This is a genomic window from Paludibacter propionicigenes WB4 (assembly GCF_000183135.1).
GTDB classification, from domain to species: Bacteria; Bacteroidota; Bacteroidia; order Bacteroidales; family Paludibacteraceae; genus Paludibacter; species Paludibacter propionicigenes.
The window spans coordinates 2,306,856-2,364,526 of the sequence record NC_014734.1 but is presented as its reverse complement, the minus strand read 5'-3'; the positions used below and the strand labels follow the sequence as shown (position 1 = coordinate 2,364,526).

General features: G+C 37.7%; 57 protein-coding genes and 1 tRNA gene (2 of these 58 cut by a window edge). 20 read left to right on the top strand and 38 right to left on the bottom strand.

Features of this window, described 5'->3' with window-relative positions:
• The 4 genes from PALPR_RS09810 to PALPR_RS09795 all read left to right on the top strand — a co-directional run.
• On the top strand, positions 1-111 hold the 3' portion of the coding sequence (locus PALPR_RS09810) for a hypothetical protein (protein ID WP_013445463.1). It extends 1,437 nt beyond the left edge of the window; only the last 111 of its 1,548 coding nucleotides appear in the window; its start codon lies off the left edge, out of view; the stop codon is at positions 109-111.
• A 46-nt stretch (positions 112-157) separates the two neighbouring features.
• On the top strand, positions 158-805 hold the full coding sequence (locus PALPR_RS09805; RefSeq protein ID WP_013445462.1) for a GIY-YIG nuclease family protein: 648 nt from the start codon (positions 158-160) through the stop codon (positions 803-805).
• Between the two features lie 76 nt (positions 806-881).
• Positions 882-1,886: a virulence RhuM family protein gene (locus PALPR_RS09800; protein WP_013445461.1), complete on the top strand. Its 1,005-nt coding sequence runs from the start codon at positions 882-884 to the stop codon at positions 1,884-1,886.
• A 320-nt stretch (positions 1,887-2,206) separates the two neighbouring features.
• Entirely contained in the window at positions 2,207-3,319 is a 1,113-nt protein-coding gene (locus PALPR_RS09795) for a hypothetical protein (RefSeq protein ID WP_013445460.1), read from the top strand.
• Positions 3,320-4,317: 998 nt separating this feature from the next.
• Here the strand turns inward: PALPR_RS09795 and PALPR_RS09780 are convergent.
• Positions 4,318-4,389, bottom strand: a tRNA-Arg gene (locus PALPR_RS09780).
• 279 nt (positions 4,390-4,668) lie between these two features.
• On the opposite strand from PALPR_RS09780, the gene PALPR_RS09775 reads away from it, so the two are divergent.
• Both PALPR_RS09775 and PALPR_RS09770 read left to right on the top strand, forming a co-directional pair.
• The gene (locus PALPR_RS09775; protein WP_171805034.1) at positions 4,669-5,367 is read left to right on the top strand and encodes a polysaccharide deacetylase family protein; all 699 of its coding nucleotides are present in this window, start codon (positions 4,669-4,671) and stop codon (positions 5,365-5,367) included.
• A 55-nt stretch (positions 5,368-5,422) separates the two neighbouring features.
• A complete protein-coding gene (locus PALPR_RS09770) occupies positions 5,423-6,055 on the top strand; it encodes a ribonuclease H1 domain-containing protein (protein WP_013445457.1) in 633 nt (210 codons plus the stop codon).
• A gap of 2 nt (positions 6,056-6,057) precedes the next feature.
• Here PALPR_RS09770 and PALPR_RS09765 read toward each other — a convergent pair whose 3' ends face one another.
• The 17 genes from PALPR_RS09765 to PALPR_RS09685 form a co-directional block, all read right to left on the bottom strand.
• On the bottom strand, positions 6,058-7,317 hold the full coding sequence (locus PALPR_RS09765) for an O-antigen ligase family protein (protein ID WP_013445456.1): 1,260 nt from the start codon (positions 7,315-7,317) through the stop codon (positions 6,058-6,060).
• Positions 7,318-7,377: 60 nt separating this feature from the next.
• On the bottom strand, positions 7,378-8,130 hold the full coding sequence (locus PALPR_RS09760) for a glycosyltransferase family 2 protein (protein ID WP_013445455.1): 753 nt from the start codon (positions 8,128-8,130) through the stop codon (positions 7,378-7,380).
• A 17-nt stretch (positions 8,131-8,147) separates the two neighbouring features.
• Positions 8,148-9,026: a glycosyltransferase gene (locus PALPR_RS09755; protein WP_013445454.1), complete on the bottom strand. Its 879-nt coding sequence runs from the start codon at positions 9,024-9,026 to the stop codon at positions 8,148-8,150.
• Positions 9,027-9,048: 22 nt separating this feature from the next.
• Positions 9,049-9,954 carry a glycosyltransferase gene (locus tag PALPR_RS09750; RefSeq protein ID WP_013445453.1) on the bottom strand — a complete coding sequence of 302 codons (906 nt, stop codon included), beginning with the start codon at positions 9,952-9,954 and terminating at the stop codon, positions 9,049-9,051.
• A gap of 59 nt (positions 9,955-10,013) precedes the next feature.
• Positions 10,014-11,126, bottom strand: a complete 1,113-nt coding sequence (locus tag PALPR_RS09745) for a glycosyltransferase family 4 protein (RefSeq protein WP_013445452.1) — start codon at positions 11,124-11,126, stop codon at positions 10,014-10,016.
• Between the two features lie 25 nt (positions 11,127-11,151).
• Positions 11,152-11,847, bottom strand: a complete 696-nt coding sequence (locus PALPR_RS09740; RefSeq protein WP_013445451.1) for a lipopolysaccharide kinase InaA family protein — start codon at positions 11,845-11,847, stop codon at positions 11,152-11,154.
• A gap of 3 nt (positions 11,848-11,850) precedes the next feature.
• Positions 11,851-12,882 carry a glycosyltransferase family 9 protein gene (locus PALPR_RS09735; RefSeq protein ID WP_013445450.1) on the bottom strand — a complete coding sequence of 344 codons (1,032 nt, stop codon included), beginning with the start codon at positions 12,880-12,882 and terminating at the stop codon, positions 11,851-11,853.
• Entirely contained in the window at positions 12,882-13,490 is a 609-nt protein-coding gene (locus PALPR_RS09730) for a DUF4254 domain-containing protein (RefSeq protein WP_013445449.1), read from the bottom strand. Before PALPR_RS09730 ends, PALPR_RS09735 begins: the two co-directional genes overlap by 1 nt.
• Positions 13,491-13,510: 20 nt before the next feature.
• Positions 13,511-14,227: a glycosyltransferase gene (locus PALPR_RS09725; RefSeq protein WP_013445448.1), complete on the bottom strand. Its 717-nt coding sequence runs from the start codon at positions 14,225-14,227 to the stop codon at positions 13,511-13,513.
• 12 nt (positions 14,228-14,239) lie between these two features.
• Complete coding sequence (locus tag PALPR_RS09720; RefSeq protein WP_013445447.1) at positions 14,240-15,754, bottom strand: lipopolysaccharide biosynthesis protein; 1,515 nt, start codon at positions 15,752-15,754, stop codon at positions 14,240-14,242.
• A 44-nt stretch (positions 15,755-15,798) separates the two neighbouring features.
• Complete coding sequence (locus tag PALPR_RS09715; protein ID WP_013445446.1) at positions 15,799-16,086, bottom strand: putative signal transducing protein; 288 nt, start codon at positions 16,084-16,086, stop codon at positions 15,799-15,801.
• Positions 16,087-16,141: 55 nt separating this feature from the next.
• Positions 16,142-17,158 (bottom strand): Holliday junction branch migration DNA helicase RuvB, encoded by a 1,017-nt coding sequence (gene ruvB / locus PALPR_RS09710; protein WP_013445445.1) that lies wholly within the window; start codon positions 17,156-17,158, stop codon positions 16,142-16,144.
• Between the two features lie 81 nt (positions 17,159-17,239).
• Entirely contained in the window at positions 17,240-18,145 is a 906-nt protein-coding gene (locus PALPR_RS09705; protein WP_013445444.1) for an ATP-binding cassette domain-containing protein, read from the bottom strand.
• A 77-nt stretch (positions 18,146-18,222) separates the two neighbouring features.
• On the bottom strand, positions 18,223-18,900 hold the full coding sequence (gene pssA / locus PALPR_RS09700; protein WP_013445443.1) for a CDP-diacylglycerol--serine O-phosphatidyltransferase: 678 nt from the start codon (positions 18,898-18,900) through the stop codon (positions 18,223-18,225).
• Positions 18,901-18,997: 97 nt separating this feature from the next.
• Positions 18,998-19,450 carry a D-aminoacyl-tRNA deacylase gene (gene dtd, locus PALPR_RS09695; protein WP_013445442.1) on the bottom strand — a complete coding sequence of 151 codons (453 nt, stop codon included), beginning with the start codon at positions 19,448-19,450 and terminating at the stop codon, positions 18,998-19,000.
• Positions 19,451-19,616: 166 nt separating this feature from the next.
• Positions 19,617-20,135 carry a TlpA family protein disulfide reductase gene (locus PALPR_RS09690; RefSeq protein ID WP_013445441.1) on the bottom strand — a complete coding sequence of 173 codons (519 nt, stop codon included), beginning with the start codon at positions 20,133-20,135 and terminating at the stop codon, positions 19,617-19,619.
• Between the two features lie 269 nt (positions 20,136-20,404).
• Positions 20,405-20,758, bottom strand: a complete 354-nt coding sequence (locus PALPR_RS09685) for a hypothetical protein (RefSeq protein WP_013445440.1) — start codon at positions 20,756-20,758, stop codon at positions 20,405-20,407.
• Positions 20,759-22,109: 1,351 nt separating this feature from the next.
• Here PALPR_RS09685 and PALPR_RS09675 point away from each other — a divergent pair.
• The gene (locus PALPR_RS09675) at positions 22,110-22,841 is read left to right on the top strand and encodes a DUF6261 family protein (protein WP_013445438.1); all 732 of its coding nucleotides are present in this window, start codon (positions 22,110-22,112) and stop codon (positions 22,839-22,841) included.
• Positions 22,842-23,170: 329 nt separating this feature from the next.
• Positions 23,171-23,641: an IS200/IS605 family transposase gene (gene tnpA / locus PALPR_RS09670; RefSeq protein ID WP_013445437.1), complete on the top strand. Its 471-nt coding sequence runs from the start codon at positions 23,171-23,173 to the stop codon at positions 23,639-23,641.
• Between the two features lie 365 nt (positions 23,642-24,006).
• Here tnpA and PALPR_RS09665 read toward each other — a convergent pair whose 3' ends face one another.
• The 4 genes from PALPR_RS09665 to PALPR_RS09650 all read right to left on the bottom strand — a co-directional run bounded on the left by PALPR_RS09665 (position 24,007) and on the right by PALPR_RS09650 (position 30,311).
• Entirely contained in the window at positions 24,007-25,032 is a 1,026-nt protein-coding gene (locus PALPR_RS09665) for a 2-oxoacid:ferredoxin oxidoreductase subunit beta (RefSeq protein WP_013445436.1), read from the bottom strand.
• A 101-nt stretch (positions 25,033-25,133) separates the two neighbouring features.
• On the bottom strand, positions 25,134-26,981 hold the full coding sequence (locus PALPR_RS09660) for a 2-oxoacid:acceptor oxidoreductase subunit alpha (protein WP_013445435.1): 1,848 nt from the start codon (positions 26,979-26,981) through the stop codon (positions 25,134-25,136).
• A 281-nt stretch (positions 26,982-27,262) separates the two neighbouring features.
• Positions 27,263-28,660 carry an asparagine--tRNA ligase gene (asnS, locus tag PALPR_RS09655; RefSeq protein ID WP_013445434.1) on the bottom strand — a complete coding sequence of 466 codons (1,398 nt, stop codon included), beginning with the start codon at positions 28,658-28,660 and terminating at the stop codon, positions 27,263-27,265.
• Positions 28,661-28,814: 154 nt separating this feature from the next.
• Positions 28,815-30,311: an SUMF1/EgtB/PvdO family nonheme iron enzyme gene (locus PALPR_RS09650; RefSeq protein WP_013445433.1), complete on the bottom strand. Its 1,497-nt coding sequence runs from the start codon at positions 30,309-30,311 to the stop codon at positions 28,815-28,817.
• A 261-nt stretch (positions 30,312-30,572) separates the two neighbouring features.
• Here PALPR_RS09650 and folP point away from each other — a divergent pair, with 261 nt between their 5' ends.
• The 3 genes from folP (at position 30,573) to fbaA (ending at position 33,462) form a co-directional block, all read left to right on the top strand.
• Entirely contained in the window at positions 30,573-31,421 is an 849-nt protein-coding gene (folP, locus tag PALPR_RS09645; RefSeq protein ID WP_013445432.1) for a dihydropteroate synthase, read from the top strand.
• A 41-nt stretch (positions 31,422-31,462) separates the two neighbouring features.
• Positions 31,463-32,245: a diadenylate cyclase CdaA gene (gene cdaA / locus PALPR_RS09640; RefSeq protein ID WP_013445431.1), complete on the top strand. Its 783-nt coding sequence runs from the start codon at positions 31,463-31,465 to the stop codon at positions 32,243-32,245.
• Between the two features lie 137 nt (positions 32,246-32,382).
• On the top strand, positions 32,383-33,462 hold the full coding sequence (gene fbaA, locus PALPR_RS09635; RefSeq protein WP_013445430.1) for a class II fructose-bisphosphate aldolase: 1,080 nt from the start codon (positions 32,383-32,385) through the stop codon (positions 33,460-33,462).
• Between the two features lie 208 nt (positions 33,463-33,670).
• Here fbaA and PALPR_RS09630 read toward each other — a convergent pair whose 3' ends face one another.
• The 3 genes from PALPR_RS09630 to PALPR_RS09620 form a co-directional block, all read right to left on the bottom strand.
• Positions 33,671-34,432 (bottom strand): polysaccharide deacetylase family protein, encoded by a 762-nt coding sequence (locus tag PALPR_RS09630; RefSeq protein ID WP_013445429.1) that lies wholly within the window; start codon positions 34,430-34,432, stop codon positions 33,671-33,673.
• Positions 34,433-34,568: 136 nt separating this feature from the next.
• Complete coding sequence (locus PALPR_RS09625) at positions 34,569-35,093, bottom strand: thioredoxin family protein (RefSeq protein ID WP_013445428.1); 525 nt, start codon at positions 35,091-35,093, stop codon at positions 34,569-34,571.
• 221 nt (positions 35,094-35,314) lie between these two features.
• The gene (locus tag PALPR_RS09620) at positions 35,315-36,307 is read right to left on the bottom strand and encodes a class II fructose-bisphosphate aldolase (RefSeq protein ID WP_013445427.1); all 993 of its coding nucleotides are present in this window, start codon (positions 36,305-36,307) and stop codon (positions 35,315-35,317) included.
• Positions 36,308-36,614: 307 nt separating this feature from the next.
• Here PALPR_RS09620 and mscL point away from each other — a divergent pair, with 307 nt between their 5' ends.
• The 4 genes from mscL (at position 36,615) to PALPR_RS09600 (ending at position 40,101) form a co-directional block, all read left to right on the top strand.
• On the top strand, positions 36,615-37,031 hold the full coding sequence (gene mscL, locus PALPR_RS09615) for a large-conductance mechanosensitive channel protein MscL (RefSeq protein WP_013445426.1): 417 nt from the start codon (positions 36,615-36,617) through the stop codon (positions 37,029-37,031).
• A gap of 183 nt (positions 37,032-37,214) precedes the next feature.
• Positions 37,215-38,018 carry a LiaF transmembrane domain-containing protein gene (locus PALPR_RS09610; RefSeq protein ID WP_013445425.1) on the top strand — a complete coding sequence of 268 codons (804 nt, stop codon included), beginning with the start codon at positions 37,215-37,217 and terminating at the stop codon, positions 38,016-38,018.
• Between the two features lie 68 nt (positions 38,019-38,086).
• On the top strand, positions 38,087-38,914 hold the full coding sequence (locus tag PALPR_RS09605; RefSeq protein ID WP_013445424.1) for a LytR/AlgR family response regulator transcription factor: 828 nt from the start codon (positions 38,087-38,089) through the stop codon (positions 38,912-38,914).
• Positions 38,915-39,162: 248 nt separating this feature from the next.
• Positions 39,163-40,101 carry a tRNA dihydrouridine synthase gene (locus tag PALPR_RS09600; protein WP_013445423.1) on the top strand — a complete coding sequence of 313 codons (939 nt, stop codon included), beginning with the start codon at positions 39,163-39,165 and terminating at the stop codon, positions 40,099-40,101.
• 21 nt (positions 40,102-40,122) lie between these two features.
• Here PALPR_RS09600 and PALPR_RS09595 read toward each other — a convergent pair whose 3' ends face one another.
• A complete protein-coding gene (locus tag PALPR_RS09595) occupies positions 40,123-40,683 on the bottom strand; it encodes a DNA-3-methyladenine glycosylase I (protein ID WP_013445422.1) in 561 nt (186 codons plus the stop codon).
• Positions 40,684-41,134: 451 nt separating this feature from the next.
• On the opposite strand from PALPR_RS09595, the gene PALPR_RS09590 reads away from it, so the two are divergent.
• Positions 41,135-41,671: an HDIG domain-containing metalloprotein gene (locus PALPR_RS09590; RefSeq protein WP_041620865.1), complete on the top strand. Its 537-nt coding sequence runs from the start codon at positions 41,135-41,137 to the stop codon at positions 41,669-41,671.
• A gap of 16 nt (positions 41,672-41,687) precedes the next feature.
• Here PALPR_RS09590 and PALPR_RS09585 read toward each other — a convergent pair whose 3' ends face one another.
• The 3 genes from PALPR_RS09585 to PALPR_RS09575 form a co-directional block, all read right to left on the bottom strand.
• A complete protein-coding gene (locus PALPR_RS09585) occupies positions 41,688-43,175 on the bottom strand; it encodes a DUF3078 domain-containing protein (protein WP_013445420.1) in 1,488 nt (495 codons plus the stop codon).
• Between the two features lie 66 nt (positions 43,176-43,241).
• Complete coding sequence (locus PALPR_RS09580) at positions 43,242-44,576, bottom strand: DNA recombination protein RmuC (RefSeq protein ID WP_013445419.1); 1,335 nt, start codon at positions 44,574-44,576, stop codon at positions 43,242-43,244.
• Between the two features lie 60 nt (positions 44,577-44,636).
• Entirely contained in the window at positions 44,637-44,846 is a 210-nt protein-coding gene (locus PALPR_RS09575) for a hypothetical protein (protein WP_013445418.1), read from the bottom strand.
• A gap of 118 nt (positions 44,847-44,964) precedes the next feature.
• Here PALPR_RS09575 and PALPR_RS09570 point away from each other — a divergent pair, with 118 nt between their 5' ends.
• The 4 genes from PALPR_RS09570 to argH all read left to right on the top strand — a co-directional run bounded on the left by PALPR_RS09570 (position 44,965) and on the right by argH (position 48,068).
• A complete protein-coding gene (locus PALPR_RS09570; protein WP_013445417.1) occupies positions 44,965-45,330 on the top strand; it encodes a YraN family protein in 366 nt (121 codons plus the stop codon).
• Positions 45,331-45,540: 210 nt separating this feature from the next.
• A complete protein-coding gene (pyrE, locus tag PALPR_RS09565) occupies positions 45,541-46,176 on the top strand; it encodes an orotate phosphoribosyltransferase (RefSeq protein ID WP_013445416.1) in 636 nt (211 codons plus the stop codon).
• A 127-nt stretch (positions 46,177-46,303) separates the two neighbouring features.
• Positions 46,304-46,720, top strand: a complete 417-nt coding sequence (locus PALPR_RS09560) for a polyketide cyclase (RefSeq protein ID WP_013445415.1) — start codon at positions 46,304-46,306, stop codon at positions 46,718-46,720.
• Between the two features lie 10 nt (positions 46,721-46,730).
• Entirely contained in the window at positions 46,731-48,068 is a 1,338-nt protein-coding gene (gene argH, locus PALPR_RS09555) for an argininosuccinate lyase (RefSeq protein WP_013445414.1), read from the top strand.
• Positions 48,069-48,485: 417 nt separating this feature from the next.
• Here argH and PALPR_RS09550 read toward each other — a convergent pair whose 3' ends face one another.
• From PALPR_RS09550 to PALPR_RS09510, 9 genes are all read right to left on the bottom strand, one after another.
• Positions 48,486-50,069, bottom strand: coding sequence for a tetratricopeptide repeat protein (locus tag PALPR_RS09550; RefSeq protein ID WP_013445413.1), 1,584 nt, complete (start codon positions 50,067-50,069; stop codon positions 48,486-48,488).
• 162 nt (positions 50,070-50,231) lie between these two features.
• Positions 50,232-51,800, bottom strand: a complete 1,569-nt coding sequence (locus PALPR_RS09545) for a tetratricopeptide repeat protein (protein WP_013445412.1) — start codon at positions 51,798-51,800, stop codon at positions 50,232-50,234.
• Positions 51,801-51,963: 163 nt separating this feature from the next.
• A complete protein-coding gene (locus PALPR_RS09540; protein ID WP_013445411.1) occupies positions 51,964-52,503 on the bottom strand; it encodes a DNA-binding domain-containing protein in 540 nt (179 codons plus the stop codon).
• Between the two features lie 88 nt (positions 52,504-52,591).
• Positions 52,592-52,966: a DUF3244 domain-containing protein gene (locus tag PALPR_RS09535; RefSeq protein WP_013445410.1), complete on the bottom strand. Its 375-nt coding sequence runs from the start codon at positions 52,964-52,966 to the stop codon at positions 52,592-52,594.
• 267 nt (positions 52,967-53,233) lie between these two features.
• Complete coding sequence (locus PALPR_RS09530; protein ID WP_041620364.1) at positions 53,234-54,727, bottom strand: tetratricopeptide repeat protein; 1,494 nt, start codon at positions 54,725-54,727, stop codon at positions 53,234-53,236.
• A gap of 279 nt (positions 54,728-55,006) precedes the next feature.
• A complete protein-coding gene (locus tag PALPR_RS09525) occupies positions 55,007-55,699 on the bottom strand; it encodes a ComF family protein (RefSeq protein WP_013445408.1) in 693 nt (230 codons plus the stop codon).
• Positions 55,700-55,756: 57 nt separating this feature from the next.
• The gene (locus tag PALPR_RS09520; RefSeq protein ID WP_013445407.1) at positions 55,757-56,119 is read right to left on the bottom strand and encodes a diacylglycerol kinase family protein; all 363 of its coding nucleotides are present in this window, start codon (positions 56,117-56,119) and stop codon (positions 55,757-55,759) included.
• A gap of 128 nt (positions 56,120-56,247) precedes the next feature.
• A complete protein-coding gene (gene efp, locus PALPR_RS09515; RefSeq protein ID WP_041620363.1) occupies positions 56,248-56,814 on the bottom strand; it encodes an elongation factor P in 567 nt (188 codons plus the stop codon).
• A gap of 146 nt (positions 56,815-56,960) precedes the next feature.
• Positions 56,961-57,671, bottom strand: partial view of an argininosuccinate synthase gene (locus PALPR_RS09510; protein WP_013445405.1) — the 3' portion only. It continues 489 nt past the right edge of the window; 711 of the gene's 1,200 nt are visible here — the last part of the coding sequence; its start codon lies beyond the right edge, outside the window; the stop codon is at positions 56,961-56,963.

Below are 57,671 nucleotides of genomic sequence, written 5' to 3'. Positions count from 1 at the left end.
CCTAATGCAGAAGTAATTGCGTATTTAAATATGATTCGTACTAAGTTTAATATCCCTGTGTGGTACAGATACTTTGATGTGCAGAAAAACTATTTATCTCAAGACTACTAATGTGAAAATTAAAAATATAGTAGTTAAATTAGCAAGCTAGAATCCCATGTCCCCAAAAACAATCAACTACGGAATAGTCTATGTTCTTACAAATCCCGCCATGCCAGGATTGGTAAAAATAGGAATGACCAACAAGGAAAATGTAGATGTACGTCTCAAAGAGTTATTCAATACCAGTGTACCTGTGCCTTTTGAGTGTGAATATGCATGTAAAGTTACCGAAACCGCAAAAGTTGAGAAAGCATTACATATCGCTTTTCACCCTTATCGTATTCATAACCAGCGTGAGTTCTTTGAGATAAACCCGGAACAGGCTATAGCCATACTTCAGCTACTGGATAAAAGTAAAGACATAACGAATGAAATTGTAGAAGAAATTAACAACGATTTAACCGAAGTGGATAAAGCAGCCGGAAAGAAAATGAAAATAACCCGTCGTCCACCGCTGAATTACATTGAAATGGGAATACCATTAGGCGCAAGACTAGAATTCAATAGGGATGACGAAACATATATAGTAGAAGTCTGCGATGCTAAGAAAATAAGTTATTGCGGTGTAAAAAAATCCTTAACCGCTATCACCAAAGAGTTATTGGGTATTGAGCATGCTCTTCAACCAACATCCTACTGGACGTATAACGGCAAGAACCTTATGGATATTTATAATGAAACCTATGTGAGTAGTGAGGAATAGGAATTTCCTATTCCCTTAGTTTGCAAAGAAAATAAAGACAGATGGCAAATACCGATAATATTAAAATAAATTCTATATGGAAAATTCTCAAAAAAATGATATAATTTTTTATAGCACTCCAGACGGTAATGTAAAGATAGAAGTACTTTATAATGATGAAACTTTTTGGCTGACTCAAAAACGTATGGCTGAACTATTAGGTGTTGATGTTCCTGCGATAAGTAAGCACCTGAATAATATATTTGAGACAGGAGAATTAAATAAAGACGCAACTGTTTCCAAAATGGAAATAGTTCAACAGGAAGGTGAAAGGCAGGTTGCTAGAAATCTTGACTTTTATAATCTAGATGCAATAATAGCAGTTGGTTATCGTGTAAATTCATTACAGGCAACACAGTTTCGCATTTGGGCTACCAAGACCTTACGTGAGTTTATTATTAAGGGTTTTGTAATGGATGATGAGCGCTTAAAACAAGGGGCGTTATTTGGTAAAGACTATTTTGATGAACTCTTAGAGCGCATTAGGGAAATACGAGCAAGTGAAAGACGTTTCTACCTCAAAATTACTGACATTTATGAACAGTGCAGTATCGATTATAATAAAACAGCCGACATTACGCAGAATTTTTTTAAAACTGTACAGAACAAACTTCATTGGGCTATTACTGGAGAAACAGCTGCGGAATTAATTGCTCACAGGGCTAATGCCTTAAAACCAAACATGGGTTTGCAAACATGGAAAAACTCTCCAAATGGCAAAGTTTTAAAAGGAGATATAAGTGTCGCTAAAAACTATTTGAAAGAGTCAGAAATAAAATCATTAGAGCGAATTGTTTCAATGTATTTAGATTTCGCAGAGAATCAGGCTGCCCGCCAAATCCCTATGAAAATGGAAGATTGGATAAAACGTTTAGATGCATTCCTGCAATTCAATGAATATGATATCCTCAAAGATTCCGGTAAAGTAAAACATGAAATAGCGATTAAACTAGCGACAAAAGAATACGAAAAATTCAGAGTAATCCAGGACAAAAATTTTGTAAGTGATTTTGAAAAGGAAGTAAAGAAACTTTCAAAATAAAATCTTTAAATCTTGCATTGAAAAGCGGTCAGGCAAGCCTGAAAGATAATTCCTGAGAGCTCCGCAGGGTAAATCACTTGTTTGTTAATGTCAGCGGTATAAAAGCTTAATAAATTACCCATGTCACTTCAAACGTGTGTAAAAAATAGCAAAACGTACACATGATAATACTTGGATGACAAATTAAAAGAAATTTAAAAGAGAAATAAGAGAAGAAAGGAAAGTTTTAAGGATGCAAATACATATTACATATTGATAGTAAATGTATTACGACGATAATTATAAGAGAGATTAAAAGAGGAGCCAAAAAACTATTTGTTATGGCAAAAACTACTTTTTCAAGAAAAGAATTCTACGACCTTGTGTGGGCTGAACCTTTATCCGCCATTTCAAGAAAATACAACATTTCCTACACTTGTCTACGTGAAGTTTGCAACGAAATGGCTATTACCATTCCACCCAATGGCTATTGGTCTAAACTGAAATTCGGCAAATCGGTTACAAAAGAGAATTTTTGGGAATCGACCAAAGCCAAACAAGAAATATCCCTATGGTTAAGAACCGATCAAGATACTGAAGAGTATTTTTCAAAAGATACAACCGCACTAAACAAAAACAAAGCTGAAATTTCAAAGAAGCTCAAGTCTAACGATACGAAGAAAACGAGTCCCCAGATTGTTGACCCAATAATTAACATAACCAAAGAATACTACAATCTGAAAGACCATAAAAATTGGGACTATAAAAAAGGCAATACCTTTGCAATAAACGTATCAAAAGCTCTTTTGTCACGTGCTTTGCGTTTAATGGAGCAATTTGTCAATACGATGAATGCTTGTGGACATTCTGTAATAGGAAAGGCTGGCAATAGTTTTGCTGTAATTTACGGTGAAGAGCTTCAACTATCAATAGTTGAAAAATCAAACAGAATTAAGTATCAAGATGGCAATTGGCTTAATTCAAGATTACATTATAATGGAAAACTATGTCTAAAGTATTTTTACATGTACCCCCAAAGAGAATGGACCGACAGCACTATTCTTTTAGAAGATAAACTATTGGACATAATCGCAAAACTCGAAGTAATAGCACACAATAAGAAAGTTGAACGGGAAGAAAGAGAAAAAAGATGGGCTGAACAACGCCGTAAAGAGGAACTAACAAAGCAGCTTGTAGCGATAAAAGAAAAAGAATTGTCAGATTTCAAATCAACACTACGACTGGCAAGTCGTTATCAGAAAGCCCTAGAGTTAAGAAATTATATAACTGCGTTTGAAGATAATGCAATAAAAAATAATTCGCTAACAGAAGAACTACAAAAATGGATTGAATGGGCGCGTAAAAAAGCAGATTGGTACGATCCATTTATTGAAGCCTACGACTTAGCTTTAGATGGTGCAAATAGAGATACGCTCACATGGCAAAGTAAATGATAGTTATCGCCATTCAAAACGTCATATCTGTTCAATACTTGTAGCTGTTCATTGCCAATGAACAAGTTCTTCCAAATGAACATAGAAAGCAGTCAGGCGTTGCCTGTAAGATAATTACGGGCAGCTCCGCAGGGCAATGTCCCCAGCCGCCAAAAATCCCCGCCCTTTCTCTCCAGCTCACTGAGCTTGTCGAAGTGCAGGGCTTGCACAGTCTTTTTGCAGGCTTCCGCACAATTTTTCAATGCTATTCATAGAGAAAAAATACACTCGTATATGAATAAGTAGAAAATCATTTATTATAATGGAATTAACTGCGGAACGAAGTATAGAAGTCAGAGAGAAAAGACATTTATATCATTTATGGAAGTGTAGTTTCCCACAAGAGCAAAGAATGTGCAAAACAGGTGGGATTGTTCAACTTTCAATTAATAATGCCCTGAAGGGGTTGCAAAAGCTCCAGCAGAAGCTGGAACATTACGTCTGTTGGATTTAAAGAAATCTTATACAGTTCATGTAGCTATGATTGATACTATAAATTCAATGAATAAGTCCAACTCGTTGAAAAGTAAGACAAAGATTGATCAAATAAAATATTTAAATGAAATGATAAATTCTCAGAAGGTAAGTTTTCATATATCAGAACCAGGAGTGCACTTTGCTTTAAAAATTAGACCTGAGGTTTTAGAAGAATATCTTAAAAGAGAAACTAAGGAACTAAATGTGGAGCAGAAATTTACACTGATAACTAAAATATCTGGGGGATTGAACGAGAAGAGACATTAAATTATTTGATAGAGAATCGTTATTTAATATCATCTATTGGAGCTAAGTAAAAAATCAGTTGACTTTAGAATGCACCTTTGGGAAATTGATTTTTTTTAATGACAATTTCATTAATTTTTGAAATAGAAGAAAAAAATCAAATCTATTCTTGCCATTATTCTTACTAAAGTGGGGAATAAATATATTTATACACCTGATAATCAGTATAAATAAAGTAGTCCCGCCGGGAATCGAACCCGGATCTAGTGTTTAGGAAACACTTGTTCTATCCATTGAACTACAGGACCCTTTTTTAGGGTGGCGCAAAATTACATTTTTTTGCCGATATATAAAACTATGCGAAGTTTTTTCAATTCAAAAGTTGGTTTCTTGCATATAAATAAATTTTTTTATTACATTTGTCTTCGCTCTTTGGAGTACTTGTAAAATTTTTCGGTAAAGTTATATGATTAATCAATAGTAGTTTGGCTATGACTGTGAATGCGTTCTTTCTTTTATTTGCTATAATAGTGGGTGTTTTTCTAACCAATATTTTAATCAGATCAAAATCTGGCCTAAGGGTATTGATGTATCACAAGATTAGTCTAAATACAAACGACAATCTGACAATAAGTGAGGATGTGCTTGAAAAACAGCTATTATATCTGAAAGAAAAGAATTATCATCCGATAACCGTACAGCAACTGATAGAACATCAATATCAAAAAGCCAAACTTCCAAAAAAGCCAATTCTTCTGACATTCGACGATGGATATGAAAATAACTATACTTATTTATATCCCTTGCTGAAGAAACATGCATTAAAAGCCACAATCTTCTTACCGGTAGGATTCATTGGCAAATCAAACGAATGGGACGAAGGTGATGAAGCAATCATGAGCTTTGATAGGTTGAAGCAAATAGATTCTTCATTTATTGAATTTGGGCTACATTCATTAATTCATAGAAGCTATAAAGAATTTACTACAGAAGAATTGATTGATGATATTAGTCAATGTAGATCCATACTCACGGAAAACTCTATTCCTTACGTTCCTGCTGTTACCTATCCGTATGGCGCTTATCCCCGCGAGCAAAAGATATATGAAAAATTCAAGGAAACGCTCATAAATAATGAAATTCAGTTAGGTTTCCGAATTGGTAACAGAATCAATAAACTTCCACTGGCAGACCCTTTCTGCATTGAGCGAATCGACATTAAAGGAACAGATTCCTTTTTCAGGTTTAAACTTAAGATTTTATTAGGTCGAATCAAGAAACTTTGAAAAAACAGAGAGCGTAATTGTATGCTTGAGAAACTTCCACTATATAACTGTTCACATGAGTAAGAATAAATTCTTTGTAGTCTGGGAAGGCAAAGAACCTGGCATATATCGTTCGTGGGAAGAATGTAAACGACAGATTCATGGCTATGGGGGCGCTTTATACAAAGGGTTCGCCACGGAAGCCGAAGCCCGTGAGGCGATGTCTTCTCCTTGTTGGGATTATATTGGGAAAAATGCCAAAGAAAAAAAACCTACAAAAGAGGAAATTGCTAAAGTTGGAACTCCTGTTTTCGAAAGTCTTTCGGTAGATGCAGCTTGTAGTGGCAATCCGGGTGCAATGGAATACCGGGGTGTATATACCAAAACGGGAGAAGAAATTTTCCGTCAGGGACCATTTGCGGAAGGAACGAATAATGTTGGAGAGTTTCTGGCACTGGTTCACGGGCTGGCTTTTTTGAAACAAAAGAATAGTCCTCTGCCCATCTATACCGACAGTAAAACAGCTTTGGCGTGGGTGAAAGGCAAAAAGGCCAAAACCAAACTTGAAAAGAGTGGTGTAAACGCTACTCTTTTTGAATTAGTGTCGCGAGCAGAAGCATGGCTGCAACAAAATCAATACTCGACTGAAATACTGAAATGGGAAACTTCTGTTTGGGGTGAAATACCTGCGGACTTTGGACGAAAATAAAATTACTCACTTAGTATTTCATCATTCTGTTTTTGAGCAAGTATCAGCAAGGATATAAAGAACACGAAAATTGATAGTGCATTTATAATGATAAATGTGTCTTCGAACATGCTGTAAACAATAAATACAGATGAAAACGCAAACGATAAGAAATATATTTTCCTCCTGAAATAGATGGGTAACAATATCAACGCGAATATAACAGCTGCCCACACACCACTTTCCATAGCAAACTGTAAAAACTGATTGTGCGTATTGTGTTTTGCCTGAAGATCCAGTTTTAGCCCTTTTTCCTCATACTTTTTGAATAGTGCGGGTTTCACTCCTGAATAACCAACCCCCAACCACGGATGTCCATTAATAATTTCTACTGATGATTTCCATATTTGTATGCGGGGATCAATTGTCGATATATCGTTTTCATACTTCACGCCTTTGTCTATTAACCGCGTGGTTTTTAAAGTAGACAGGCAGGCTATGAGTAGACCAACAATCAAAAATGATATGAAGATTATTTTCTTTTTTCTGAAGGTATAAACAGCGCCAGCCAATAGTACGAATATGAAGGACATTATTCCCGATCTCGATCCTGAAACATAGATAACCAGTGCAAAAATGGCAAAACTTAGTATTGCCAGGCAAACATTTTTTAAGGAGAACTTTTGTTCGGTTTTGATTAAGTATATCAGTGCAGCAAACGAAAGACTGATATTTGTACCAACAGCTGCCCGGTGTTTAAAATAGGGAGAGATAAATAGCTGGAATATTTTGATGTCTTCAATAAGGTTGTGCTTGTTTGTGCCTAAAGGAATACCTTCAACATCGCCAATCAATAAATTAAAACGGTATAAATAGAAGTAGCAAACAACTAGAAAACAGGAAGTAAAGCATCCTACAACGTAAACAAGCAAAATTTGCTTCAGATTGAAATGTCTATTGACATGAAAAATCAAAAGGATAGGCAGGAATATGAGTGATAGCTGTGTGTCAAGTAGTTTAGCCAGCAAAGCAGAAAAATCATTGTGTATTAGTGAGACAATAATTCTACCCAAAATCAGTACACTTATCAGGTATAATGGCAGATAATAAGTTCTTTTGAAATTAGGTTTTTCCTTGTAGTCGATTGAAAAAAGGCAAGATATAAGCCAAATTGCAAGAGAATATCTTACAACTGTTTGCGGAAAGTTTAAACTAAATGCAAGCAGTAGAAAAGCGTAATAGTTTACTTTTTCTAAGCCGGATTTTAGCTCTAATCTTGTCATTTATAGAAATTATAAGGTTGAGAAGTCAAGTGTGAGTAAGAATATAAACGTGAAGTTTAGCTATTTCTTTCTTATCGCGTTTCTTGCCCAGGAATATTTATAAAAAGATGATTTAGCAAGTGTTTTGCTAATTATAAACCCATAGTAGCCATCCAGAATGCCTAATTTGATAACATACGTTTTAAAGAATCGGAAAGCTCCTTTTATGTATGGAGTAATCCATAGTATGTTTTTTCCCTTTTTAGCCAGTATATCGGCGTTCATACGAGCGTATTTTTTTTCCTTTTCCTGATGTTCTGTGATGGAAGAGCATGTAAAATGCAATAAATCTCCTTTAAGATGCATTACCGCTTTGTTGTCATTCACGGCTATTGATTCGTGTACTTCCTTTTGAGTCCAGTTTGTTACGCTGCGGTTGAATAATCTAACATGTTTATCCGGGTACCAGCCGCAGTGTCTGATGGCTTTGCCGCAATAATGGTTTCTGATATTGAATGAATAACAAGGTTTTGACCACTTGTTTTTTTCATTTAGAATGGAAGTTTTTAGTTCTGGAGAAAGTGCCTCATCGGCATCAAGCGAAAGTACGTAGTCGAACTTAGCATGTTCAGTTGCAAATCTTTTTTGGTTACTATACCCATCAAACCGCCGTTGAATAAATCTGGCACTATATTGTTGGCAAATTTCTTCGGTCTTATCAGTAGAGAACGAATCTACTACCAGAATATCATCGGCAATTCCGGTTAATGATTCCAGACATCTACCAATGTTTCTTTCTTCATTATATGTTATGATTATGACTGATAAAGGCATAGTAATCGTTTTAATTTTTAAAAAACCGCTTTTAGTCTTTTAATAAGTTGCTTTAATTTTTCGGTAGTTGTCAGATGAATTTCCGGAAGTTCATTTACAACTGATTGTCCACGCAGTAAATATTTAGTTTGAAATGTTTTAGCCGATATATTCCATTTCAACACAAATGTTTTTTGACCTTTGTTCTTACGTATTCGACCGGTTGATTTACAAGCGAAGTGATAAACCAGACTGGTTCCTTTACCTTTAAAAATGCGGATTCCGGCCTCCCATAATTTTCTGGATAAATCGGGATCCGAATACATTCCCGGACTATATTCAATACTCATACCTCCAACTAAATCCCAATTATCTATATGAACAATATTGGGTGGCCAGGTACTCCCATTCCAATCGTCCCGGTATAGTTTCTCCTGATCTGCAAGCAAATCAGCCTCACGGAACGATTTGATATCATTACCATAATTCCGAATTACTGAACATGGATTTTCACCTGTCGGCTCAATCATTGTCGCGGAGAGCATGAAATTTTTATGTCCGATTTTTTCTATTTCATCAGCTAATATCTTATCCCAATTGGGTAGAAAATACATATCATCATTTGCATAAAGGACATAATCCGTCTTAATCAAACCCCTGCAAATATTCAATGCATAACAAATCCCGATATTCTCTTTAGCATGAACATAATCAAGTATTTGATTATTTTTAACCCATTCTAAAGTTCCATCATTCCCGTCGTTTACAACAACAATTATTTGGTGATCGAAAACAGAATTTTTAAGAATACTATTTATGCAGACCTGTAAGTAGTCTAAGTTATTCCAGCTTGGAATCAAGATGGAAAATTTAGATTTCGAACAATCTTTTCGGGCTACTTTTATTAATTCAAACATATGTGATATTAGTGGAAAAATTTCACTTTAGTAAATTATGAGGACAATATAATAATCTCAGAAAAAAAATTTTAAACCGAATTAGTTTTAATTTCTGTGTTATTTTTGTCGATTGAATTATGCCTGCATAGTGGGTGGCTTCGGCTATAATTTCATTTGTTGAAAACCCAAATTTAATGAGTCTTTTCGTTAGCTTTAAAAGTCTTTCTTCTTCAATTTTAGCAAATTGACTGCGTCTTTGCTCGTTGATACTTTGTCCAGCAAGAGGTAAGTATTTTTCCCATTTCCTGAATACTCGAATTAGGTTTTTGATATATTCACGTTGGAATTTTCCTCTTGAAAAATGCTCCAGCTCAATGTCATAAATTACATAATTTTGGTAACCCGATATTGTAGCCTGAAGCGCAATGTCAAAATCGTAACCATGAAAACCGCCAATTTGTTCATCAAATCTCAACTCATTCATTACATCTCTTCTTAAACAAAGAAAAACACCATCCAATAAAATGGTTGGATGTTTAGTTTCACTATAATTCTCCGGGAAAAAACTTTTTACAGAGGGTTTCTTCCCCGAACTGTCAGACTGAATTATATTTATACAGGAGGTTTTTCCTGAACAAGAGCCAGGGATACGCGTAACCAAATCACTTCCGGCTAGCCCAAGTATGCCTACGGTCGGCTCTGCCAGATGCGCAATTACTTTCTTGCCCCAATTCTCTGTATTAATGCACACATCTTCATGAATAAAACAAATGTAAGGATATTTGCTCCGTTCAAATCCAGCATTATACGCCGAGAATATTGAATGTTCATTAAATGTGTTATCAATGCCGATTATTTCATAATCAACGCCAATTGTTTCGCTAATATTCTTAGTGAGTTTATCTAATAATGTTTTATTTCTTGAGCAGATAATTACTGAAAGCATGAGTTAAGCAGATTTTCATTAAAGAGAGTTACAAAATTACACTATTTTAAGCAGATAATCTAAACGCTTTTGTACAAACTCATCAATCCGTCAGCAATTTTGTCGTCAGTAAAATTTTGGGCATGTATTATCCCTTCCTGTATCATGGTTTTTTGAAGACCAGAATCATTTAAGACAGTCTGAATGGCAGCACCAATTTCCTCTGCATTTTGAGGTGAAACATACATACTGAAATTACCACCGGTTTCTTCAAAACAGCTTCCGGATGAAGTAATTACCGGCGTTTCACTGCAGAGAGCTTCCAGAATAGGAATACCGAAACCTTCGAATATAGAAGGATAAACGAATAATTGTGCCATTTGGTAAATAGCAGGTAAATCATTTGTTTCTACCTGATGCAAAAAAAGAATGCTGGTTGAGAGATGCAATTGAGCAGCCAACTGTTGTAACTCAGTGGTATAATCGGTTTTTCGGCCAACAACTACTAATGGGATATCAATTTTTTCCTGAGATATGGCTTGGATGATAGATGCAATGTTCTTACGAGGTTCAATTGCTCCTACAAACAGAAGATAATCTGAAGGAAGGTCATATTTATTTCTAATTGCTTGTTTTTCTTCCATTGAAGCTGTTTGCCTGAAAATATTGTTGCATCCCTGATATACTACTTCTACTTTTGCGGGGTCAGCATCGAAAAATTCGATGGCATCTCGCTTTGACTGTTCGCTAATAGCAATAATCCTATCGGCAATCCGGCAACTATAGAAATTTTTAGCAGTGAAGATTTTGCGATATGATGCAGCATATAATTCAGGATACCGCATAAAAATTGCATCATGGAAGGTGACAATCTTTTTTATTGGTAATTTCTCTATTCCTACCGGTAACTCTTGGCTTAGACCGTGGAAAATATCATCGCCATGTCGCATTATCTCAGCATTCAATCCATAACTTCTCCACAACGATGATGGCAGAAACTTATAAATCCCACTAGGTTGAATAATGGACGTATTTTGAGTGTTTAGCGGAACTTCAAGCTTAATATCAGGGGTGTATAAGTCGTACTGGTTGTCAGGGAAGTACTGACTGAGTATTCGTATCAAATCGCGACTGTAATTACCCAATCCGCGATGATTACAGAATAATCTTTTGGCATCATATCCTATTCTCATAACTTTGTTTTATCGGATTCAGGGATTAAAATTCAGTACAATAATGATTTATTCTTTCTACCGATTCGGCTTCATCCAATTCAGCTGCAGCTGCATATAAAGTTGCGATTCTCGTTAATACAGATTTATTTTCAGATAGACGCTTGAAACTTTTATATCGGTCTGTTTTAGAAATAGAATGTGAAAAATGCATTCTGTTTATATCAATGAGTGTAAACAGATAATTGTCTTTTAATTTCTTGTATAAAACATTGCCGGGCGACATGTCAAAGTGCAAAACTCCTTTGCTGTGAAAATGAGCTATGTACTGAGCTAGATGTTGCAGTAAAGTATCGTCTGTTTGAGTCCCGATCATCAATTCGCGTATATCGGAATAATCCTTTTCGTATATCGATATAAAGAAACTGTAACTAAGTAACCCAAAGCTTTTTTGCTCAATATAGGCTATTGGCATTGGTGTATTAATGTCCATTTCCAGCAGCCTGAGCGCATACTCATAGGCTCTTTTTGCTTTTGAAGGGCGGAAAAAAGTATATGCAATTCTGTTGATTAAATGTGGTCTTTTATAACGCTTAACGATTATGTCAATTCCTTCTACTGTATAGGATTTAAGTTGATTGCGTGCCGCAAAAACCAATGCTCCTTCCTGATCGAAGATATCAGGAATCCGATTAATAAAAGAGCTTAGAGCATTATATGTAGGGTTTATTACGGTTTTCATAAATCAGAAAAGTATATTTTCAATTTGTTGGATAATTTGTTTGGGAGTAATCTGATACAGACAGGCATAATCTTTTCTGAAACACGGTTTTTGTCCGTAAACGGAGCACGGGCGACAAGGCAAATCAATCTGAACAGCATTGTCGGTGGATTGATTCCAACCCATGAATCCTGCATAAGGATGAGTTGCTCCCCAAAGCGAAACTACCTTAGTATCAACCAACGATGCCAAATGCATATTGGCAGAATCCATTGAATACATCACATCCAACTGACTCATCAAAACAAGCTCCTGACTCATATTCAGTTTTCCAGCCATAGAAACTATAGCTGAATATTTCTTTTTCCAGTCGTCGATAATTTTCTTTTCATACTCACCGCCTCCAAACAAAAATACCTTCACACGCTGATTGTTGGCAAAGTGCTCAATTACTTTTTCTTGTAATTCCAAAGGATAAATCTTTCCTTTATGCTTAGCAAAAGGAGCAATTCCGAGCCATTTTTCATCAGTTTTTTCGCCTGTATGAGTCGTTATCTCCGATAAGTTGACTTGCTCATTTTCAAAAATGGAATTGAATCTCAGATCAAACCTGAATCCAAGCCTTTCAAAAACATCATAATAACGCGCAAAGCCGGATTTTAGTGAGGCAAAGATCTTATTATTTTTTCTAGTGAGTTGCTTTTTCTCATTCCTGCCTTTCCTGATAGATGCTGTGGCTGCTCCTGCCAGTTTGAATCGAAGGCACAAATATCTTGACCTCAGTACCGAATGAAGATCAGCAATATAATCATATTTCTCCGTTTTTAGCTCTTTGTAAAGAACATTCAAACCACCCAACCCACGATGTTTTGTGGATAAATCTGCTCCGATAAAACGAACGTTTGACGGCAGTTTATCGAATAATGGTTTGAATGACTCACGACTTAAAACAGTGATCTCGTGCATTGGAAATGCCTTGGCCAATGAATATATCACCGGTACAGTCATGGCCACATCGCCCAAAGCCGAAAATCTTATGATTAGAATTCTGGACATTATTTCCCTTTTGCGTAAAGAACAGGATTCAGTGCCGGGTCGTTATACATTTTCATTTGTTTGTACACTTTCATCTTTTTCACACCATCGCTGATATCACTTATTAACTGATCAATGGCAGTAGAAAGATCTACCTTTTGTTCTAAAAGGATGTTAAGCTTGGTTTGGCATTGGGTTAAGTGATCGGCCGATGAGTCTTTTCGTTCCACTTCTTGTTGCATGTGGTAAATTTTCAAGTGCAAAATTGATAGCCGATCTATTGCCCATGCAGGACTTTCGGTGTTTATTATAGCACTCGACTTTATAACTACATCTTTATATTGATCAAGGAAATAACTGTCAATTAATTCAACCAAATCTGTTCTGTCCTGATTTGATTTATCAATTCGACGTTTTAGCGCAAGAGCTTCAACAGGGTCAATTTCCGGATTGCGTATAATATCTTCTAAATGCCACTGAACTGTATCTATCCAGTTTTTCAGGTAGAGATAGTATTCAATGGTTTTAAATTCATACGGATTATTAATTGGCGCGTCAACGTTATCGGTCTTGTGATAATCAAGTACAGATTCATTGAAAATTTGGTTGCTTAATTCTATAAATGTCATGTTTTCAAATAAAGAGTTTATTATTTATTAAAAATCTTATCAATAATTTTATTCCAGTAATATCTGCCCGGTTGCGTCTGTTTCAGGTGCATCCAGGGGTATATGCTATGTTGTAAATGGACAACGGGCACGGAAGTGACTAAATAGTTTTTATATCCAAGTTCTAAAGTTTTATGAGATATGAAATAATCGTGCCAGGTTCTGTCCGGGTTCAACTGATTAAAATTATACGAATTCAGAAATGACTGAGAAATAAGTGTACAGCAGAAACTAAGTTGTTTTCTGGTACTCGCCACTTTCGATTTTATTCTTTTGGCGAACAAATACGGGTAGTTTACTTTCTTGTTTACATCAGTGGTTATTGAAGCTATCAGACCCGGATTTTCGAGTTGTGTGGCATAATCATATAGTTGCTGAATAGTATTCTTTCCAACAACAACATCCGATTCTACAATTAAGATGTGAGCTTCTTCAAAACTGGCTCGCTGTTGAGCCATTTGCAGGATAGTCAAATAATTAGGAGAAGGATGCAAGGTAACGTCCTTCAGATTTATCAGATTAAAATCAAATTTTTTCGACAATTGTTCTAATGCGTTGGTGGATTCATCTGAGCTGAAATCATTATAAACCGTATAAATGAAATCAGCCGATATTTCTGAACTCATGATGCTTTCGATGGTTTTTTCAGCTATTTCCACCGAATCTTTTACTGGTGTAACGATGTGTAATTTGCTCATGGTTAGTTAGTTTTATTTAAAAAATCTATTTATTACCGGAATATTCCTTAAGGGGAAATCGCGCTTAATCAACAATGTCAGGTATGCAATCATTAATACAGATTTAAGAGCTATATTAACAAAAGCATAAGGCGTTTGTATGAATGTACTGATTATATATAGTACGATTGTTACAACTGTATATAGCCCAATGGTTTTAAAATCGTATTTAATCGGCATATGTTTTTGTCCGAAAAAATAAGAAACCACCATGATAACAAAGAAACAGGCAAAAGCAGCCCAGGCACAGCCCATATAACTGTAAGTTGGTACCAGTGCTATGTTCAGCAGCAACATTATAACAGTACCGAGCACCGAGAACCATGCTCCATACATAGTTTTATCGGTTAGTTTATACCACAGTGAGAGATTAAAAAATACACCTTGAAATATAAACGAGAACATGACGATAGGAACAACTTTTAGTCCAACCCAATATTTAGATGAAATGATATGTTTAAAAATATCCATATAAAGCATCATCCCCAGAAATATCAACAAGGCTATCAGGATGTAATACTTCATCGCGTCAGCGTATGTCTCCATACTGTTTTTATCTTTCTTTTGAGCAAAAATAAATGGTTCGTACGAATACCGGAAAGCCTGAGTAAACATGGTCATAACCAACGCAATTTTAGCCACACCTCCGTAGATTCCTAGTTCGGCCTTCCCATTAGCGCCCTGCATTAGGAATGGGAAAAGAATCTTATCAAGCGTTTGATTCATGATACCGGCAATACCCAAAACTACCAATGGTAAAGAGTATTTCAGCATTTGTTTCAGAAGTATCTTGTCAAACGAAAACTTAACAACGAAAACATCGAACAGTAAAGCAACGGTTACTAAAGCCGAAGAAATGAAGTTTGAGATAAATACATATCCCACTCCATAATCAGGATTGTAGAACCAGCTGATTAAATTTGGAGCTTTCTCTGCCAACACAGGACAAATAACCAAGAAGAAAATATTGAAGAAAATGTTCACAGCAATACCAAATAAGTTTAGAAAAACAAATCTTATCGGTCGATTTTTAAAGCGTAGATACACATAAGGAATACAACCAAATGCATCCATGGCTACGGTAGAGCCCATCAAAGCAATGTACTCCGGATGACTTGAATAACCCATGGCACTATGATTGGAAGCTCCCAGAATATTGGCAATGGGTTGAGAAAATATTATACAGCCCAAAGCAAAAAGTAACGATGTGAACCCAACTGAGATTAACGTAGTACTATATACTTTGTCCGATTGGTCAACGTTTTTATTGGCAAATCTCAAAAAACCGGTTTCCATTCCATAGGTCAACGCTACTAAAAGCAGTGCCGTCCACGCATATAAGTTTGTTATAACCCCATAAGCTTCAGGGCCTGACAACACAAAGGAATATAACGGGAACATCATCCAATTAATAAATCTTCCCAAAATGCTACTGACTCCATACAAGGCGGTATCCTTCGCCAGCTTTTTCATTTGTTTCTCAGCCATAAATCACTTACAAGGTTTGTGTTGCAATTTACAAAAAGTAAATTTTATTTTCGTTTAAAAAAGTTCAATATTTTCCCCATCCATTTCATTTCGGACGTTGGTTCAAAATCTTCGGCTTTTAGGTAACCTTTTTCAAAAAGTAGCTTTATTGCATTGTCTACTTGGTTGTCAGGTACCTGAAGTTGTATTCCGCCGTCCACTAAATCGATGTATGCCCGATTTATAATTTCATTCTTTCCAAAACAGTCAATGCCACATGATTCGAGGTAGGATTTAGCCATTTCAAAGTCGATTGACTGGCTAAAAGTTCGGATAGTTACTAATTCTGCCATAAGTAGTTTATATTAAATTGTTTATAATTAATTACTCCTTACCTCTTATTTCTGTCTAAAACAACGTCCCGGTTTCTCCAAGCTTCACTTTTCCAAGATGCTTGTATGCAAGTTCCGTCACTTCACGACCGCGCGGTGTACGCTTCATAAATCCCTCTTTTATGAGGAATGGTTCATAGACCTCTTCGATAGTTCCCGCATCTTCGCCCAACGCTGTGGCAATGGTGGTTAGTCCAACCGGTCCGCCACTGAATTTGTCGATGATGGTATTGAGAATTTTATTGTCTATTTCGTCCAGTCCGTATTTGTCAATGTTCAGAGCTTCTAGCGCATAACAGGCAATTTCCACATCGATGCTACCATTGCCTTTAACCTGCGCAAAATCACGAACACGGCGCAATAGGGCATTGGCAATACGTGGCGTACCCCTGCTTCTGCCAGCAATTTCTACGGCTGCCTTGTGTCCGATTTCTACATTTAAAAGTCGAGATGAGCGCTTGATTATTTCTGTAATAACCTCAATATCATAATACTCAAAATGACAATTGATACCAAATCGAGCCCTCAGTGGTGCTGTGAGCAAACCGCTTCGGGTGGTAGCTCCAATGAGTGTAAACGGATTTAGCTCTAACTGTATGGAACGTGCACTCGGACCTTTATCAATCATGATATCAATGCGATAATCTTCCATGGCGGAATACAAATATTCTTCCACAATGGGGCTCAGACGATGAATTTCGTCGATAAAAAGCACATCATTCACTTCCAGACTGGTGAGCAAGCCTGCCAAATCGCCCGGCTTATCGAGCACCGGACCCGAGGTGATTTTAAAGCCCACATTCAGCTCATTGGCAATAATGTTAGAAAGTGTGGTTTTACCCAGCCCCGGAGGTCCATGCAGTAACACATGGTCGAGAGATTCGGTGCGCATTCGAGCTGCCTGTACGAATATTTTCAGATTCTCGACAATTTTATTTTGTCCGCTGAAATCCGAAAAAGTAAGTGGACGCAATGCGTTTTCGAACTCTTTTTCTCCTTTTTGATTATTTCGTATGTCGAAGGTTTCTTCCATTAATATCTAAGTTACGAGTTACGAGTTACAAGTTACGAGGTCAAATATAATACTTGTAACCCGTAACTTATTTTCTTGTAACTATTTTGTCAATTCCCTGAAAACATCTTCCATGCTTCTTTCAACTGAATTGATAGTCAGTATTTTGTTGTTGGATCTTACCGCAAAGTCAAAAATGATCTCGCGGATATCAGTAGATGCAATTATCGTAAATCGTTTCTCGGAAACTGGTTGTACCGCTGTGATACTTTCCAACTTTTGAAGGCTCTCCGGTTTTACAGCTTCGGCAAATTCAACTTCAAAATGGAGGTTTTCTTCATTAAAAAGATTGATTTTTGATATGTCGGGATAATCGGCAACAATTTCAGCTTTGTTTATCACGATAACGCGATTACAAATAGCTTTTATTTCCTGCATGATGTGTGTGCTGAGCAAAACGGTTTTGTCTTTGCCTATTTGCCTGATAAGACTTCGGATTTCTTCTAACTGGTTTGGGTCGAGTCCGGTGGTTGGTTCATCCAGTATCAGTACTTTGGGGTTCGGAATCAGCGCTTGAGCCAGTCCTACACGTTGGCGATATCCTTTTGACAGCTGACCTATTTTTTTATGAAACTCAGGTCGTAATCCGACTTTGTCAATCAGTTCCTCAACCCGTTTGTCCTTTTCTTTTCCTAAATGATAAGTTTCAGCTACAAACAGCAAAAACTCTTTCACGTACATGTCAGTATATAACGGGTTTTGCTCAGGTAAATAGCCAATCAGGCTGCTGGTTTTCAATTGATTGTTACTCACTTCCATTCCGCAGACTTTAACTGAGCCTGTAGAGTAAGAAAGTGCTCCGGTCAATATCTTCATTGTAGTGGTTTTCCCTGCTCCGTTTGGCCCCAGAAAACCAACAACTTCGCCTTCACCTATCTCGAAGTTTATATCGTTTAGAACGGTTTGTTCTCCGTACTTTTTACTTAGATGTGAAATACTGATTGACATGTGTTCGTGATTTAGAGCAAATGTACTCTTTTATTTATCAATTTAAGTTTATCGGTGCCGAAAAAGTTGTATTGAAATTAAACTTTTGATATCTTAAGTATTTTGACAAGCACAGATAAAATTATATACCAGCTAATTAGCATGGGGAAAGCATTTTGTTGGAAAATGATCAATAGGATAGCGCAGATAATTAAAAAGAGATATTGTATCCGGTTATCTTTTAAGGATAGATTTTTAAATTTGAGAGAGAACATCGGTAGTTCTGATATGAGCAGATAGCAAAAAACAGCAATAAGAATAACCAATATTGCTACATTATTACTTATCCATAAAGGGAAAGAATAGACAATTCCAGCCCAAAAAATGGCATTTGCCGGAACGGGAAGCCCCAGAAATGAAGTTTTCTGTCGGGTATCTACGTTGAATTTTGCTAAGCGCAAAGCTGAGAAGACCGGAATCAAGAATGCCAGGTATGGAAACCACTCATTTATCTGCATTTCAGTCATAAGCGAGAATACGATAGCCCCGGGTGCCATACCGAAACTGATAACATCGGCCAAGGAGTCGAGTTCTTTTCCCATGTGAGAATACGATTTCAATAATCGGGCGCCCAGTCCATCCAGAAAGTCGAAAACGGCAGAAAGCAAAACGGCAATAAATGCACCCTCATAATTACCTTTAAATGCAAGAAGTACAGCTACACAGCCCGAAAAAAGATTCAGGCAGGTAATAAAGTTCGGAATATGTCTTTTCATTGATTAGAACTTTGCTAGTTATAATTTATTATACGAATTTGGCTGAATACAAATGACCAAATATCGCTGATGAAGTGAGTAATTATTGCGAAGCAAGTTACTCTTTATTTTTTGAATCTATCCAAATTGTCACAGGTCCGTTGTTTACAAGAGCCACTTTCATATCGGCGGCAAATGTTCCTGTTTTCACCTCTTTTCCCAGTTTTAAACTTAGCGCACGGCAAAAATGCTCGTAAAGCGGAATTGCAATTTCGTGTTTCGCCGCTTTGATATACGACGGGCGATTTCCCTTTTTTGTCATGGCATGGAGCGTAAACTGACTTACTACCAGAATCTCACCACCAATGTCGGTCACAGAACGGTTCATAACCCCGTTTTCGTCATCAAATATGCGCAATCCCACCGCTTTTCCTGCCAGCCATTCACTGTCTTCTATGGTGTCAGCTTCTTCAATTCCAACCAATATCAGCAGCCCTGCGTTAATGGCCGATTTTATTTTGTTGTCAATTTCTACCGAAGCTTCATTAACCCGTTGAATTAAAATACGCATTTCGTCTATGGTGTGTGAGATTTTGAGCTACAAAATTACAAAAAAATGTCGAGAATAGGGCGGACATAGTTTTTGTAGCCAATCTATTGTATAAACAGCTAATTTATGGAGTCTTAATGTTTAGTTTCCGGAAAGTATGGACCGGATAACTGGCTGAAGGAAACGATTATTTGAGCAGAGAGTCAATTTTTTCGGTCATGGTCTTAAACTCTTCTTCGTTGTAGAGTCTGGTCAGCATCACGATTTTCCCTGTTTTGTCCACAATCACATTGCGGGTTATTCCGGCATCGCGGGTGGCATACAGCGCAAAGATATTGGCGTGTGGATCAAGGCCAATCGGGTAGGTTATGGGGATGGATTTTGCAAATTTCAGCACGGTAGCCAACGGCTCATCGCGATCTACTGCTACCAGCGCAAAGTCAGGATTTGCTTTGTGTTTTTTCCAGATATCACGTTCGATAAACGGCATCTCGTGACGGCACACACTACACCAGCTGGCTGTGAACTGGAGCATAACCACTTTGCCCTTTAGGTCTGACAGCTTTACGGTTTTGCCATCGGTTAGTTTTATGCTGAAGTCGGGAGCTGCGTCGCCAACTTTGACTATATATCCTCTGTCATCAGTCGATTGACCGTAAAGAAATGGAGTTAGAGTGAGTGCCATAAGTAGTATGAATTGTTTCATGCGTAGTTTGATGTTTTTTGCCGATTGAAAAAGATAATATTTGCTATAATTTTAGTGTTTGCAAAAGTAATCAATCTTCATTCATTGAACTGGTTTTAAAACAAAAAAAACGCTGTAAGGTTTATCCTCATGCATTTCTTTACCCTTTCTTGCCCATAAAAATAATAGAAGCAGATGAAAACACCTGCTTCTATTACCTATAATTAATTATGCTCTACTGATAATCAAATATCATATTTGCTTATCAACATATCTGATACATTACCCAATCAAAACTTTACTTTGTCTGGATTCCAAGTTATATTATCCAATGACACCCATTTTTTTTCGATTAAATGGAACCAAATTACAGTATTTTTATGTTCTTTGTCCCAAACATATTCCATGATATGTATATTTTTACCATCGGGCTCTGGATAGTAAACCAATAGTCCATATTGATACTCATATAAAGATTTAGTAAGAACAAATTCTTTATATGATGTAGGATTTCCAATTTTCTCTTTAATAAATTCAATAGATTTTCCATTAAGACTCTTATCGGTTTTGATTGATTGGGAGCAACTTATCACTAATAATGAAACCATTATAAGTAGATACTTACCAGCTTGGAGTGTTTTCATCGATTTTAGTATTAAATTCTTGTGAACAATTATGGGATTTTAATTAAAATAGTATTGTTTAGAGGTATGATACTGTTTTGTTAAAGGGAAAGCAATAGCACCTGTCTTTCCAGATATACTCATTAAATGAATAAAATTTGTATACTGTCACTGGGATTTGCAATCCCAGTTTTTGTATTCTTTGGATTTTTAATCCAGTAGTATAACTGGATTTGTTTATTTAGGATTACAATTAGCTTCGCTGACCGTTGGTTCCTTGTAGTACAAGAAGGTGGGATTATAAATCCCACCAACCAGTACATTACCTTATTTCATGACGATTTTCGTTTAAAACTAGTTATAAGAAAAACAATCATTAAGACAGTATATAGGATTATTACTTTTGAATATGAGTTGACATACTGAATATCAGCTACACTTGCAGATTCATATGTCAGACAAACGCTGCTATTCATATAAATACCAAACACTATATATAAAATGAACCCAGAAAAGGCTATCATTAGCCATATGAAAATATTAAAATAAATTTTCATACCATTATTTTTGATTTGTTATTCCCCTGTTCGCCGTAGTGTATAATTTCTTACTCTGATGTTCGGCGAATGGGTCTCCTGCTTTCCATATAGTTTGCAAATATAATTCATTTTTTAAAAGAAAAAGACACAAATTGCTTATGCCTTTTTCTGAGTTTGAATACGGAAGTCTGGAGACTTCCTTTTAGCTTGAACGAAGTGTGGATACTTCGTTCAACATCCCGCGCCAATCTTTACGCTACTCCGAACCAATTACGTCTCTATTTTTTTTGTTCTGTATTAAGGCACAGCTAATTGCAACTTGCCTTTCCCAAATTCCGATCATTCCTATATTTCTAAGTATTTATAAAAAAGTCATTAAAAATATTTTTAAATTATCTTTAATAATTCAGATTAACTTATTATATTTGCCGTGCGAGAAGGTTAATCTCTGTGAAAATATCCTTTATATATAGCAGTTAGATGAGTCGTTGCTTTCCAGAAGTACGTGTGTGGCTGAGTTGATATCTGCGTCTTTAGGGCTAATGACTAAAATTTTCCAAGGACTGATTCGACTCGTATATATGTTACAGAAAATTTCCGAATCATTTTTCCTCCCCGGTTTGCCCTTCAGAAAATTTCAGAAGTATTTTTCCGAGCGGATTTGCTCTTCAGAAATTTTCAGAAGCATTTGTCAGGGTGGATTTGTTCTTCAGAAAATTTCTGAAGCATTTTCCTGAGAGGATTTGCTCTTCAGAAATTTTTTTAGGAAATCAATACCTTTCAGTAATAAATGAATTATCTTTCGTAATATAAATCTTAAAAAAGTTTACAAAATGGAAAATCATTCTTTATCGCCACTCTATGTGGCAAAGTTACCACTGAAAGCCCTTTATGCGCTCAACAAATCTACTATCGAACTGTCCAAACCCATTGCGGGTATGATAGGACCGATTGCTCAAGCAGGGTTGAATTATCTCGAATCCATCAACCTACAACTGGCGGTGCCACTCAACAACAGTAGTAAAAGTAGTTTTACTAAGGAGGTTCAGAAGCTCGATGCAGAGCGCGATACCGACATAAACGAGATCAAGCGGGTAACGGCATCGTATCTGAAAAGCAGTAACCCCGAAAAGAAATCGGCCGCATCGTTGCTGCAACTTTTTCTGGCACCATTTTGGGCTGTGGATGGTATGCCACAGGATATCGAAACAGGAATTGTGGAGGATATGATTGCAAAATACAATGCGCGTCCCGACCTCATGGCAGCTGCCAACGTAATTGATGTGGCTGGTTTATTTGTATCGGCTGCCGAAAAAAACAGAGCTTTCGATCTTAAATGGAAAAGTCGTAATGCCGAATACTCCGAACGACCAGAATCGGCTAGTTCGCTAAAACCGATTGTAATAGCAGCCTATATCCAGTATTGCACGGCTATAGAGCAAATGATGAACTTTGCACCTAATGATACCGTCACAGCGCTCTTCAACCAAATGGACGAACTTCGGAAAAGCTATCGTTCGCAGGAAGGAGGAAAAGATACACCACCCACTCCCGAAAGTAAATAAGTTGATTTTTTCCCCTGCTGCGAGAGTGGTGGGGGAAAATTTTATCAGGTAGATAAGATATTCCAATGTTTTGATTTGTTTATATATTCCGGTGCTCTGCACCTTAGGTTTGTGGGTTGCTGGTTTTGCTACAAAGATTATGGTGCTCTGCACCAAAACTCATGCATGAGGAATTTTAATCAGATGTATTTTCTCTGATATTGGCAGCAATCAACAATAATCATAAACAAAGGTGCAGCGCACCGTTAATCTTTGTAGCTAGGGAGAATAAAGTGATCCAAAGGTGCAGCGCACCGTAATATATATTCGTCATTATAAAACGATAGATTATGGCAAATACCTATACCCAATGTTATGTTCATCTGGTTTTTTCGCCTAAAAACCGTGAAGCGCTAATAGATAAAGCATGGAAAGTTGAACTTGAGAAATATATAACAGGCATCGTTCAGAATCGAAAACATAAATTGCTAGCAATAGGGGCGATGCCAGATCATATTCATATTCTAATAGGTTATAACTTAAATGAACTAATTCCTGATTTAGTTGAAGAAATAAAAACATCAACAAATATTTGGATTAAAGAAAACAGATTATCAAAATTTAAGTTCGAGTGGCAGCATGGTTATGGAGCATTTACACATTCGAAAATGCAGATTGACACTGTTGTGAACTATATTCTCACACAAGATCATCATCATAAAAAGAAATCATTTAAAGATGAATATCTTGAGATATTGATGAAAAATGGGGTTGAATTTAAGAAAGAATATTTATTTGATTTTTTTCAAGATATCGACTGATGATATTCCGGTGCTCTGCACCTTAGGTTTGTGGGTTGTTTTTTTTGCTACAAAGATTATGGTGCTCTGCACCAAAACTCATGCTTGAGGAATTTTAATCAGATGTATTTTCTCTGATATTGGCAGCAATCAACAGATTAGGGAGCATCATTTCCTATATATTGCAGCAAAATCAACAATATGCAGAAACAAAGGTGCAGCGCACCGTTAATTTGTGTAGCTAGGGAGAATAAAGTGATCCAAAGGTGCAGCGCACCGTAAGATAATACATTTCATTTTCGACGAGTTGCAGATGGAATAAAAACAAACCGGCTAAACCTCATCGTAGAAGTTTAGCCGGTGCTTTATTTATTCAACTTTTCGAGTTACATCTCCCACTGCTCGCAGGTGGCAATCAGCTCGTCGAATGTTTTTATTTTTGATTTGGCTTGTACTTCGGCTATTTGAGCTTCCACTGCTTCGTCGTAGGTTTCTTCTTCCACATCGCGGATAACTCCCAGTGCAATCGGCATTTCAGGTCCTTCCATCATTGCCAGTTTCATGTGTAAGGTGGTATCCTGGCACTTCGCGTCGTGAACCAGAATATCGTTTTCTGTAACACCGTTTTCGCCAATAGTCACCACTTTCAGGTTGAAGCCATCAAGCACCAGTCCTTTGTTGCGGTCTTTACCGAAAATCATTGGTTTTCCATCTTCAAGCACTATGGTGCGGTCGGTACGGGTTTCTTTTTCCGAAAGCCAGCCGTGAGCACCATCGTTGAATATCACACAGTTCACCAGACATTCAACCACCGAAGTTCCTTTGTGCTTAGCGGCTGCTATCATACATTGCTGCGATGTTTTCAAATCCACATCGAGCAGGCGCGCAAAGAAAGTGCCGCGCGCTCCGAAGGTAAGCTCTGCCGGACGAAACGGACGCTCTACCGTACCGAAAGGTGACGACTTGGTGACAAATCCTTTTTTCGTGGTAGGTGAATATTGTCCTTTGGTAAGTCCGTAAATCTGGTTATTGAAAAGCAACACGTTTAAATCCACGTTGCGGCGTACACTGTGTATAAAGTGATTTCCACCGATAGCCAGACAGTCGCCATCGCCGGTAATCTGCCAAACGGTTAGTTTAGGGTTGGCTACTTTTACACCGGTGGCTACAGCTGCTCCACGTCCGTGAATGGTATGAAAACCATAGCTACTGGTGTAGTATGGTAAGCGGGACGAACAACCGATACCGGAGATAACGGCAATATCATGTGGTGCCACTCCGAGGTCAGCCATTACTTTCTGCAATGAATTCAGTACGGCGTAGTCGCCGCAGCCCGGACACCAGCGCACATACTGGTCGCTCTTAAAGTCTTTGGCTGTATATTGTATTTTTGTTGATTGTGTAGTTTCCATAATGCAAACTTTTATAAATTACCCCAACCCCTAAAGGGCTAAGAAAAATGAAATTTGTGTAGTATCTTTAATAATTTACTTACTAAGTACCCCTTTCGGGTTTATTTCATCAATTCGGTGAAATCATCTTCCAATTCGGCCACCGTAAAGGGTTGTCCCTGTACTTTGTTATATTGTAAAAATTCTACAGCCGGTACTTTCGACCGCAGGAAAGTGGCAAATTGTCCGCTGTTCAGTTCGCATACCACCACTTTTTTATAACGTTGAATTACTTCAATCGTATTTTTGGGTAGTGGGTTGATATAGTTGAAATGCGCCAGCGCTATTTTCTTGCCAGCTTTATTCAGGTTGTTCACGGCGGTCATCAAATGCCCGTGTGTACCACCCCAACCAATTACAAGCATATCTGCACTTTCATCGCCTTCTACGTTTAATTCAGGCAGAGAATTACTGATATAGTCAACTTTCGCCTGACGTGCATCTACCATTTTTTCGTGGTTCAGTGCTTCAGTAGAAATAGCTCCTGTGTTATAATCTTTTTCCAATCCTCCGTTGCGATGTCCGAAACCTTCCATTCCCGGCACACTCCAGTAACGCACTTTTGTAGTTTCGTTTCGCGAAGTGACATTGTAGTCGGTCATATCCGCTTTCACGTAGTTTGGTTTTATCTTCGGCAGTTCGGCCAGTGTTGGCAGTTTCCAAAGCGAAGTTCCGTTTCCGATAAAAGCATCGGTAAGTAAAATCACCGGAGTCATGTGCTCCAATGCTATTTTACTGGCCATATAGGCATAGTGGAAACAATCGTCGGGAGTACCTGCTGCTATAACCACTGCAGGGCTTTCGCCGTTGCGCCCGTAGAGCGCCTGTAATAAGTCTGTTTGTTCGGTTTTGGTTGGCATACCGGTGGAAGGTCCGCCGCGCATAACGTCTATAACTACCAAAGGCAATTCTGCCATCACAGCCAGTCCTATAGCTTCCGATTTTAAAGCCAGACCGGGTCCAGAGGTATTTGTTACTGCCAGACTTCCGGCAAATGAAGCACCAATGGCCGATGTAATACCGGCAATTTCATCTTCGGCTTGAACCACTTTCACGCCCATGTCTTTGCGGGCGCTGAGTTCGTGCATAATGTCGGTGGCGGGTGTAATCGGGTAGCTTCCGAGGAAAAGTTGCAGTCCTGCTTTCTGGGCAGCTGCTATTAACCCCCAGGCTGTAGCTTTATTACCGCTGATACTGGTATATTTTCCTTTCGGAGTAACGTGCGATTTCTCTACCAGATAAGTTGAGATAGACAAATGCAGGTTGTTGCCATAGTTGAAACCGTCGGTAAGTACTTTTACATTCGCCTCCAGAATGGTTGGCTTTTTGCCGAATTTGTTTTGCAGGAAATGTATTGCCTGATCGATAGGGCGGTTAAATAACCAGCAAATCAAACCAAGCGCAAACATGTTTTTACTGCGCAATACAGTTTTATTGTCGAATCCGAAAGCTTCAAGGCTGCTTTGAGTCAGCGTGGAAAGTGCTGCCGGGATCAATTGTATGCTTTCTGAAATGGACAGTTCTTCAAACGGATTTTCTGTTTTAAACCCGGCCTTATCAAACCCGGATTTATTAAACGTATCAGAATCAAAAATGATAATTCCGCCTTTCTTTATAGATTTTGCATTAACCTTCAGTGCAGCGGGGTTCATTACCACCAATACATCCGGATCGTCGCCCGGAGTATAGATTTTACTTGATCCTAAATGTACCTGAAATCCCGAAACACCTCCCACTGTACCTTGTGGGGCTCTGATTTCGGAAGGAAAGTCAGGGAATGTTGAAATCTCGTTTCCTAAAATGGCCGAAAGATTGGAAAAGAGTGTTCCTGTGAGCTGCATGCCATCGCCTGAGTCTCCGGAAAAACGTACCACTACATTATCCAATTCGGTTGTTTTCGTTTTGTCCATTTCGTTATATAGTTATTGTTAATTTTATTAAAGATGAACACAAAAGTATGCATTATTCTGTAAATATGCAATAAGATTAACCGATATATGCATATTTGTCGTGTTTCTGGTTTATTATACTATTTTCGTTGTATTTTTATTCAAGATGACGACTTTCTATTAAAGTTGCTTGTCTGAGATTCCGTAACAACCGGGTTGTAGGTAGTTGGAAATACGTCAAACAAGCAGCCATCTCTCATTCCGAAAATTATCGTAAAATAATGGTCGGTTGAAATAACAAATTAGAACTCGGCATTGTTCGGTGTGCGAGGAAAAGGAATTACGTCGCGTATATTTGACATACCGGTTACGAACAATAACAGACGTTCAAATCCAAGTCCGAAGCCGGAGTGAGGTGCTGTTCCGAATTTACGGGTTTCAAGATACCACCATATATCTTTCGTCGGTACACCCATTTCATCGGCTCTTGTTTTAAGCTTCAGGTAATCCTCCTCACGTTGCGATCCACCGATGATTTCACCGATTTTAGGGAACAGAACATCCATAGCACGTACCGTTTTTCCATCATCGTTTTGTTTCATATAAAACGATTTGATTTCTTTCGGATAATCGGTCAGAATAACCGGTTTTTTATAGTGTTGCTCTACCAGGTAGCGTTCGTGTTCCGATTGTAAATCCGTTCCCCAGCTTACAGGGAATTCGAATTTTTGTCCTTTTGCAATAGCAGCTTCCAGTATTTCCACACCTTTTGTGTAAGTTACGCGTTCGAAGTCATTGTTTACCACAAAGTTCAATCGTTCAATCAGTTCTTTGTCGTACATGTTGCACAGAAAATCCAGATCGTCTTTACAATTATCCAACGCCCATTTCACACAATACTGAATAAAGTCTTGTGCCAGTTGCATGTTTTCTGCAATTTCGTTGAAGGCTACTTCGGGTTCAATCATCCAGAACTCCGACAAGTGACGTGGTGTGTTTGAATTTTCGGCACGGAAAGTCGGTCCAAAAGTATAAATCGCTCCCATCGACATGGCTGCCAATTCGCCTTCGAGCTGACCGGATACGGTTAAGCTGGCTTGTTTGCCAAAGAAGTCGTTACTGTAGTCTATCTGTCCTGTTTCGTCCTTTTTCAGGTCGTACAGATTCATGGTTGTTACCTGAAACATCTGTCCGGCACCTTCGCAATCGGAAGCAGTAATAATCGGTGTATGAAAATAGAAGAAACCACGCTCGTGAAAGAAAGTGTGGATAGCCATAGCCATGTTGTGACGAACGCGGAAGACAGCTCCGAAAGTATTGGTACGTGGACGCAGGTGCGCTATTTCACGCAAGAATTCCATTGTATGTCCTTTCTTTTGCAAAGGATAACTTTCTGGATCGGCAATACCGTATATTTCTATTTTTTCGGCTTGTATTTCTACATGTTGTCCTTGTCCAAGCGACTCTACCAGTTTACCAGTAACGCTGATACACGCACCGGTGGTAATAGGTTTGAGGTACTCATCACCAAATTTTTCATTATCAGCTACAACCTGTATATTATTGATGGTTGAACCATCGTTCAACGCAATGAAACTTACATTCTTATTTCCACGGCGGGTACGAACCCAGCCTTTAATGTTTACTTCGGCACCAAAATCTGTACGTTTAAGTGCATCAACAATGACCGTTCTGCTCATAATGTTTCTTTTATAGAGATTTATCTGAATTATTAATTGATTTTTAAAGAGTACAAAAGTACTAATTTCCATTGGAATGTCAACCTGAATAAAAACAAAAAAGCACCAATTCAAATAGAAGTGGTGCTTTGTAAAACCTTTCGGTCATTTCGTATTATTTTTTTGCGTCGCCAATCATGCTCATTGCACAACGGAAGCCTAAGTCATTTCTACATTTGTCTTCATCTAGGTAACGACGGGTAGAAGGGTTCAACCAATATACACGGTCTTTCCATGAACCACCTTTGTATACACGAGTTTTGACTGAAATAGATGGACGTAAAACATCGGTTGGGTCAACTTTGATATCGTTTCTTAAACTTGCCAGACCGGTTGAATCGTTGAGCGTAAAGTCAATCTGAGAAGTAGCATCACCGTCTTTGAAGTTACGAACATCATCACCTTTGGCTACTTCAGTCGCTATGCGTCCAAGTGAGTCAATTTTGTAGGTTTTGTTACCCAGTTCATCCACGCCTGTAGCTATAGGTGTTAAGTAAACGTTTCCTCTGAATGAGTTGTACTCTGCAATATCATCGGTAGTGGTTGAGCGATATACATCCAATACCCACTCATTTACGTTACCTGCCATGTTGTACAATCCAAAGTCATTAGGGAAATACCAGTCAACCGGACAAGTGATAGTTGCTTTATCATTCAAGGTTCCTGAAGTACCCATCATATCACCTTTACCTCTCACGAAGTTTGCCTGCATTTGTCCCAATTGTTTTTTAGTCGGGTTACGAACCTGAGCACCAGACCAGGGGTAAAGTTTTCCTTCAGATACCATACCGTTTTTGTTGCTGGATTTGATAGCATATGCTGCAAATTCCCATTCTGCTTCTGTAGGAAGACGGAATTCAGAGAAAAGAATCCCATCGGTCATATCCACTTTTCTGTTCTTGCCGAATAAGTCTTTTTTCGGATTCTTGCCGTTCGTTGGTTGGTAGTCGGGTTGTAATAAGTATTTCTGAGTATTGAAAACAAATTTGTTTGAAATTGTTTCAAGATCAGTTTCTTTTTCCAGTTTTGTGAAATTAGGAGCTGTAATAATACCGGCATCAATCAATGCTTTTTCGTTTACGCGGTCGGTACGCCATGTACAATAATCCATTGCCTGTTTCCAGGTTACACCTACTATCGGATATTGATCATAAGCAGGGTGTGTAAAGTAGTTTTCCAGGTATGGTTCATTGTAAGCCAATTCTTCACGCCATATTTTGAAGTCGGGTTGAGCATCCTGTACAAGCTTTGGAGCTGCATGTCCAAATACTATTTTCATCCAGGTTGTATATTCGCGCCAGTCAATGTTTCTGATTTCGTATTGATCCATATAGAATGAACTTACAGTAATTCTACGTGGTTTATTGTCACGAGGAGCAGTCAGGAATTCACCTTTTTCCCCCATGGTAAACGAACCTCCTTCAATAGCAACCATGCCGGCAGGTATACGTCCTGTATAACTCTTCTTAACAGATAAACCGGTTCCGGTTTTGTCATTGTACTTCCATCCTGTTACACGTGAATAACCATTGTTTGTTGATTTACTTACGCATCCAACCAAGGTTATTGCTAAAGATAATGTTGCTAATTTAGCTATGGTTTTCAATTTCATAAAACGTGTGATAAATTAAAGAAAGTTTGATTTATTAAACTATCGTGCAAAAATAGTATTTTTTTTTGGTAAATGGATATTGAGTATTTTTTTTTCGAACATTCTTTTATAAAAACCCATCTTAATAACTTGATTTCTACAAAAAACGTATACATTCCTTTAAAAAATTCTATTTTTTTTATTCTAACCAAACTCTCGGCATAATTTCTTACTTTTGTAAATATATAAACAACTTATAATTTGTAAGTTTTTTCCATAAAAATGAGTAATTTCCCTTTGCAAATTAATTTAAACCAACAGTTGGTTGACTTATCAGTGCCCGTTGTTATGGGAATTGTCAATGTGACTCCGGACTCTTTTTACAAGGGAAGCAGGTTTGCTAGCGATCGATCGGTTTTGCATGCCGTGGAGAGTATGGTGATTGATGGAGCAAAAATCATTGATGTGGGTGGTTATTCTACCCGACCCCAAGCCGAACTTATTTCGCAGGAAGAAGAAATAAGACGTTTATCGGAAGGACTGGAGGCGATTCTTAAAAGATTTCCGGATATTCTTATTTCTGTGGATACTTTCAGGTCGGGAGTTGCAAGACACGTGGTGAATAACTACCGGGTTGCGATGATCAATGATGTAGGCGGTGGTACGTTGGACGATTTGATGTTTGAAACAATTGCAGATTTGCAGGTAGCTTACGTACTAATGCATATGCGCGGAAATCCGCAATCAATGCAATCGCTGACGCTGTATGATGACATTGCGTCTGAAGTTCTTCATTTTCTGGAAAGGAAACTTGCTCAATTGCGCTTGCTGGGAGTGAAAGATGTGGTTGTAGATCCCGGATTTGGCTTTGCCAAAGATCTTGATCAAAATTACACGTTACTTAGCAAACTGGCTTATTTTAAGCAGTTGAATGTTCCTGTACTTGCAGGTTTATCGCGCAAATCTATGCTGAGCAAATTACTTGGGATAGATGCTTCGGAAGCGTTAAATGCCACAACGGCAGCTAATATGCTTGCATTGATTGGTGGAGCGTCCATACTTAGGGTACATGATGTGAAAGAAGCCGTCCAAGCAGTAGAAATATATAAAAAGTACATTGAAACAAAATAGATTGGAATAAACCGGATTGATAAAACGAGTAATCATTTGTTATGGGTTTTCAAATAGGATTTAAAGATATTGTTGATATTTTTTTGGTAGCTATCCTGCTTTACCAAACATTTAAACTGCTCAAGCGTACGGGAGCGGTAAATATTTTTATTGGTATTCTGGCCTTTATCATTTGTTGGTTCCTGGTGTCTTATGTATTCAAGATGGAGCTTTTGGGCGGCATCTTCGACCGGGTGGTAAGTGTGGGAGCCTTCGCTCTTATTGTGCTTTTTCAGGATGAAATAAGAAGATTCTTCCTGCGTATAGGATCCAAACGAAGAGGAAGTATTTTCCGAATTTTCAAACGTTTCTTTGGAAATAATTCAAATGAAAAAGAAAAGACGGATTTCGTACTGGTGCAGATTGTGCTCGCTTGTCGTAACCTGGCAAAGAGTTCTACAGGTGGACTGATAGTGCTAACCAGAGAAAATAGTCTGGATTTTTACGCCCATTCCGGAGAGCAGATTAACGCCACTATTAATTCCCGCTTAATTGAAAATATATTCTTCAAAAACAGTCCATTACACGATGGTGCGCTCATTGTATCTGACCGAAAACTTAAAGCTGCGGCTTGTATATTACCTATTTCCAAAAATCAGTCTATCCCTAAACGCATGGGGCTACGTCACCGAGCGGCTTTAGGAATTACCGAACATTCAGACGCTATTGCCATAATCATTTCCGAAGAAACCGGGCATATTTCCTGGGCAATAAACGGACAGTTAACGGTGAACGTAAAGCCCGAACAACTTGAACATTTCTTATCCGAGGAGCTGGCTCACTAAGCAGATTTTGTTTCGTTGAATTTAGCTTCGCTCCACGTCAAATAATACGGCTTATAATGTACTTTTAAATCAACTTTTTCAAAGTCTGGTTGTTATATTATAAGTTTAATGTTTTAAAACTATTTAATAATATAATTATGGGTAAAATTTCAGATGCAGTTAAACCGGGTGTAGTAACCGGAGCTGATCTTCAATTTGTATTTAAGGTAGCCAAAGAGAATGGTTTTGCTATTCCGGCTGTTAATGTGGTGGGTTCTTCTACCGTGAACGCTGTGCTCGAAGCTGCAAAAGTAGCTAACGCTCCTATTATGATTCAGTTCTCCAATGGTGGAGCAGCTTTTAATGCCGGTAAAGGATTAAAGCTGGAGGGACACGAGGCTGCTGTTTTAGGAGCCATAGCCGGAGCAAAGCATATTCATACTTTGGCAGAAGCTTACGGTGTACGTGTGGTACTTCACACAGACCATGCTGCTAAAAAACTCCTTCCCTGGATTGACGGCTTACTTGATGCCAGTGAAAAGAACTTTGCAGAAACCGGAAAGCCACTTTTCAGTTCGCACATGCTCGACTTATCGGAAGAACCACTCGAAGAAAACATTGAAATCAGCAAAAAATACCTTGCCCGTATGAGCAAAATGGGTATGACGTTGGAAATTGAACTGGGTATCACCGGTGGTGAAGAAGATGGTGTTGATAACAGTGGTGTTGATAACAGTTTGCTTTATACTCAACCTGAGGATGTGTATTATGCCTACAAAGAATTGAGCAAAATATCGCCTAATTTCACTATTGCAGCTTCGTTTGGGAATGTACACGGAGTATACAAACCGGGTAATGTAAAATTGATGCCGGTTATTCTCAAAAACTCGCAGGACTATATCAAAGCCAAGGACGGTTTATCCGTATCTCATCCTGTGAGCTTTGTCTTCCACGGAGGATCGGGTTCAACTCACGAAGAAATTCGCGAAGCAATCAGCTACGGTGTGGTAAAAATGAATATCGATACAGATACTCAGTGGGCATTCTGGGATGGTGTTCGTGGTTTCGAAGCTAAAAATCACGATTACCTGCAAGGTCAAATCGGAAATCCTGAAGGAGCCGAAAAACCGAACAAGAAATTCTACGATCCCCGCGTGTGGTTACGCAAAGGCGAAGAATCTTTGATAGCACGTTTACAGGTTGCTTTCGAAGATCTAAATGCTATCAATAGCATCTAATAGTTGATAGTCTACAGTTGAAAGTTCGCTTTCATAGCATATAAAAGCGGTCGTTTCATAATTGAAACGACCGCTTATTTTTTTTGTTGAATTATTTTGATTATCAGAAAAATAGTTCGCTGTTTTCGCTACGCTAAACCGGAATCTGGTATCTGTGTGTCATAAAGGTGTAGTTCACCGTTGCATTTGAAGTAATAAGTCGAATTTATTAATCCTGTGGATAGAAACGCATTTGTTCAAAAACAATGTTTTTATCTTTTCGCAACCGATCAATCAGTTGTTTTAAATCAGTTTCCTCCCAGCGCCGCTGAAACATTTCATCGTGCAACAGAATAACGATATTGTTTTTTGTAAACGTTTTATTTGTATTCAGCAAGTCCATAATTTGTTTGTACATTTCATCAACACTTTGCACCGGAGTACCATCTTCTTCGTGATGTTGCCACTCTACATCCCAACCATAAACCTTAAATCCTCTTGCAGCCAGACTGTCAGCTGTGGCCACTGCATTAATTTCACAATCATCCTGTTTCCTGTTGTTAAATCGCCAGGTATTGCAGGCCGGCATACGTATAATCTTATATTGAATTTTCAGGAATTCCTGATTCTTCAGAAAATCCTCGGTAGCTTTATGCGGATTGCTGTAAAACAGGGTATATTGATCGTTGCCATGCGTAAAACTATGATTGTACTCATCGATGTAAGGATTCTCTTCGTAATACTTAAAGTAAGTCTCCATATCACGGTCTCCATCAACTTCCGAACCGATTAAAAATACGCTTATTTTTATCTTTTCTGCCAAAATAATACTGTCAATATTCTGGCTCCCATCCAACGGACCGTCATCAAAAGTCAAATACACATATTGCTTTTGAGGCACCGATGATCCCATTTTGTTGTCTGTTTTACACGAATATAAAACAGAGAGTAAAAGCACAATGAATGAAAAACTTAAAAGACGGTGATTCATATATTTAATTGTATGTTTGTTTGAACTCTTTGTTTGCTGTACGACTCCTTTTGCGCGGCAAACCAAATTACTTGACTCAGAAATATTTCTTATTATCCTACTTCCTATGCATTAAAATAACGTGGAGAAGCGAAATTTATTTGCTGTGATTTGCAGGAATCCATTTGAGTAAAAACTCCTTCACTTTGTCCGGATTGTATCCCTTGCCGGCTTCAAGCACGCCACTTTCCTGTACGCTGAGTAGCTTACCTTTGTCCGATAGAATTATAAAAAACGGATAGCCATACTTGCTGTTTTTTGCTACATACTTACTGAAAATCGCTTCGTTTTTATTTTCGGGAGAGTAATTCAGGTGATAATAAAGGTAGTTCTTATCCAAAATGCTTTTTAGTTCAACCTGATTGTGAACGAAGTAATTGAAACGTAAACACCAGCTACACCAGTTGCCTCCACACTGAATAAAGATATTTTTATGGCTCGTGCCGGCTTGTTTTATCAGTTCATTCAATTTTTTCTGCGCATCTTCCTCCGGGTGATATGGTTTGGGTAGCGCGCTGCTTTCAGGATATTTAAACGTGTCTTTCGCCTCTGCGGGAGTTTGCGCATTCAGAGCCGAAATGATCAGAGAGAAACTAAAAATTGCAATAAATATTTTCTTCATATACCTTGTAAATTAATTTTTTATTTGGAAATAGATACCATATATTTTTATATCTGGATTTTTCTGATGCAAATATACAGATTTTTTTAATCAAGGACAGATAGTGTTGGATTTGGAGTTTTCTTTTTGGGTGAGTAGGAAAAAAATAGCGGTCGTTTCTGTGAAGAAACGACCGCTTTATATTTCAGTGTCAATTATCAAATTGATAATTACGAATTGAATTACGCTTTACCTGCACTACCCAAAACATTCACTGTTTTGTGAGAATAAAGTTTTTTCAATTCATCACGAGCTGGTCCTAAGTATTTACGAGCATCGAATTCACCTGGTTTTGTTGCCAATACTTCGCGAACGGCAGCAGTCATAGCCAAACGACCGTCAGAGTCAATATTGATTTTACAAACGGCAGAAGCAGCAGCTCTACGTAATTGTTCTTCAGGAATACCGATTGAATCTTTCAAAGCACCACCAAATTTGTTGATAGTTGCAACATATTCTTGTGGAACTGAAGAAGCACCGTGAAGTACGATAGGGAAACCTGGGATTTGTTTTTCAATTTCTTCCAAGATGTCGAAACGCAATGGAGGAGGGATAAGAATACCGTTTTCGTCGCGGGTACATTGAGCTGGAGTAAATTTGTTAGCTCCGTGTGAAGTTCCGATAGAAATAGCCAATGAATCAACACCGGTACGGGTTACAAAGTCAACAACTTCTTCAGGACGGGTGTATGTGTGGTGTTCTGCCACTACATCATCTTCAACGCCGGCCAATACACCAAGTTCACCTTCAACGCTTACGCCGTGAGCGTGTGCATATTCAACAACTTTTTTAGTCAAAGCGATATTATCTTCGTAAGAATGGTGTGAACCATCAATCATAACTGAAGAAAAACCTGAATCGATACAATCTTTGCAAAGTTCAAAAGTATCACCATGGTCTAAGTGCAATACTACCGGGATGTTTAACCCTAATTCTTTTGCATATTCAACAGCTCCTTGTGCCATGTAGCGAAGCAATGTTTGATTTGCATACTTACGTGCACCACTTGATACCTGAAGAATAACAGGAGACTTAGTTTCAACACAAGCAGCAATAATAGCCTGCAATTGTTCCATATTGTTGAAATTGAAAGCAGGAATAGCATACTTTCCTTCAATTGCTTTCTTGAATAAGTCATTAGTATTGACCAATCCAAGATCTTTGTAATTTACCATATTCTTTGAATTTTATAGTTTGATAATTTGACCGCAAAAGTAGCATTTTTTTGTCAATTATAAAAGAATAAGTTGTTTCATATTTATAAAATGTATCTTTTGATAGTCTTTAGTTTACAGTTTTTTGATTTGAATGCAAATGCATGTGATAATTATAACTCAGGAAGGAAGATAAATGCATAGTTTTCTCATAAACTATTGCAGCTCCAATAGTAGATAATGTGCTGATTACTTGTTATTGCAATAATAGTTTTTATCTTTGCAACGTACTCATTTAATAAAACAATCACATTTTAAACTTAATTTTATGGCTTTACTGAAGGAATTTAAGGATTTTGCAATGCGTGGTAACGTCATTGATTTAGCAGTCGGTGTTATCATAGGAGGTGCATTCGGAAAAATTATTGCATCACTCGTTGCGGATGTTATTATGCCCCCGATCGGACTACTCGTTGGAGGGGTTAATTTCGTGGATTTAAAATGGGTGATGAAACCCGCCGAAGTGGTAAACGGGGTTAATAAGGCTGCCGTTACTCTGAATTACGGAAACTTCCTGCAAGTTACTTTTGATTTTCTGATTGTAGCCTTTTGTATCTTTTTATTCGTAAAAGGCATGAATACGCTCTCAAAAAAGAAAGAGGAAGCTCCTGCTCCTGCAGCTCCCGCCGAACCGAGTAAAGAAGAACAATTGCTTACAGAAATCAGAGATTTGTTGAAGAAATAAATCTGATACTCCTTATTTTAAAATTACCCTAATGTGCTTTTTCAGAGTCATTAGGGTATTTTTATAGATGAAATTTCATACCTTCGTCGGTGAATATTGGCTCATTCGTCGATTTTTGTTTGTTTGATGCTTATATATGCCCGTATCTTTGCACCGTAAATTTTTAAAGTAAAATATTATATTATGGATAATGAAGTAAAAAATTCGTTTCGTTCAGGTTATACCAGAGGTCTTGGTTTTGGCCTGGCTCTTATGATTATTGGTATTGTGTACCTTGGGTCGAACTTTGGATTAATTCCTTTCCCGCTGAAAAACATTATTATTTCCTGGCAAATGTTGCTGATATTTATTGGAGTTGTGCATTTTTTCAAACGCAAATTTATTTCCGGGGTAATTTTTCTGTTTGTGGGAGGCTTTTTTATTTTACCCAAAGTTTTTCCGGCATTGGATGTCAACTTTCAGCAGAACTTCTGGCCGTTGATACTGATTGCTGCAGGAACTGTGATAATACTGCAACGCGTTTTTGGTCCACGTTTTCTGTCTGAAAGATGGAGCGATGAGTGGTCGCATAGCCACCATCATCGTCATCATCGCCATTGGCGGGATGAGCGCAACGATTATAGAGAAGGTCGTCATAAATGGGAAGCTTCTAAGGAAAGTTTTTCCAAGAACAGTATTTTTGGCAGTGGCGACCATATTGTACTTGATCCTGAATTTAAAGGAGGTGATCTGAATGCTGTCTTTGGTGGAATCACACTCGACCTGAGAAGAACCAACCTGCCGGTGGGCGAAACAGTAGTGGAAGTAAATGCCGTCTTCGGAGGTGTTACCATCTATGTTCCTGTTGATTGGCATGTGGAGACTCATTTGGATACTGTCTTTGGCGGATTTCAGGATAACAGGATGCCTAAAGAACCGCTTGATACTACCAGAAAATTAATTATAGTAGGTTCATGCGTGTTTGGTGGTGGAGAGTTAAGAAACTAATCATTAAATATCAACGATAAACGGTTTCAGAGTGTATCGAAACAGTTTATTGGTAACTTCACTAAATAATGCTTTATCCATTTTTAGAAAATACCTCAGAAAAAATCCGATATACGCTTATTTGGGTGCTGTATGCGATACTACAAACGTTCGTTTTGTATCCTATCGTGGCACTTCCATTGTGGATGCTTATGCTTGATGGAGTAGTGCACGCGCTCATTTTGGGCCTGCTTGGAATACTTCTCTGGAGCACTGTGCGGTATGGAAATTATGCTGTATTAAGTATATATCAGAGACTTATTAATCATGTTACGTTGGCAGTACTTATTATTGCCATCTGGCTTGGTTCGGGTTATGGCTTGTTTTATGGTTTTTGGGGCGAGAAGGTAGCGTCTGCATTTATCCCTGTGCTTCCTTTGCGGGCTTTAATAGGGTTGCTCATTTATTTGCTCATCATAAAGCATTTCAGAGAAATGTCTCAGCAGCTCGATACAGAAAATGAAATTTCTGTCGAAACGCCTGCGGTGATTGAAGAGGCAAAACCACAAAAATCGGCCGAGCCAGAGCTACTGGAACGTATAGCTGTAAAATCGGGGACAAAAATTCATGTGGTGCTTATTCCGGATATCATTTACATGCAAGCCGACGGCGATTATGTTCAGATTTTTACCAGCCAGGGGAAATACCTGAAAGAGCAAACCATGAAATACTTTGAAGAACATTTGCCCGAAAACCAGTTTGTAAGGGTGCATCGTTCGGTCATTGTAAATGTAGAAATGATTTCGCGCATAGAGCTGTATGAAAAACAAAATCAGTTGCTCACACTTAAAACCGGACAGCAAATCAAAACCAGCCTGGCCGGCTACAAAGCCTTGCGCGGAGTTTTGAACCTGTAGGCTTGGTCAAAGAAGGCTGACTAGGTCTTGTTGATATAAATTGGGAATCATTTGCCAACTCCATTATACAGAACGTGGTCGTGTTTTGCCACTGATTAGCAAAGTTTTGCTCTTTAAGGGCAAAAGATTGCTCCAACCGAGCAAACTTTTATGCTCTATTCAATAAACTGTGTCAGAAAAAGGGAAATCGGCCTATTTACCCGACAAAAGCAGTACTTTTGTTGCCGTTATTTATCAAACACACAGGTATGAAAATATATTTAGCTCCGTTGCAGGGTCTTACCGATTGGATTTTCAGAGAATCGTACACGGAACATATCGGGCATTTCGACAAAACCTTTACGCCTTTTGTACGGGTTCAGGGTGGTGATTTTTATCGTCCGAGTCAGTGTAACGATTTGCTTCCGGAACGCAATATTTTTCAGAAACCCGTGCCGCAGTTTCTGGGCAGGGATGCCGCATCGTTCAAAGTATTTGAAGAATTGTGCATAGCACAGGGATACACGGAAGTGAATATTAATATGGGCTGTCCGTTCCCAATAGTTACCGGTAAGCAAATGGGAGCCGGTCTGCTGCAACATTCTGCCGATGTCGACCGATTGCTCGAAGGCGTTTTTTCGAATAGCGATTTGAAGGTTTCTGTAAAGTGCAGACTTGGGCAGCAAAGCGCTGACGAGTTCGCGCCGTTGATCCCGGTCTTTAATGCCTATCCGCTGGAAGAGATTATCATTCATCCGCGCGTAGGCAAGCAGCAATATAAAGGAGAGGTAGATATCGATGCTTTTGTGCATTACCAATCGCAGTTGCAGCATCCTGTTTGTTTCAACGGCGATATTGTTACCCCTGCCGATGTGGAAAGAATTCGGCAGTTAGCACCACAAGTCAGCAGGTTCATGCTTGGAAGAGGTGTTTTGAGAAACCCTTTCCTGCTGTCCGAATTAAGAGGGGAGGAGCTGACTCTCGGTCAGAAGGCTGAAATGCTTCGTGGTTTTCACCAGTCTGTCATTGAGCTTTGCAAACAAAAATACTCCGGCGATTTGCATTTCCTGAAACGGCTGGAAGAAATGTGGGAGTATCAGGCCGACGCGTTTGAAGGAGGCCGAAAGATTTATAAGCAAGTAAAAAAGAGCAAGAATTTGGCTCAGTACGAAGCGGTAGTTTTTCAGGCTATCAACGAAATGTGCTGATCTGCTCTCAATACTCGACGCTTATCTGTGCGAGCATCCTTCCCAATGGTCGTTGACTATACCCGCGGCCTGCATAAACGCATAACAGATGGTGGAGCCCACAAACTTGAATCCTCTTTTGAGCAGGTCTTTACTCATGGCATCCGACTCAGCAGATTTGGCCGGAATGTCGGCATTGTTTTTCGGACGGTTGTCCAGCGTTTTTCCGTTGGTAAATTGCCAAATGTACTTATCGAATGTTCCAAACTCGGCCTGAACCTGCATAAATGCTGAGGCATTGCCAACCGTAGCACGAATTTTAGCCTGATTGCGCACGATGGAGGCATCCTGCATTAGGGTCTGAATCTTTGCTTCGTCGTATGCAGCTATTTTTTTCAGGTCGTAGTTATCAAAAGCGCGTCGAAAGTTTTCTCTTTTATACAGTATCGTTCGCCAGCTTAGTCCGGCCTGAAATGCATCCAATACCATAAATTCAAATATCTTACGATCATCGTGTAGCGGTTTGCCCCATTCATTGTCGTGGTAAGCGCGCATCAGCTCATCGTTGCCGGGCCAATTGCAGTCTGTAGGTGTATGATTCATAATAAACAATTTATAATTATCAGTTTCGTAGTCTTCAAGAGAAAGAATTATTGTAATTTTGCGATACAAAAATAATAAGTAAACGACAGTTATTTATTGATGATATGTTTTTTGTCACATAGTTCACACTAGTTTTAAGTAGTTACGAGTCTTATTTTCTGAATGTTATTTCAGAATAACATTTAAGTAATTATTTATTATTACTTAAATAGGAAATATAAGACTAAGAACACATAGAATTATTCTGACATTCGGGATAATTTCAGACTGAGCAAGAGTATCGTCAGATGCTCTTACTATGTGACCTGAGTCTTTTTCTCTTTCATAATTTCTATTTGTTCTATTGCGATAAAATATATCATTAAATATTAGTAACTACTTACTGCTGCAAAGTTAGAATTCTTTTTCTGTTTTTTATAAAATTTCCGGTATTATGACTTCCCCAATGACTATCGATCCATATCAGATAATTGAGAAATACTACCTAAAGGATAGTGATATTTATTACGTGTTGGTAAAACATAGCGAGCAAGTGCGCGACAATGCGCTTGAAGTTGCAGTTAAGCATCCTGAACTGAATCTCGACACGCAGTTTATTACCGAAGCCGCTCTGCTGCACGATATAGGCATATACCTGTGCGATGCTCCGCGCATTCATTGTCACGGATCACATCAATACATACAACATGGTTATCTGGGTGGAGATTTGCTACGCAGTGAGGGTTTTCCGCTGCATGCCTTGGTTTGTGAGCGGCATACGGGAGTGGGACTCACGCTGGATATGATTATGAAAGGCAATCTGCCTCTGCCGCATCGCGAGATGGTGCCGGTCTCACTCGAAGAGCAGGTGATTTGCTACGCCGATAAATTTTTCTCGAAAACTCAGCTCAATGAAGCCCATACCGTCGACAGAATCAGAAAATACCTGAAGCGCTACGGCGAATCGGAGGTTCAGAAGTTTGATGTATGGCATGAGCGTTTTGAATAACCAAAGAGCCGGGTTATCAATTAAACTTGTGCGAGAACCCTACGCTGATTAATTGCTTGAACTGAACTTTTGCATTCGACCCAATGACTGTGTTATCGTAACGTGGGTTGAATGATATACGCGTCGACATAAATCGGTTTATAGTCAGATTGCACACCATCTCCCAGTCAATTTCCACCTTCTCATAGTTGGTATAGAAAGATAATTTGGAGTCGAATTGAACCTCAGGACTGAAAGGGTACGATAAAATGGTTTTGAACGAACTACCAATCTCGCTCAGGTGGTCTTCTCCTGCTTTTATCCCGAACAGGTTGGGGTTAACGTTTACATTGTCACTCATATAAATGTACTTGAATGCAACGGGCGAAAGCATCAATGAAAATATCTTTTTGTATTTGTAATCCAAACCGACTCCTATATTCAAGCGTACCGGCGTGAGGAAAGAAGTCTTCATAATCCTGGAGTTGATACCGTTATAGCTATTAAATAGCTGGGTAGAAAAATCGACCGACCCACTATAAAAGAAATTTCCACCGGCTTTTATTCCCAGTTTGCTGTTTATCTTCACTACATCGTCGTTGGTGCTGAGCATTCGTAAAGTATCGCCTGCCACCGAGTTGAAGCCTATGCGCCACTCAGCATTGTTTTCCCACTGAATGTTCTTCTTGTTATCGTAGTTCAACTGACCGGACAAGATGCCCAGAATGGCAATGTTGCTATTACCGCCCTGATACCAATTGCCGGAGATAACGCTTTCAGAAAATTGAGCAAGCGCACTGGCACTATGACTCCACGGACCCGACACTTCTCTTTTTACAACCAGATGGCGGTCATAGTGGTATTTATCATTTACCAGCTTCAGCTCTGCCAATTTCTTATCTTCAATGAAGTGGTTTTTGAATCCATCAGGATTTGGTAAAGCGTCAAATCTGGTGGCATATAAATGGAATGCTGTGCGGGTTATTTCGTCGCGGGTTAATCGTCTCAGTTCTTCAACGTTTTCATCTGGCGTTGTAGTTTTTTTGTGGGGTATTAATCCGTTAGCCAGCGTTTTAGGACTTCCTCCGTAATACAAAGCCCTCAAATCTGTTTTAGGACTCAGATCTAAATCATACGACAATCCCATGTAAACAAGGTCTATCAATAAAGGATTGGCGAGCAATACAAGCGAATCTACTTTTTGAGCTTCAATTTCAGCCTTTTTTTCAGCATGGAGAGTGCTGTCTGTGTATTCAGATTTAATAACAGCCAGTGGAGTTTCCAATGCTGGGATAGTTATTCGATTGTTGGCTGATTTATGTCGGAAAGCTCTTCTGGCAGGGAGCAGTTTTGTCACTTTTTCCGTTGCGGTGGTGTCAGTCAGTACAGCGTGTAACAGACTGTCGGTATTAATGATTTCCGGGTCAGAATTTGTTATGTCAACTTTATAATTTGATGAACGCGCTACTGTTACATTCAATATAAACAATAAGAAAAAAACCAAAGAAAATACCTGATACTTCATACCTTATAACTTAATACAATTTACTGCTGGCCATTGATTTTCACTGGAATCAACAGCCAGTCTCAATCAATTATCAAAACCGGAAGGCAAAGATTTGTTTCCGGTTTTAGCGCCTAATTCTTTTATCTTTTCGGCTGTACGAATAATATTACCCGAGCCATCTTTCATTTTTTTTATTGCGTCGTCGTACGAATTGGATGTGCGGTCGATATTGGCTTTAATTTTTACCATATCTTCCGTGAAACCTATAAATTTATCGTACAACGCCCCACTCAATCGGGCAATCTCCTGTGCATTTTTCGTCTGGTTTTCCTGCTTCCATATCGATGAAATGGTACGCAGCGTTGCCAACAGCGTGGTAGGGCTTACGATAACTATTTTTCTTTCCCAAGCATAAGCAAAGATTTCTCCATCGCCCTGAACCGCCACCGAAAACGATGCCTCTATTGGCAAAAACATAAGAACAAAATCCGGCGTATTCAGATTTTGAGCATTCTGATAGTTTTTCTCGCTCAATAACTTCACGTGACTGCGAAGCGAGTTGACATGTTCTTTTAAAAACACAGTGCGTTGCTCATCGGTATCAGCTGATACAAATCGCTCATATGCAACCAGCGAAACCTTTGAGTCGATAATAATATGTTTATTGTCCGGCAAATGGATGATGACATCAGGTCTTTGCACGCTCATGTCGGCTCCACCCACTACCTCTTCACGTTCGTATTCCTGTCCTTTGGTTAAGCCCGAACGTTCCAGTACACGTTCCAGAATGACTTCTCCCCAGTTCCCCTGCTTTTTTACATCGCCTTTAAGTGCTTTGGTCAGGTTATTGGCTTCTTCGCTCACACGCGTGTTGAGTTCGGTAAGCTTACGTACTTCTTCACGCAGACTTATCTTGTCACGCAATTCCTTGTCGTACGCATCATCTACTTTCTTTTCAAAAAGCTGGATACGTTCTTTTAGTGGATTCAGAATTTCGCTCAGGTTTTTATGGTTCGACAATGAAAATTCATCCGAGCGTTCTTTCAAAATCTTGGTTGCTATGTTTTCAAACTCAGCTGTCAGTCGCTTTTGCAAACTTTCAATCTCGGCTTTCTGATTTTCCAGCTTTTCGCTCAGGTTATCATTGATCGTTTTCAAAGTAGCAACTTCTATGCCACGATTGTTGGCAATTTCCAGCTGAGAAGCCAATTCCTGTTGTATTCTTTGTAGCTCGTCGGACTTCATACGTAAAGTTTCAAGTGCCACAGACTTTTGCGTTTCAGCTTCATTCAGGCTGGCTAACAGGCTTTTTTCGTTGCTGTCGGATGTGGTGCGAAGGATATTTTGTTTTCTCAGTCCGAGTAGCCAGGCCAATAAGAAACCTACTGCCAATGCTAATATAGCGAAAATATATTCCATAATTTTAATTGTTTTAGGATACTTTGAGAAAAGCGAGAAGTAACAGTTAAGGAAATTTCTTTAGTCGAATAGAGTAGGATGATCTTCTTCCATTTTACGGATTATAGTCATCATAAGCGCTTCGCGAATAAATTTAGATTTATTCTGAACCTTATATTTCGCAATATAACGATTTAAAGCTTTGTTTTCCTCATCGTTGAGAGTAAATATTTGTCGATGCGTGCGCAGCGAGTTGCGTTGCGATGCAGGAATAGTAGTTTTCTTTGCCATAGAGTGTGGATATACCGCACAAAAATAATATTATCCTTGCACAATCATTGAGTTTATAACAAAAAACTGTATTTTTGAAAATATTTAGTTGATAATCTTGTATTTATTCCTTTATGCTATGGCAGAACATAATGAATTGGGAGATATTGGTGAAGAGCGTGCGCAGGCTTATTTAAGGTCGAAAGGATACCACATTCTTCACACGAACTGGCAATGTGGAAAGCTGGAATTGGATATTGTGGCTCGGATAGATGATTGGTTGGTGATCGTTGAGGTAAAAACGCGCTCTACTGAAACTTTCGAACATCCGCAGGAAGCCATAACGCCGCGTAAAATTCGCAATATCGTAAGTGCTGCTCAAGAGTACATTTTAAAGTTCGATTGGCACGGAGAAACGCGCTTTGATGTTATTTCGGTTATTCCACGTGGACAAAATTTTGAAATTGAACATATAGAAGATGCATTCCTCTCACCTGTAAACTAGGTGTGCATAAAAATACATTTTTCCGTTTTTGGAGTCTCATTTACTGTTTCATATTTGTTATATTTATGCAATACGTTGAGCCAAAAAATGTTTTAAAATATCTCTTTTTATGTTTTATGTCTCAACTTGTTTGCTTACTTTTGCAAGACAGAAATACTCAAGTGTTTACACCTAGATATTGTCACTTATTTGTAACAAAACCAACTAAAAATGAAACAATTAGAAAAAAGTGTAGCTGAAAAACTACTGAAGATTAAAGCTGTAAAATTACAACCAAACAACCCATTTGTGTGGGCATCTGGATGGAACTCGCCAATATATTGCGACAATCGCAAAACTTTATCTTATCCGCAAACCCGTAGTTTTATAAAACTAGAATTAGCCCGACTGATTCTTGAAATGTACCCTGAAGTAGAGGTTATTGCCGGAGTAGCCACTGGGGCAATAGCACAGGGAGCTTTGGTGGCCGATGTGCTTGGATTGCCATTTGTATATGTTCGTCCTACTCCTAAAGATCATGGGTTGGAAAACATGATTGAAGGAGATTTGCGTCCAAAACAGAAAGTGGTCGTTATCGAAGATTTAATATCTACCGGTGGAAGCAGTCTGAAAGCTGTAGAAGCTATTCGCAAGGATGGCTCAGAAGTGCTCGGAATGTTGGCGATCTTTACTTATGGATTCCCTGTTGCAGAAGAAAAATTTAAAGCAGCTAAAGTAAAACTGACTACTTTATGCAATTATGATGCGGTATTGGCTGAAGCCTTAGCCACAAACTATATTGCAGCTGACGATATGGAAGCATTGCAGGAATGGCGCAAAAATCCGTCAACCTGGAAAGCAGAATAGAAAACAGCATATAGAAATAAAGATTAATAACTGAACATTACGGATGAAATATCGTTAATATACCGTAACTATTGAATAATTGACAAGTTATTGATTTAGAATTTCTACATTTTGTAAATAATTAAATATGACAACATACGAAAGCGATATTAAAACCATTTCTTCGAATGAAGAAGTGGTTTTTGGTATATTAAGTGACTTAAATAATCTCAAAAAGATACAGGAGCAAAACCCTCCGACAGATAAAGTCAAAGATTTAGAGTTTGATACCGACAGTTGTAAATTTGTTGTTGAAGGTTTTGGTAAAATTGGTTTTAAAATCATAGAACGTGAGCCGAATAAAACGATTAAGTTTGAGTCTGAAAATGCCCCTGTTAATGTGAACGTATGGATTCAACTCAAACAGATTGAAGAAAACAAAACGGCCATGAAACTCACAGTAAAGGCAGATTTGCCGGCTATGATAAAAATGATGGTTGATAAAAAGCTCAAGGAGGGTGTGAATATGGTGGCCGATTTGCTTGCAAAAGGTTTGAATAAATGATATAGAATTTATGGCAACAAAACTTTGGGAAAAAAGTACACAAGTAAATGCCCGTATTGAAGCATTTACCGTAGGACGCGACCGTGAGATGGACGTGTTTTTGGCAAAGTATGATGTGCTTGGGTCTATGGCTCATATTCGTATGCTCGAATCAGTCGGTTTGTTGCAGGCTGATGAATTGAAATCATTGCTGGATGAATTGAAAAACATATACAAGCTGGCAGAGACCGGAGCTTTTGTTATTGAGGCCGGAGTAGAAGATGTACATTCTCAGGTAGAACTCATATTGACCCGTAAGTTGGGCGATGTGGGGAAAAAAATTCATAGTGGACGCTCCCGCAACGATCAGGTTCTGTTGGATCTAAAACTTTTTGCCCGCGCCGAAATTCAAAAAACAGTCTCTTCAGTCTCCGATTTATTCGAGGTGCTGATTTCTCAAAGCAACAGGTACAAAGATGTGTTGCTTCCGGGTTATACGCATTTGCAGGTGGCCATGCCGTCGTCGTTCGGACTTTGGTTTGGTGCTTATGCCGAAAGCTTGGCAGATGATTTACAACTCTTATTGTCTGCATGGAAGATTACTAATCGTAATCCGTTAGGCTCGGCCGCCGGTTATGGTTCTTCTTTTCCTCTTAATCGTCAGTTGACTACCGATTTATTGGGTTTCGATAGTATGAATTTCAATGTTGTTTATGCTCAGATGGGTCGTGGTAAAATGGAACGCACTGTTGCAAACGCTCTGGCAAGTGTGGCCGCTACTATTGCTAAGTTGGCTTTTGATGCCTGTATGTTTACTTCGCAGAATTTTGGGTTTATAAGCTTACCCGATGAATTTACTACGGGTTCCAGCATTATGCCTCATAAAAAGAATCCTGACGTATTTGAACTGACACGAGCTAAATGTAACAAGTTGCAATCGCTTCCTCAGCAAATAATGATGATCACGAACAACCTTCCATCGGGCTATTTTCGCGACTTGCAGATCATTAAAGAGATTTTTGTACCTGCTTTTGCCGAGCTGACAGATTGCATTGAAATGACTACTATGATGATGTCAGAAGTGAAGGTTAATACCGAAATTTTGGATGATACTCGTTATGATTACCTCTTCAGTGTGGAAGAAGTTAACCGACTAACGCTTTCCGGCATGCCATTTCGCGACGCTTATAAGCAAGTTGGACTTAAAATAGAAGAAGGAAATTTCCATCCAAATAAGTCAATCAATCATACCCATCAGGGAAGTATAGGCAATCTTTTTAATGATGAAATAAGTAATTATAAAAACTCAATTCTATCAGAGTTTTGCTTTGAGAAAGTAAAAGATGCAGAACGAAATTTATTGCTCTAAAGTATAATATTGGAATTTTTATCTCTCTGATAAAATAGAAATGCCTTCGTTAATCTAATAACGAAGGCATTTTTTATGAAGCGATATGGTCAAAGCAAAATTACGATTTGTTATCCTCAGAATGAAGGTTTAGGTTGAAGGACAAATTATAATAAGGATTGTTCACTATACCTCATTGACAATACCGCTCTGTCTCTTGTTTTTTTATAGATAAATAGAGCACATTTAAAGTCACTAAAGTAGATAAATAGAACAACTGAGCCAAAATTTGAATAAAATATTTTTGGACATCTTAATTTCTAAGTTCCAGAAAATAAGCTGATTAAAAATTGCGTACTGGCAAATATTGGACATCCATCCGAAGCAGTTATATTTTAAGCTAAATGGCTCTCAAATTAGGCGGTGGTATAAGGAGAGTTATGCAGAAATAATTTCAATAAGAAATGAATCAAGTTGCTTTGTTGTCTTTAGATTCAGTTTTTTTGCAAGACGTTGTTTTAACTTGTATAAGCTGTCAGGGCTTGCATCAAGAATCAACATTTTATCCGTGTTAGGAACTTCCAATAAGTGCAAACAACACCATATCATTTCGCGTTGAGTAATGCCGGAGAAATTCAATTCCAGTTTATCTATTATCTGATTGAAAGTATGATTCATTTCTACCTTAAAATCATCCCATTTTTCCAGTTGTAGAGTCTTGTTGTAAAGTTCTTTGTCTAGCTTTACTCTTTCTTCAGAACTTGCATTTCTTCGATGGTCAGTTTGTGTTTCTTTAGCTGTTTGAATTCTCCTACTTAAGTTTCTGCTAACAAATTCCTGCTTAGTGCTCAATTGGTCACGAAATAATTTTAGTTGAGTTTTTTTAGCTTTATTTCGTTTGAACAACAGGTAAACGATAATACCAGAGAGCGACAATACTATAAATAGAATTGAAAGAATGATAATAGTATTTCTTTTTGTCCCTTTCTCTATCTCATTCGTATCATGAAGATTCTCGATAACAGTGCTTTTTGTTTGCGACTCTAATGCTTTTACGAAATTTGAATACGACTGAAAAAGTGTCATGTATTTACCCATTTGGATAAGATTCTTCTTATGAAACTCAATATCAACCAGAATTCGGTAGCACTCACGTTTAGTCAATAGATCTGTTGGTTCTTTTAAGGCAAGCGCTGAATAATGAAATGCCGAGTCGAATTGGCTACATTTAAGGTACATATCGGCTAGACTCATGAATTGCAATCCTTTATCTTCTGCTTTTCCGGGATAATGTAAACATCTTGTAAGATATTTTTGTGCCGAATCAATTTTGCCAGAATGTAAGTAGTTTATACCTATTTCCTGAAGAGCTTTTCCTGTCTGAAATGAGTCCTTCGATTGACCTAAGACTTTTGAATAGTAAAACAGAGCTGTATTGTATTTTTTTTCGGAAAAATATGTACGTCCTATATCTAATAGCCTATAATTTGACTCAAGTACGGTATTGGCTTTATTATAGTATTCTGCAGATTGGATGTATTTTTCTCGAGCATTTAAATATTCATGTTGAATGTAACAGATATTTCCCAAATTATGGTATAATTCAGCCCAGAGCTTATCGTGTTTTGTTGCTGACTTATTGTCTAATGCTTTTAAGAACATATTCGTAGCTTCATCGTACTTTTTCAGATGCATGAATAGTTTACCTCTGTAAAAATAGCATTCAATTAAGCGCTCTTTTTCATTGTTTTTCTTGTAATAATTAATTGACGTGTTGATGGTCGAGTCGGATGCCGGATATTTGTCAGTCTTTGATAATGCTTTATTAATCAATAGACAGTATAAAGCAATATGAGAATCTAATTCAAGGTTTTGTGGTCTTATCGTTTGGAGGATAGTTAACGCAGAGTCTGGTCTGGATTCAATAAGGTGTTCGGCTATTTTAAGTTCATCGGGAGTTGAACTGCAGCTTGCTAATAGTAAACAAAGTAAAGAAATAATATTGTAATATCTGAGATTCATTGTAGTACAGTACTTAAAAACAATAAGTTTGGTGTTTCCAGTCAATCTATAAGGTTAAAATATTATTTTAAATGACAAAAGTACTCAATAATCTTCTTTTACAATAATTATTTTTGAAATAGCGAATTTTTTAGGATGAGAAACGAAGCGGTTTTTGAGTTGTTACAAGGATATCATGTTTTTTAGGAACTCATCTAATTCCTTCGTGGACTTAAGTTTTATCTTTTTTGCTAACCTTTGTTTGAGTTTATACAAACCACCAGATGTTGTATCCAGTATATCGATTCTATCTGCATTTGGAATCTCTAGCAATTGAAGGCAACACCATATTAGCTCTCGCTGTGTTATTTCTGGATATTCCTCTTCCAATTTATCAATTATTTGATTGAAAGTATGATTCATTTCAATCTTAAACTCTTGCCAGTTATCTAAGTGCAATGTATTTTTGTATATCAGTTTGACAAGTTCAGGTTTGGATTTCTTTTGTTTGACAATGTGAGCTGCCCTGTTTTCTTCGATTTTCTTAAATAAACTTTTGCTTACATGTTGTTGCTTCTGATTAAGCTCATCCTTTACGATATTCAGTTGCCGTTTTTTCTGTTTGTTGCGCTTATAAAGTGCATGTACCAACAACCCTGATAAAAGCACTGATATCAGTAATACCACGACAAATAGAGTCATTTCCCTTTTTGCCTTTTTTGCCTTTAAATCAGCATAGTGTAGACTCTCAAGAACTTTGAATTTGGGTTGTGCTTCTATTTTCCGTACTGAATCCGATGAACTTTTATATTGCTCCATATATTTGTTCATCTGAGTAATATCTTTTCGAAGATACTCCACATTTGTCAGGATTCTATAACATTCACGCTGAGTATAAAAATTATGAGGATAGCTTAGCGCCACTTTTGCATAATACGAAGCGGAATCATATTTAGCCAAATCAAATAACAAATCACTTAGTGCGTAATATTTTGTAGCATAAGCATTTTTTCTAGATGGATATTTGATGCTTTTTCGGATATAGTATTGAGCAGAATCCAGATTTTCAGAAAAATAAAAGTTCAGACCCATCTCTTGCATTTTTATTCCATATAAAATAGAATCATTTGGTAGTATTTTTGCTTTTTGGTAGTATTTCATAGCTGTTTTATAATTCTTCATTCTTCGATAAGCATTTCCTAGAAAAACTATTTTATAGTTAATGTTTTCTCCAGTATGTTTTGCACATTCCAGTGCTAACTTATAATTAAGTACTCCTCTGTAGTAATCAGCTTGTCCTAAACAAATGTCTCCAATATTTGAATATATCATCGATAGAAACTTATAATTATTATTTTCAAGAAAATAATCTAACGCTGACAAATACAATACTATAGCTTTATCATCCTTCTGCATGTATCTGTATATTCTAGCTTTATAGAAATAGGAAACAGCTAGATGTTGTTGGTCATTTTTTTTCTTATAATAAGCCATAGAAAAGTCGAGTGCTGAATCAGGAGTGAGTAGTATGTGGTTGTTGTCGATAGCTTCAATTTTAAGTAGTCCGTATAGTGCCCTATTATAATCAGATTTTATGCTTTGTGGTTCTATATTTTGAAGGATCTTTAATGCCGAATCAGGATTTGATTCAATAAGTCGTTCGGCGATTTTTAATTCGGGAGAAGGAGTAGAAGAACAGCTTATTAAAAAGAAGCAAATGAAAGGGAGGAGCAGGTTTATTTTGTGTTTCATTTTCTAGATTTAGCTATAATAATTCATTTATTCCCGGTTTCCCTGAAAAAAGAAAGCAATTGACTGCAAATGTATAAAAATAATACATTGCAATCAATTGCTTTTGACAAAGTTAAGGCGATTAATACAGGAATTTATGCTTTGTAAACATTATTCTAATAGATCAGGACTTCCATAACCATGTTCTGAAAGCTATACCACAAGCAGGATCTTCATTGATATTCAGTTTTATGTTTCCAAAGTCAACTTTCTTTTCTTCGTTGATAATAGTAGCCTCCGGAGGTTGATTCACCTGATTTGCTAAATCATAGCTCTCAACAACTTGCGATTTCTCATCAATCAGTTCCAAAACTGTCTCTGATAAAGCATTCGTAAGTTCTTCACCAATTTTTAAACCAATCTCAATACGATTAGCTCTTGGATTCCATCTTTTCTCATTGAGAGATCCTTTTACAGTGGGACTGATATTTACGAGTCCGGTATTTACATTCTTACCCGTAAAAACCTCTTGAGTTACTTTTCTGTTAAACTGAGAAATAATTCTTAGTGCAGTTTCTCGGTCGACATCAAGTCCCTCTTTTTGCATTTCATCAACGATGTCGGTTATAGTAATGTTTCTATTATCTAAAACCTCTGTATTATAAACATTGGAGTATTTATAATTCTCATTTTTAGTCAATAATATCTTTAATATATTTTTCATAAGTCTGTTTTTTGAAACATTACTGTTTTCGTTATTCTAAGAGTTAAACGAGACGGTTGTCAATACCGCCTCGTTATCAAGAAATCAATTATAATTGAAAACTACCAATCAAGGTTGTAGTTCCATAAGAAACTTTTAATGTGTAATTTCCACTATCAAAACCTCCTGTTTCAATATACGATTCAAGAGATGAGTTTGTATTAACTACATCTTGATAAATCACATTGCCGCTTTCGTCCTCAATAGTAATTTGGGCAATACCTACTGGTTTACTGAAGAAGACGCCTAGAGTGGTATCGTCTAAGGAAACTGATACAGGAAGAATGGAAGTTGATTTACTCATGGTTGCAGGACCAGTTTCCCCTTTCTTTAGGGGTACTTCAACAGCTAATGCACTTTGAAAGGAAAGAACACAAAATAACAGCGTAATAAAGCTGACAATGGGAAAGTTAATTTTTTTCATGAGAGAATAATTTTATAGTGAACAATAGGGTTATTGAAAAACAAATTAGGGTGTCTTTTCAAGGTGCTAAGATATACATAGAGGCACAAGTTGCCAAATTTTATGACAAAATAAATTAGGACAGGCACATTTTAAAATGCCTGATAATCAATAAAATAAAACTGATGTAGAGGGAATTTTTAGGACAAGGCTTTTTTTAGAGAAAAAAGAACTCTAAAGATGGTAAGGTGAAAAATGAAATAGCTGGAAATATGAGGTGAGTTGATTTTATTTTCTGTCAGATTTCTCTTTCAATAATTGATCAAGCTCTTTGGTGCTTTTTAGAGATAGTTTTTGCGTTAAGCGAGATTTCATTTTATACAAACTGGCAGGTTGGGTGTCAAGAATCAGAGCCATGTCTTGTGTTCGTATGTCTAACAAAAACAGACAGCACCATGTTAATTCTTTTCTTGTAATTTCAGGAAACTCTTTCTCTAATATACTTACAATATTGTTGAATGTTTTATTCATTAATCGTTTAAAGGCATCCCAATCATTTACATGCAGGCAAACATTGTAAATTTCTTTGTCCATCTGCTCACGTTGAGCTATGCTGGCCTTTTTGTAGACATTAGCTTGTAGACTCCGGGTTTCCTCAATTTTTTGAATTAAACTGTCTACCAATAAATTTTGTTTCTCAATAATTTGTATCTCGGCTTCTTCCAGTTCTTTTTCTTTTCCTTTGTTGCGTTTTCGAAGCCTGTACAATACGTATAAACTGATAGCAATAATAAAAGGCAAAAGCCAACCGAGTGCAATAAGATATTTCTTCGTTTTATTAGCATTTTCTGAAGTTTGATGCAAATCTTCAAGTACAGTAATTTTTGTCTGAGATTCTACTTTACGCACAGAGTCGGAGCATGCCTGAAAACGGGTCATAAAAACAGCCATCTGTTTAAAATTTCCTTTGAGATATTCGGTATTGGCTAATAACCTATAACATTCACGTTGCGTAGCAAAGTTTGCTGGATATTTTAGTGCAGTTGAGGCGTAGTAATTTGCTGAGTCATATCGCTCTATATCAAAAAATAAATCTGCCAGAGTGAAAAATCTTACAGAGTAGTTGTTATCTTTGTAAGGGAATTTTATACTTTTTCTAAGATAGTACTGAGCTGAATCATATTGCTTTGCCCAGTAGTAATTAATACCAATTTCTTGTAAAGCAACACCATGAAATAGAGAGTCTTTTGTTTGAGAGAGTGCTTGTAAGTAGTATTTATGAGCAGATTTGTAATTCTTCTCAAATCTATAAGTTCTTCCTATCTCAAGAATTCGATAGCTAGCATCAACAGTTTTTCCAGCTCGTTGAAAACTTTCAACAGAGAGTTCATACTTTCTTAAGGCTTCTTTATAATCCATCTGCATTGAACAAATGTCTCCCATGTCAGCATAGATTTTGCCAAGCAGAGTATAATCTTTTCTATTCAGACTAAGATCTAACGCTTTTAAGTATAATTCAGTAGCATCATCATACCGTTGAGCATTTTTGTATATACGTCCTTTATAGAAATAGCAGTAGGCTAAATATTTTTTATCACTTGAATTTTGGTAGTAATTTAACGAATATGTAATTAATGAGTCTGGCTGTAAAGGTTTATTACTTCTGTCCAGTGCTTGAAAATATAATAAGCCATACAATGCCCTGTCGGAGGAGGATATCATAACATTGCTGGTACGGATACGTTCCAATATCCGTAATGCAGAATCAGGATTTGTTTCCATGATTTTTTCGGCGGTTTTTATCTCATTCGGCATGAGAGAACAACCAACCAAAACAAGAAATATAAAGGGGATAAATAATCGGAGTTTACAATGCATAATTCGGCATGCACTAATATGTTTTGAAATGGATGTATTTTAATGCAAATCTACAGATTTATATTCATTTTTCGAGGTCTTAAGCATTACAGATTTCCCAATTTCTAGTTAAAAGATAGAACTTGTTGAAAATGAAGTGAGATGTTTTTTAATTTCATACCTTCTTTTTCCGAAAACGTTTGCTTAAGCAACTGCAAGTGTGAAAATGCTTATTTTTATTCCATTTATTTGCGATAATTCCCGGATACAGGCTTCAAGAGTAGAGCCTGTTGTAAGTACATCATCTACTAACAAAATGTGTTTGTCTGCTAAAGCCGCTTTATCAGACAATTCGAATATTCCTTCTGTGTTTTCATAACGTTCAAATACAGATTTTCTAGTTTGTGTTGTGTTTTCTTTTATTCGCTTTAGAGTTGTTGTATCCTGAGGTGCGTTCAAAATCTCAGATAGCCCTTTCCCAATACATTCGCTTTGATTGTACCCGCGTTTTTTCAATTTCTTGGGATGAAGTGGTACCGGAACTATGACATCTACTGACGAAAAATCAGCAGACTCAATCAAATCTATTGCTGCATATTTACCCAAAACCACACCAATCTCTTTCTCTCCTTTGTATTTCAGGCTGTGCAATAATTTTTGAAATGCAGATCCTTTTTGAAAAAAGAAAAATGCGGTTCCTCTATATATTGTTACTTTGCCCCAAAAACGCTTTTCAATTAAATTATCAGGTTGTAAATGATAATTTGTTTTCGGTATTTCATTTAAACAAGTTAAACATAAACATTGTTCATTTCTTTGTAAGTTTGTTCCGCAAACTACACAAAGGTTGGGATACAATAAATCAAAAAAATCATTAAGTAAATTTGTTATTCTCATTGCTAAACCGATTTATTTGAAGTTATAGGAGGAATTGGAGATCTTTAATGTGAATATTTATCCAGCAAGCATCTCCCAGATTTTAGGAAGAAAAATTAAGCAACCAACAATAACCGAAATAATAGCACATATAAGAACTGCACCGGCAGCTATATCTTTTGCTTTACCCGCCAACGGATGAAACTCGGGGGATGCTAAGTTTACAATGTTCTCGATTGCTGTATTCATCATTTCGCCGCCAATAACCAGTGCCATGCAAAGCAAACAAAGACACCACTCTGTGATGTTGATTTTAAATACAAATCCGCAAGCAATAACTACAGCGGTTATTACGAGATGTATTTTCATATTGGTTTCAGTACTGAAAACGGTTTTTATTCCGCGTCCAGCATAGACAAAGCTGAGTATTCGTTTTCTCATACATTTAAATTTATAATATTGAACGCAAATAAAGTAAAAAAAATTGCATCGGGCAATAATTATTTAATAAAAAAGTCTGACAAACTTAAATGTTTATCAGACTTATATTTGTTTGGATCAGAATTTTCTTATGCTTTAATTCTTCCGAGATATGATCCGTCGCGAGTGTCAATTTCAATAATTTCGCCTTCAGTTATAAAAAGCGGCACGCGAACAGTAGCTCCAGATTCAACAGTTGCAGGCTTCAGCGTGTTTGTAGCTGTATCACCTTTAAGTCCGGGCTCTGTATAAGTTACTTTCATCTGAACTTTTACAGGCATATCGGCATAAAGTACAGTTTCCGAAGAAGCATCAGAAACAACTTCTATAACCATTCCTTCCAGAAGAAAATCAACGCCATTGATGAGCGATTTGCTAATAGGATGTTGGTCGTAAGTTTCCTGATTCATAAAGATGAATTCATCACCTTCTTTGTATACAAATTGATACGGACGGCGTTCAACGCGTACGTCTTCCAGTTTTTCGCCGATATTAAAACGGCGTTCGATAACGCGACCATCAACTACGTCTTTGAGAGTGGTACGCATAAAAGTATTGCCTTTACCTGGCTTTACATGGAGAAATTCTATAACAAAATACAACTTTCCATCCATACGGATACAAGTTCCATTTTTGATATCCTGAGCGTTCATCATAAAGTATAATTTATAATATAAAATTAATAGGCTGCAAAAGTACTGTTTTTATTCTAATTACCAAAACGACCTGAACAGCAATCTATTAAAAATGGTCTTTGCTTATTCGGCAAAGACCATTATCGTTTTTTTAGTTTTATTGTTTTCTATTTATCGTTCCGCTTTTGAACGTTGTAATAAATTTTCATTTGATTTCCAAGTATTTTGGTGAATCCTTTTACATCATCAGCACTCCAGGCGCGATTTACTTCGCCATATTCGCCAAAGTCTGTTTTCATTAAATCAAACGGACTTTCAACCCCGACTAAAGTGTAGCTGTAAGGGCGAAGTTTTATGATTACTTTTCCAGTTACGTTTTGCTGTGAACTTTGAAGGAACTGCTCAATGTCACGCATAACGGGTTCCAGGTATTGAGCTTCGTGAAGGAACATTCCGTACCAGTTGCCGAGCTGATCTTTCCAGTACTGTTGCCATTTTGTAAGCGTATGTTTTTCGAGCATCTTATGAGCATTGATAATCAATAACGGCGCTGCTGCTTCGAATCCAACACGTCCTTTAATACCAATGATGGTATCTCCAATGTGCATATCTCGTCCGATGCCATATTTATTGGCAATCGATTCCAGTTGATTTATGAGCAATACTTTGTTTTCTTGTTTTGCACCGTTTATTGCTGTGATCTCACCATTTAGAAATTCGATGGTAACATTTTCTTCACCTTGTTTTTCTATTTGACTTGGATAAGCTTCTTCGGGTAAAGTTTGTTCTGATTTCAGTGTTTCTTTACCGCCGATGCTGGTTCCCCACAATCCTTTGTTGATGGAATATTCCATTTTCGTAAAATCGGCTACGAAACC

Bases quoted from the DNA above. Each gene is read 5' to 3' on its own strand.
- PALPR_RS09800 (WP_013445461.1), top strand. From the start codon at position 882: ATGGAAAATTCTCAAAAAAATGATATAATTTTTTATAGCACTCCAGAC.
- PALPR_RS09690 (WP_013445441.1), bottom strand. From the start codon at position 20,135: ATGAAACAATTCATACTACTTATGGCACTCACTCTAACTCCATTTCTT.
- PALPR_RS09585 (WP_013445420.1), bottom strand. From the start codon at position 43,175: ATGAAGTATCAGGTATTTTCTTTGGTTTTTTTCTTATTGTTTATATTG.
- PALPR_RS09600 (WP_013445423.1), top strand. From the start codon at position 39,163: ATGAAAATATATTTAGCTCCGTTGCAGGGTCTTACCGATTGGATTTTC.
- PALPR_RS09715 (WP_013445446.1), bottom strand. From the start codon at position 16,086: ATGGCAGAATTAGTAACTATCCGAACTTTTAGCCAGTCAATCGACTTT.
- PALPR_RS09520 (WP_013445407.1), bottom strand. From the start codon at position 56,119: ATGAGAAAACGAATACTCAGCTTTGTCTATGCTGGACGCGGAATAAAA.
- pssA (WP_013445443.1), bottom strand. From the start codon at position 18,900: ATGAAAAGACATATTCCGAACTTTATTACCTGCCTGAATCTTTTTTCG.
- PALPR_RS09760 (WP_013445455.1), bottom strand. From the start codon at position 8,130: ATGCCTTTATCAGTCATAATCATAACATATAATGAAGAAAGAAACATT.
- PALPR_RS09745 (WP_013445452.1), bottom strand. From the start codon at position 11,126: ATGAGAATAGGATATGATGCCAAAAGATTATTCTGTAATCATCGCGGA.
- PALPR_RS09765 (WP_013445456.1), bottom strand. From the start codon at position 7,317: ATGACAAGATTAGAGCTAAAATCCGGCTTAGAAAAAGTAAACTATTAC.
- PALPR_RS09545 (WP_013445412.1), bottom strand. From the start codon at position 51,800: ATGAAACACAAAATAAACCTGCTCCTCCCTTTCATTTGCTTCTTTTTA.
- pyrE (WP_013445416.1), top strand. From the start codon at position 45,541: ATGAAACAATTAGAAAAAAGTGTAGCTGAAAAACTACTGAAGATTAAA.
- PALPR_RS09595 (WP_013445422.1), bottom strand. From the start codon at position 40,683: ATGAATCATACACCTACAGACTGCAATTGGCCCGGCAACGATGAGCTG.
- PALPR_RS09685 (WP_013445440.1), bottom strand. From the start codon at position 20,758: ATGAAAACACTCCAAGCTGGTAAGTATCTACTTATAATGGTTTCATTA.
- PALPR_RS09550 (WP_013445413.1), bottom strand. From the start codon at position 50,069: ATGAATCTCAGATATTACAATATTATTTCTTTACTTTGTTTACTATTA.
- PALPR_RS09535 (WP_013445410.1), bottom strand. From the start codon at position 52,966: ATGAAAAAAATTAACTTTCCCATTGTCAGCTTTATTACGCTGTTATTT.
- fbaA (WP_013445430.1), top strand. From the start codon at position 32,383: ATGGGTAAAATTTCAGATGCAGTTAAACCGGGTGTAGTAACCGGAGCT.
- efp (WP_041620363.1), bottom strand. From the start codon at position 56,814: ATGATGAACGCTCAGGATATCAAAAATGGAACTTGTATCCGTATGGAT.
- PALPR_RS09775 (WP_171805034.1), top strand. From the start codon at position 4,669: ATGTATCACAAGATTAGTCTAAATACAAACGACAATCTGACAATAAGT.
- PALPR_RS09665 (WP_013445436.1), bottom strand. From the start codon at position 25,032: ATGGAAACTACACAATCAACAAAAATACAATATACAGCCAAAGACTTT.
- PALPR_RS09675 (WP_013445438.1), top strand. From the start codon at position 22,110: ATGGAAAATCATTCTTTATCGCCACTCTATGTGGCAAAGTTACCACTG.
- PALPR_RS09610 (WP_013445425.1), top strand. From the start codon at position 37,215: ATGGATAATGAAGTAAAAAATTCGTTTCGTTCAGGTTATACCAGAGGT.
- folP (WP_013445432.1), top strand. From the start codon at position 30,573: ATGAGTAATTTCCCTTTGCAAATTAATTTAAACCAACAGTTGGTTGAC.
- PALPR_RS09540 (WP_013445411.1), bottom strand. From the start codon at position 52,503: ATGAAAAATATATTAAAGATATTATTGACTAAAAATGAGAATTATAAA.
- PALPR_RS09750 (WP_013445453.1), bottom strand. From the start codon at position 9,954: ATGCTTTCAGTAATTATCTGCTCAAGAAATAAAACATTATTAGATAAA.
- cdaA (WP_013445431.1), top strand. From the start codon at position 31,463: ATGGGTTTTCAAATAGGATTTAAAGATATTGTTGATATTTTTTTGGTA.
- tnpA (WP_013445437.1), top strand. From the start codon at position 23,171: ATGGCAAATACCTATACCCAATGTTATGTTCATCTGGTTTTTTCGCCT.
- PALPR_RS09805 (WP_013445462.1), top strand. From the start codon at position 158: ATGTCCCCAAAAACAATCAACTACGGAATAGTCTATGTTCTTACAAAT.
- PALPR_RS09605 (WP_013445424.1), top strand. From the start codon at position 38,087: ATGCTTTATCCATTTTTAGAAAATACCTCAGAAAAAATCCGATATACG.
- PALPR_RS09575 (WP_013445418.1), bottom strand. From the start codon at position 44,846: ATGGCAAAGAAAACTACTATTCCTGCATCGCAACGCAACTCGCTGCGC.
- PALPR_RS09720 (WP_013445447.1), bottom strand. From the start codon at position 15,754: ATGGCTGAGAAACAAATGAAAAAGCTGGCGAAGGATACCGCCTTGTAT.
- PALPR_RS09560 (WP_013445415.1), top strand. From the start codon at position 46,304: ATGACAACATACGAAAGCGATATTAAAACCATTTCTTCGAATGAAGAA.
- PALPR_RS09730 (WP_013445449.1), bottom strand. From the start codon at position 13,490: ATGACATTTATAGAATTAAGCAACCAAATTTTCAATGAATCTGTACTT.
- PALPR_RS09570 (WP_013445417.1), top strand. From the start codon at position 44,965: ATGGCAGAACATAATGAATTGGGAGATATTGGTGAAGAGCGTGCGCAG.
- PALPR_RS09755 (WP_013445454.1), bottom strand. From the start codon at position 9,026: ATGTTTGAATTAATAAAAGTAGCCCGAAAAGATTGTTCGAAATCTAAA.
- dtd (WP_013445442.1), bottom strand. From the start codon at position 19,450: ATGCGTATTTTAATTCAACGGGTTAATGAAGCTTCGGTAGAAATTGAC.
- PALPR_RS09580 (WP_013445419.1), bottom strand. From the start codon at position 44,576: ATGGAATATATTTTCGCTATATTAGCATTGGCAGTAGGTTTCTTATTG.
- PALPR_RS09740 (WP_013445451.1), bottom strand. From the start codon at position 11,847: ATGAAAACCGTAATAAACCCTACATATAATGCTCTAAGCTCTTTTATT.
- argH (WP_013445414.1), top strand. From the start codon at position 46,731: ATGGCAACAAAACTTTGGGAAAAAAGTACACAAGTAAATGCCCGTATT.
- PALPR_RS09525 (WP_013445408.1), bottom strand. From the start codon at position 55,699: ATGAGAATAACAAATTTACTTAATGATTTTTTTGATTTATTGTATCCC.
- PALPR_RS09630 (WP_013445429.1), bottom strand. From the start codon at position 34,432: ATGAATCACCGTCTTTTAAGTTTTTCATTCATTGTGCTTTTACTCTCT.
- asnS (WP_013445434.1), bottom strand. From the start codon at position 28,660: ATGAGCAGAACGGTCATTGTTGATGCACTTAAACGTACAGATTTTGGT.
- PALPR_RS09530 (WP_041620364.1), bottom strand. From the start codon at position 54,727: ATGGAAACAAATCCTGATTCTGCATTACGGATATTGGAACGTATCCGT.
- ruvB (WP_013445445.1), bottom strand. From the start codon at position 17,158: ATGGAAGAAACCTTCGACATACGAAATAATCAAAAAGGAGAAAAAGAG.
- PALPR_RS09660 (WP_013445435.1), bottom strand. From the start codon at position 26,981: ATGGACAAAACGAAAACAACCGAATTGGATAATGTAGTGGTACGTTTT.
- mscL (WP_013445426.1), top strand. From the start codon at position 36,615: ATGGCTTTACTGAAGGAATTTAAGGATTTTGCAATGCGTGGTAACGTC.
- PALPR_RS09795 (WP_013445460.1), top strand. From the start codon at position 2,207: ATGGCAAAAACTACTTTTTCAAGAAAAGAATTCTACGACCTTGTGTGG.
- PALPR_RS09620 (WP_013445427.1), bottom strand. From the start codon at position 36,307: ATGGTAAATTACAAAGATCTTGGATTGGTCAATACTAATGACTTATTC.
- PALPR_RS09650 (WP_013445433.1), bottom strand. From the start codon at position 30,311: ATGAAATTGAAAACCATAGCTAAATTAGCAACATTATCTTTAGCAATA.
- PALPR_RS09725 (WP_013445448.1), bottom strand. From the start codon at position 14,227: ATGAGCAAATTACACATCGTTACACCAGTAAAAGATTCGGTGGAAATA.
- PALPR_RS09625 (WP_013445428.1), bottom strand. From the start codon at position 35,093: ATGAAGAAAATATTTATTGCAATTTTTAGTTTCTCTCTGATCATTTCG.
- PALPR_RS09770 (WP_013445457.1), top strand. From the start codon at position 5,423: ATGAGTAAGAATAAATTCTTTGTAGTCTGGGAAGGCAAAGAACCTGGC.
- PALPR_RS09705 (WP_013445444.1), bottom strand. From the start codon at position 18,145: ATGTCAATCAGTATTTCACATCTAAGTAAAAAGTACGGAGAACAAACC.
- PALPR_RS09735 (WP_013445450.1), bottom strand. From the start codon at position 12,882: ATGTCCAGAATTCTAATCATAAGATTTTCGGCTTTGGGCGATGTGGCC.